Origin of the sequence: Hyphomonas sp. GM-8P (assembly GCF_003263315.1) — a bacterium.
In the GTDB taxonomy this organism is placed as follows: Bacteria; Pseudomonadota; Alphaproteobacteria; order Caulobacterales; family Hyphomonadaceae; genus Hyphomonas.
In genome coordinates this window covers 1-45897 of sequence record NZ_AWFE01000073.1, presented here as the reverse complement: position 1 = coordinate 45897, position 45897 = coordinate 1, and the positions used below count along the sequence as shown (strand labels likewise).

Genomic DNA, 45897 nt, shown 5'->3' with positions numbered 1-45897 from the left:
GCGGACGCGTTTCCGGGTAAAGGTGCTGGGCGTGGTATTTATTGGGCCTTGCTGACCACGCCGAAGGCTTCCTCGGCGATCACGCGTTCCTCATTGGTCGGAATAACGAAGGCCTTCACCTGGCTGTCCGCCATTGAAATGCAGAGGGCGTTCTTCCGGTTGGCTTCGTCTGACAGGTGGAGCCCCATCCAGCCGAGATGGTCAGCCACCGCCGCCCGGATCGCGGCATCATTCTCGCCGATGCCAGCGGTGAAAACGAGGGCGTCCAAGCCGCCAATGCTCATCGTCAGGCGGCCGATTTCCCCGGCGATGCGCAGGGCGAACAGGTCCAGCGCTTCCTTCGCGCGCGGATCATCGCTCGCTTCAAGCTCCCGGCAGTCAGCGCTGATCCCGCCCGAAACGCCTTTCAGGCCGGACTGGTGGTAGAGCATGTCTTCCACTTCGTCGGTCGGCCGGTGTTCCTGTTGCAGCAGGTGAAGGATCACGCCGGGGTCGAGCGCGCCGCACCGGGTCGCCATCGGTACGCCGTCGATGGTGGAGAAGCCCATGCTCGTGTCCTTGCTCTTGCCATCCAGCATGGCGCAAAGGCTGGCCCCGCTGCCGAGATGGGCGGCGATCACGCGACCGGCTGCGGCCTCCGGAAACTGGCGGCGAAGTTCGGCGGCGATGAATTTGTAGGACAGGCCATGGAAGCCATAGCGCTTGATGCCGCGGTCATGCAGATCGCGCGGCAAGGCGAAGCGCCGAATCAGTTCCGGATTGGTCCTGTGAAACACCGTGTCGAACGAGGCGACCTGGACAAGCTCCGGCCGGACCTGCCGCATCGCGCGGACCAGACGGAGCGCCTGCGGCTGGTGCAACGGCGCAAGAATGGAGAGGGCCTCGATCCGGGCGAGGGAGTCATCGTCGATCAAAACCGGCCCATCGAATTCATCCCCCCCATGCACCACGCGGTGGCCCACACAGCTCAGTTTGCTGAGGTCATAATGTTCGGAGATCCAGTCCAGCGTTTCCGCCATCACATCGGTGAGGTGGCCCGCGTGATCGGCCTTCAGCGCGACGTCAAACACTGCCTTGCCCTCGACAAGGTGGAAGGTCAGCGGGCTGCGTCGGAAGTCGATCAGCGCGTCGGCGATCCGGTCAGGCTTTTCGCCTTCAATACTGAAAAGGCCGATCTTCACGGAGGAAGAGCCGGCATTGAACGTCATCAGCAAAGGGCCGGACATGTCAGCTGCCTGACTTGGTGTAGGTCATGCCGACACTCAAGCGGGCGAGGGCTGCCGACGCCATGCGGGCCGTCAGCGGATCGGCCCGGCTGGTCAGCACGATCGGCACCCGCGCGCCGAGGATCAGGCCGGCGGCAATGGCGTCGGCGAAGTAGATCAGCTGCTTGGCCAGCATGTTGCCGGCTTGAAGATCCGGCACGAGGAGGATGTCTGCTTGCCCTGCAACGGGAGAGACGATGCCCTTGGTCTTGGCGGCAGCCATGCTGATGGCATTGTCATAGGCGAGCGGGCCATCGACCCGGGCACCGGAAATCTGTCCCCGCGCTGCCATCACGGTGAGCGCCGCGGCGTCTAGCGTGGCGGGCATGTCGGCGTTCACAGTTTCGACCGCCGCGAGCACGGCAACCAGCGGCTCCTCAATGCCCAACTGGTGCATGAGATCGACGGCGTTCTGGCAGATGTCGCGCTTCTGATCGAGGGAGGGAAGAATATTCACGGCCGCATCGGTCACGATCAGCGGCTTTTCATACGCCGGAATGTCCATGGCGTAGACATGACTGATACGGCGCTCCGTACGCAGGCCTGAGTCACGGGCGATGACCGCGCCGAGGAGTTCATCCGTATGGAGACTTCCCTTCACAAGAACGGAGACGTCTCCGCTGACAGCCATTTCCACCGCTTTCGCGGCGGCCGCGTGGCTGTGTTCGGTGTCGATAATGTTGAAGCCGTCCAGAGAGACGCCGGCTTCTTCGGCGGCTGCTTCGATCTTGGCGCGGGGGCCGATCAGGACGGGTTCCAGAAGGTCTTCGTCCCGCACCTCGACAGCGCCCTGAATGGCGATGGGGGAACAGGGATGAACGATCGCCGCCTGAACAGTCGGCGAGGCTTTTGCCCGTTCGATGAAGGCGTCATAGCGGTCATGGCGGCGAAGGCGAATGCCTGGCATGTGCTTGCGTTTGACTCGGACGCTGTCTTTCGGAGCGATGACGGTCGCTTCGCCCTTCAGGACGGTCTCGCCATCTTGATTGGTGCAAACGGTCTCCAGCCGGACGAGACGCTTCTTGTTCTGCTTCTCCAGCACTGTCACGGTCGCGGTGACGGTGTCGCCCGGAAACACAGGCTTGGTGAAGGCGATGGTCTGGCCGAGATAGATACAGCCGGGGCCGGGCAGGGTGGTGCCCAGAACGGCGGAAATGAGCGAAGCGGTCCACATGCCATGGGCAACCGGCTTGCCGAAGATATCCTTCGCCGCGAACTCGGCATCGAGATGGGCCGGGTTTACGTCGCCGGAAACAAGCGCGAACAGTTCGATGTCATTTTCGGTGACGGCGCGCTCCAGCGAAGCGGTGTCGCCGACCTTGATCTGGTCATAGGTGCGGTTTTCGAGAAAGACATCAATCATGGGTGGGCACTCCTACCTCTGGAATACATAGGTTCCGGGCGCCTCTTCAAGCGCGGGATAACCCTTGCGCGCCGCGCCCATTCGTGGCGGGCGGATCAAACCAGCCGAGGAATGCTTCGCCAGCCAGGCGCTCCAGCCGGTCCACCAGGAGCCGGATTTCTCCGTCGCGGCTTCCAGCCACTGGTCGGGACTGAGGATCTGGTCGCGGTGGCGGTGATGGGCGATGCGGTAATGACGCCCATTGTGGCCGGGCTCGCTGACGATGCCGGCATTGTGTCCGCCAGTGGCCAGAGCAAATGTAATATCCGTGTCGGCCAGCTGGTGGATCTTGTAGACCGACCGCCATGGCGCGACATGGTCGTGCTCGGTGCCGACGGCAAAGACCGGCACGCGCAGGCCCTGAAGGGCGACCGGCCGGCCATCGACCATGAAGCGTCCATTGGCGAGGTCGTTGTTGATGTAAAGCTTCTTCAGATATTCCGAATGCATCCGGTAAGGCATGCGTGTCGTATCGGCGTTCCAGGCCATGAGGTCGAACATCGGCGCGCGTTCGCCCATCATGTATTCCTTCACCATACGCGACCAGAGCAGGTCGTTCGATCGGAGCAGCTGGAACGCACCGGCCATCTCGTCTGCCGAAAGAAAGCCGCGGTTCCACATGATGCTTTCGAGGAAATGCATCTGGCTGTGGTCGATGAAGAGGGCGAGTTCGCCGGGCTCGCTGAAGTCAGTTTGCGCCGCCAGCAGCGAGACGGATGCGAGCCGGTCATCGCCGTCGCGCGCCATGGCGGAGGCTGCGACGGAAAGCAAAGTTCCGCCGAGGCAATAGCCGGTCGCGTGAACCTTGCGATCCGGGCAGATCGCGTTGATCGCTTCCAGCGCGTCCATCACGCCCATGCGACGATAGTCGTTCAGGGACAGGTCACGATCATCGGCGGACGGGTTGCGCCACGAGATGGCGAAGACGGTGAAGCCCTGTTCGGTCAGGTATTTCACCATCGAGTTCTGCGGCGACAGGTCGAGAATATAATACTTCATGATCCAGGCCGGCACGATCAGGACCGGTTCGGCGTGAACCTCCTTGGTGGCGGGCGCGTACTGGATCAGTTCGATCAGGTGATTGCGGAAGACGATCCGGCCGGGGGTGACGGCAACGTCTTCACCTGGAATGAAGTCTTCAGTGCCGACCGGAGGTTTTTTCTGGATTTGGCGGCGAATGTCTTCGCGCCAGTTTTCGAAACCCTGGATGAAGTTCTGTCCGCCCGTCTCCCGCATCCGCTCCAGAACTTCCGGATTGGTGAAGGGATTGTTCGAAGGGGAGAAGATGTCCAGCATCTGGCGCGCGACGAAAGAGACGACTTCCTCATGATGCGGACTGACGCCAGGAACATCGTGCGTGAGGTTGTGCCACCATTGCTGGGTCAGCAGGAAGGATTGAGACCAGACGCCAAAAGGCTGCTTTCGCCAGGCCGGGTCACGGAAGCGGTTGTCGCCGGGCAGCGGCTCGATGCAGCAATCAGCTTCTTCCTGGCCCATTGTGGACAACAGATAGGCCGACAGGCGGTTGCTTTTGCGGAAAGCCTTTTGGACCATTTCCAGCTGCTTGCCTGGCGCGGACTGAAGGTGAAGCGTCCAGTCCATGTAAGCGAGTGCGAGTGAGGCCGGGGAAACGCCGCTGGAAAATCGGCTGATCAGCGTGTCCCGCATCCGGTCCATCGCTTCGAAAGCGGCTTGGCGCGCGGCATCGGGATCATTGGGGTTATTCGGTGTATCTGAAGCAGGCATCGAATTGTCAGCTTTCTGCCACGCATGGAATTTTGGCGATTTGGCCAGTTTTGTATGCCGAAAAATAGTGCCGGTTTATTTAAACCATTTGACGGAAATGCATCTGCCTTCACAACGATGTGCTGGAGAAGCGTTTTGGTGCCCGGCCGGGCACGAAAAGCCCGGCCGGACACCGGTTATCAGGATCGGCTGGAAAGATGCCGGATCAGGGCGCGGGCTTCTGGTGTCGGAGGTTTCTCGGTACGCCGGTAATCAGATCCGTCTGCTTTACGGCTCACCAGTCTGAAATCGACGAGCTCCCGCCTTATCAGCGCGGCATCCTCGAACAGGTGAAGTCTATCCAGTAGGGCAGTGATCTGCTTGTCGTTGAGCACACTGTTGGCAGGCAGACGAGCCCACAGGGCCCACAAGCAGAGCTCTTGCATGGACCTGCGCGATGACCACTGAGTCAGTCGGCCTTGTGCATCGAACAGGTTCAGCGCCCGCTCGACGATTGTGTGGTCGACTGGTTTCGATATCATCCTGGGTTCGGACAGGCGCTCGCCAGCCTGATGTGCAGCTCGCAGGTGCTGGAAATTCCGGAAGCCGTTCGCACGCGCCAACATGTTCATCAGAGTCAAGTGCGAAGGCGGTGCCTCCGCTGACATCAGCTGTTGCGTCAGTGCGCGTGAAAAATTGGAGATGTCCTCAATAGAGAGGGGAATTGAGTCTCTGGGCATGATTCATCCATCGCGTGCCGCATCAGGGTCGTTGGTCGCTGACTTACGACGGGGCACTGGACAATAACCATGTGACTGTCGGTTTGATTATGCAGGTTTAGCTTCCCGGTGGGACAGCGACGCCTCGGTGAACTGCGGACCGTGAACGCCAAATACCATTTCACCGTTTTCCGGGCAATCCGCCTATTCGTCTTCCGGTGGCGGGGTGCCGCGGTTCATCCAGGCGAACAAAGGTTTCAGCGGGAATATCCATGAGATACCGGCAACGACATAGAAAACCAGCTCCGCCCAGCGCGGCCACGTCGAGGTCATGCCGCCAATTGTGGCCGCCAAAACGATATAAACAATCAGGTAGACCAGCAGGATCAGGGCGGTGAGGGGCTTGCGCATGAATGCAGTCCTTTGTGCAGATGCGACCCCGCAGACCCTTGCGGGGCGCCAGCCTCACGTCAATTAAAGCGCATGAGCGAAACCACAATCCCCCCCGCTGCTGCCATCTGGATCCGCCGCTGGCTGATCCTGGTGGGCCTGATGGTCTATGCGATGATCCTGATCGGCGGCGCCACGCGCCTCACCGATTCCGGCCTGTCGATTACAGAATGGGATCCGATCAAAGGGGCCATTCCGCCGCTTTCTACCGAGGCCTGGAGCGAGGCTTTCGCCAAATACCAGAGCACAGCGGAATACCGGTACATCAACCACGGCATGTCCATGTCGGAGTTCCAGCATATCTACTGGTGGGAGTGGGGGCACCGCTTCTTCGGCCGGATGATCGGCCTGGTCGCTGTGCTGGGCATCGCGGTGTTCGCCGTCCGGAAGTGGCTGACGCGTCCGCTTATGTGGAAGCTGTTCGGGCTTGTGGCGCTGGGCGGACTTCAGGGCGCGATCGGCTGGTGGATGGTGTCGAGCGGTATCGGGGAGACGACCCGGGTGGATGTCGCGCCTTACCGGCTGATGACCCACTTTATCCTGGCACTGTTGATCATCGCCATTGTTGCCTGGCTGTGGCTGGACCTCGGCAATCGGGCGCGCAGTACAGCATCCCGCGCGGTGCGGGTCACGGCGAAACTGTTCCTGCTGGCGGTTTTTGTGCAAATGGCAGCCGGTGCGCTCGTCGCCGGACTGGACGCCGGGCGCAGTTATAATGACTGGCCGCTCATGGCGGGTGAACTGGTCCCCTCACATTACCTGGAAGGCGACCTCGGTATCCGCAGCCTGTTTGAGGGGCGCGCGGCAACTCAGTTCAATCACCGCATCATCGCCTATGCGATCTGGGCGGCCAGCCTTGTGGCGGCGTTGGCCTTCCGGAAGACCGCGTACGGGCGCAGCTTTATCGTCTTCGCCGGGTTGGTCAGCTTGCAGGCCGTGTGGGGAATCCTGACGCTGCTGCACGCGGCGCCCATGAACCTCGCCCTGCTGCATCAGGCGATCGGGGTTGTGGTGACGCTGGCGGCCGTCCGCCTTGCATGGCAGACGGCGCGCCCGGAAGCGTCGGACTAGTTAGATCCCGTTTGTGTATTCGGCAGGGTGATCGGGCTCGGATCGACGAACACGACCTGGCTCTTGCCCGGTTCGATCTCTCCCGCCAGCGCGATCACGCCGCCCGGATAACCGCCGGACATCATCGTACCCATAGCGGCCATGGCGACCGGCTTCTCCGGTGCGAAGACGCTGAGGCCATTCCGGATGTTCACGTCGGTCGTGGTCATGCCGAGGTCAGTGGACAGTTTCAGGCCCGAATCCGGCTCCAGCGAAAGCAGGGCTGAGACCTGACCGCGGATCAGCGGGGCGGCGGCCGTGGCACGCGGGGAGGCGACCAGCGTGTCGCTGGTGTAGGCACAGGACTGAATCGGGAAGTCAGTGAAGGTGGAATCGCCACGTTCCCAGGTCAGTTCGCCTCCGCTTTCCTTCACAATACCGGCCTGCAGGACGCGATTGTTGCCCAGCGTCCAGAAGGCGAGGCGCATGATGCCCTCAGTGCCGGCCGGCCCGGAGCACAGACCGTCAATAAAGGTCTCCCCGTCGACAGACAGGTCCACCTGTGCCGGGGCCATCAGGCCGTCCCCGAACACATAGGCCTTGGCGGTGCCCTCCCGGTCGATACCGGGGAAAACGGTCAATGTGCTGCCGCCGATATTGGCGGATTGGCCACCCGCCAGCGCTTTGACGCGGAAATTGGTCGGTTCGCCGATCCGCTCGGCTTCCATGTCGAAAAATTGCAGGCCGCCAGTCTCGTAGGCGACGGCGAGAATCCCCCTTGAACCGCCGGAAAGGGCGATTGCAGATACGGGTGATTCCAGTGTACGGGTCGACCAGACGGCCGGAAGCTCCACATCTGCAGTGATTGCAGAGGATTCCGGGGGGGATTCCGGCGCTTGTTCCGGCTTGCTGCAGGCCGCCGCGGCAAAAAGCAGGGCAAGTCCAAGCCCTGCGTTGACAACGGTGGATGTGGCGCTTAAACGCCAGCGCTTGAATTCCATTCCATGAACTCCGAAAGCGAGAGGCTCTGAGTAGAGCGATGAAAACCTATAACGCACCTGTGGACGTCGAGAATAAGTGGGTCGTGATCGACGCGACTGATGTCGTTGTCGGACGTCTTGCTTCTTACGTCGCCAAGCGCCTGCGCGGCAAGCACCGCCCTGACTTTACTCCGCACATCGATACCGGTGACCATGTCATCGTGATCAATGCGGAAAAGGCCAAATTTACCGGCAACAAGCTGGCTGATAAGGTCTACTACCGCCACACCGGCCACCCGGGCGGCATCAAGTCGACCACCGCCGGCAAGATCCTTTCCGGCCGCTTCCCGGAGCGCGCCATCGAACTGGCCGTTAAGCGTATGCTGCCGAAAGAGAGCACGCTGGCGCGCAAGCAGTTCTCGAAGCTGCGCGTCTATGCCGGTGCTGAGCACCCGCACACGGCCCAGAGCCCCGAAACCGTCGACTTCGCGTCGATGAACCGCAAAAACGTCAAAACGGCCTGATCATTATGACCGACACTGCAAACTCCCTCCAGGACCTCGGCACCATGACTGGTGACGAAACTGTCACCGCCGCTCCGGAGACCCTCGCTGAACCGAAAATCGACGCTCAGGGCCGTGCTTACGGCACCGGCCGCCGCAAGGAAGCCGTCGCCCGCGTCTGGATCAAGCCGGGTTCCGGCAAGATCACGATCAATGGCCGTGACCAGGAGCAGTATTTTGCGCGCCCCGTGCTGCGCATGGTGATTGCCCAGCCGCTGATCGAAGCCGGCCGCGAGACCGAGTTTGACGTGATCGCCACCGTGAAAGGCTCCGGCCTCATGGGGCAGGCTGGCGCAGTGCGTCACGGCATTTCGCGTGCCCTCGTCGCTTACGAGCCGGGCCTGCGCAAAGTGCTCAAGCCGTTTGGCTTCATGACCCGCGACCCGCGTGTCGTCGAGCGTAAGAAGTACGGTAAGGCGAAAGCCCGCCGCAGCTTCCAGTTCTCGAAGCGCTAAGCCGCATCCGGTTTATTCTTTTCGGGCGGGCGCTTCGGTGACGGAGCGCCCGCTTTTCTTTTGTCTTGCGTTTGCAAAGGGACGAGAACGCAATGCTGCCCAAAGTTTTCATTGATGGCGAAGCCGGCACGACCGGGCTTCAGATTGCCGACCGGCTGCGGAGCCGGACGGACCTTGAGCTGATCTCGATTGATCCGGACAAGCGCAAGGATCATGACGAACGCGCGCGTCTGATGAACATGGCAGATGCCGTGATCATGTGCCTGCCGGATGAGGCTGCCCGTCTGGGTGTGTCCCTTGTGACGAGCCAGAACACCGTCATCATCGATGCGTCTTCTGCTCACCGGACGGCGCCAGGCTGGACATACGGCTTTCCGGAAATGGACAAAGCCCAGCGGTCTGCTCTCCGGGCTACCCGGCGGATCGCCAATCCCGGCTGCTACCCGACGGGCATGATTGCACTGTTGCGTCCGCTCACCGGGGCAGGTCTCGTGCCAGCCTCCCTGCCGGTGACGGTCAGCGCCGTGTCCGGTTATTCCGGTGGTGGCAAGGCCATGATTGCCGAGTTTGAGCAAGGCGGCACGCAGGAAAATCATCGCATCTACGCGCTGACTCAGAAGCACAAGCACCTGCCAGAGATGAAGCGGTTCGCCCGGCTGGACCACGCGCCGATGTTCCTGCCGTCTGTCGGACGGTTCGCGCAGGGTATGTTGACTCAGATTCCGTTGCCGCTGTGGGCGCTGCCGGGCAAGTCGAAGCGGACTGACCTGCATGCGGCGCTGGTCAAAGCCTACGAGGGCGAGGCTTTTGTAAAAGTGCCATCGCTGGCCGAATGTGATTCGCTGGCCGGATTGGAACCTGAGGCCTGCAACGGTACGAACCGGCTGGAACTTTTCGTGTTCGGTTCGGACGAGGAAGTCCGTCTCGTCGCGCGCCTCGACAATCTCGGCAAGGGAGCGTCAGGTGCTGCCGTGCAGAACCTTAATATTGCGCTGGGGCTTGATGAAGAGGCAGGGCTGGACGCCTAGACCGGCAGCTTGATGTCCGCGAGGCGTACCTTGGCGTAGTTGCCCGGCGCGGCGCCGAGGCCCATGTCCTTCGGCTGTTTCGCCTCGACCTTGCGGCCGGATTTCGGGCGCAGCCAGTCCCACCAGGTCGGCCACCAGGAGCCGGGGACTTCCTCGGCGTTTTCAAGCCACTCGCCGCCCGTTTCAGTCAGGTCCGGGTTCAGCCAGTGCTGGTATTTCTTTGCGTCCGGGTGGTTCACCACGCCGGCGATATGTCCGGACCCGGACAAGACAAACTGCGTATCGCCGCCGAAGACGAGCGCCGTGCGGTACACGCTTTCGAACGGGCAGATATGATCGTCCTTGCTGGCCTGCACCATGACAGGGATCTTCACGTCTTTCAGGTTCACGGTCTCGCCCAGCACTTCGAAGCTGCCGGTCGACAGGCGGTTCTCGGCGTAGCAATCCTTGAGGTAGCGCTGGTGAACCTTGCCCGGAATGTTTGTCTGGTCAGCATTCCAGTAGAGCAGGTCGAATGGGCGGGGTGCCTTGCCCAGCATGTATTCGTCGATGACATAGCGCCAGACCAGGTCGATCGGGCGCAGCCAGTTGAAGGTTTCGTACATCATCGAGCCCGGCATGACGCCGCCATTCTCTTCGATGATACCGTTGATGTAGCCGCGTCCCGGCCCGTCAGTGAAGACTTTCAGGTCGCCGGCGAGTTCGAAGTCTGACTGCGAGGCGAAGAAGGTTGCCGACTTGATCTTGTCATATCCGGTCTTCGCCATGTGACCGAGGGCGGAGGACAGCATCGTTCCGCCGATACAGTAGCCGACCGTGTTGACGCCGGTTGCCCCGGAAGCCTGCATCGTCGCCTCGACGGCGGCATAGGCGCCCTTCTGGACGTAGTCGTCCCACTCATAGTCCTGCGTCACCTCGTCAGCCGAGCGCCAGGACACCACGAAGACCGGTACGCCCTTATCGACCAGCCAGCGGATCATCGAATTCTTTTCCTGCAGGTCCAGGATGTAGAACTTGTTGATCCAGGGCGGGAAGATCAGGAGCGGACGGGAATAGGTTTTTTCCTGTGTCGGTGCGTAGTGTATCAGCTCAATCAAGTCATTTCGGAAGACAACCTGACCCGGCGCTGTGGCGATGTTCTCACCCAGCTTGAATGGAGTCTCGTCTGTCTGGCTGATGTAAAGCTTGCCGCCGCCCTTCTTCACATCGGCGCGGGCAAGGCGGAGACCTTCCAGAACGCTCTGGCCTCCGGTTTCGAAGAAGGCACGAAGGGCCGTTGGGTTGGAGCCGAGATAGTTGGTTGGTGACAGGGTGTCGGTGAGGAGCTGAGTGAAGAACTTCGCGCGAAGTTGCAGGTTTTCCGGCAGGCCTGGCGCCTGATCTGCCAGGCTGTTCATCCAGTTGGCGTTCACTTCATAGGCTTTGCGGATGAAGCGAAAGCCAGGATTGCTGGCCCATTCAGGGTCAGAAAAGCGCTTGTCCTTGTCCTTCTCAGGCTTGCCGGAAATCGCCTCCATGGACATTTCCTGCCACAGCTTCATCCAGCCGGTCATCAGTTCCAGGTTGGCGTTGAACATGGCGGTGGGATTGGAGGCGAAACTCCAGCCGACGGCACGGAACGCCTCGCCGACGCGCATTGGATCGCCTTGAGACACTGTGCCCAGAGGGCCGGAGCCCATCATGACATCCGCCAACAGGCCCTGGGACTCGACGTTCGCCAGCGCAAGCGTCGTCATCAGCACCTGCATACGCACCGGATCCTGGCTCATCATGAGCTCAGTCAGGGGCGTTGGGGTGTCTTTGATTCGCTCGCTACCACTCATTCGTACAATTTATGCCTGTTTTAGCTGTCCTTTACTATGCGCCTGAATATTTGTGATTTAGTGAGTGCGATCATGAAAAACACGGCGATTCCCCTTTTAAGCGTATCGATTCTGCTCATTGCGGGCTGTTCGAACTCTTTTGGTCGTGTTCGCGAAGCAATTAATCAGGCGCCAGACTGGTATGATGCCCGCCGTCAGGAAATCCGGGGGGAGGGGTATCCGAAGCTGGCCGAAGTGCAGGAAATCCCGGCGGACCAGCTTCCCGGAAAGACTTTGCCTGACTCAGCTGTCCGCGTGGACATATTGCAGGCCTATTTTGACTCTAATGAACGAGCGGAGCCACCCGTGGATGTAGCAGGCCAGATGGCCGTGCTGCTGAAGCGGGTAGAAGCGGAATTTGCGGGTCTGCCCGCTAATCCCGATTTCCTAACGCAGGATGATATCGCTCAGATTCAGGCTGCGTTCAACGTTCCAAGAGTTACTGAAGGCCTCAAGGTCAGACGCAAATGAATACCGATTTTCACAAGATCCGCCGACTTCCCCCTTACGTTTTCGAACAGGTGAACCGCACCAAGGCGGCCCTGCGTGCGGACGGCGCGGATATCATCGACCTCGGCATGGGCAACCCGGACCTGCCGACCCCCAAACACATCGTCGACAAGCTGTGCGAAACGGCGCGTCGGCCAGACGTTAACGGCTATTCCGCGTCGCGCGGCATTCCGGGCTTGCGCCGCGCGCTGACCGACTATTACAAGCGCCGCTTTGACGTAAAACTGGACAAGGACCGGGAGGTGATCGTCACCCTCGGCTCCAAGGAAGGCTTTGCCAACCTCGCTCAGGCCATTTCGGCGCCGGGCGATGTGATCCTTGCGCCGGACCCGTCTTATCCGCTGCACCATTTCGGCTTCATCATTGCTGGCGCGTCGATCCGCGGTGTGCCCGCCCAGACGCCGGAGCAGTACCTGTCCAACCTCGGCAAGGCCGTGCACTATTCCGTGCCGCCGCCGACAGCCATGGTTCTTTGCTATCCGTCCAACCCGACGGCCGCTGTGTGCGATCTCGATTTCTACAAGGACGCCATCAAGTTCGCGAAAAAGCATGAGCTGTGGGTACTGTCTGACCTTGCCTACAACGAGATTTATTTCGACGAGCCGACACCCTCGATCCTTCAGGTCGATGGCGCCAAGGACATCGCAGTCGAGTTCACGACCATGTCGAAGACCTATTCCATGGCCGGCTGGCGCATGGGCTTCGTCGCAGGGAACGAGACTTTGATCTCTGCGCTGGCTCGCGTGAAATCCTATCTCGACTACGGTGCCTACACGCCGATCCAGGTGGCCGCTGTGGCGGCGCTCGATGGCCCGCAGGATTGCGTGGACGAGACGCGTGCAATCTACAAATCACGCCGCGACGTGCTGGTGGAAAGCTTCACCCGCGCCGGCTGGCCGGTGCCAAGCCCGGCAGCCTCCATGTTCGCGTGGGCGCCGATTCCGGAGCAACTGAAGCACCTTGGCAGTCTGGAGTTTGCCTTGCAGCTGATCAATGAGGCCCATGTCGCTGTCGCGCCCGGCGCCGGTTTCGGCGAGCATGGCGACGGCCATGTCCGCATCGCCCTCGTCGAGAACGAACAGCGTATCCGCCAGGCCGCCCGCAACATCCGGAAATTCCTGGAGAAGCGCGGCGTGAAAGAGATTAAGCCTGCGGTCGCGGCGGCGGAATAGCCGTCGCCATCAGGCGTAGGTAAAGCCCCCATTGTTGATGACGACACGGCCGTCTCCACCGATGGTCTGGAAGATGGCCGTGCTGTTATCGCCTTCGCCAGTCCAGATTTTAATGGTCAGTGCCTCGCCAGGCAGCACGGGCGACGAGAAGCGCCCATCCATGGCCTTGAACCGGGCCGGTTCATTCCCGCACAGCGAGGCCAGCAGGGCGCGTCCGGTGAAGCCATATGTGCAGAGGCCATGCAGGATCGGCTTCGGGAAACCGCCAACGTCAGAGAATTTCTTGTCTGAATGCAAGGGGTTGCGGTCGCCGCTGAGGCGGTAGAGCAGGGCCTGATCCGGCCGGGTCTGGTAGGTCACTTCGAGATCCGGGGCCCGCTCTGGCGCAACGTTCGTCTGGCCGGACGGGCCCTTGTCGCCGCCGAAACCACCTTCGCCAACAATGAAGACGGATGAGGTCAGTTCAAAGAGCGGCTTGTCATCGGCCGTCAGCGTCGCCTCGGCTTTCGTCGCGACGACGGCGCCTTTGCCTTTGTCGTAAATGCCGGTGATTTCATCGACGAGCGTGATTTCACCTTCGACCGGGATGGGTCGGTGCAGGCGGATGCCCTGTTCTCCGTGAACCAGCATGCGGGGATCATAGGTCCCGGCATCGGCCATGGCGCTTTTCCCGCCTCTGGCATTGAAACCAGCAAGTACGCCGAAAGTGGGGAGCACTTTCTGGTCCACGCCCATCGTGTTCTCGGTGGTGAATTCCAGCTCAGCCCCAACAGGGTCTGCCACCCCGGCGCCGACACCAAGTGCATAAAGCAAGGCATCGCGAGAATCCCACGCCCATGTTCGCGGCGTTCCCTTCGATCCGACGGCATCCTGATTGATTGGCATAGTATGGCCCTCCCGCTTCGTTTCTTTGTCTGCGCATTAAGCACCGGGTTTCAATCCGCTGCAATGCCACTGGTTTGGGCGGTCGCCCCCTTTCCCCGGCGCGCCAAACCAGCTAGGCACCTGCCGGGATATTCAGCAACAAACAGGGGGCCCTTTTGGCACCTTTGAAGATAGGGATCGCCGGCCTTGGCCATGTCGGCTGCGGCCTGATTGAACTGGTCGAGCGCCAGCAGAACCTTCGCCTGCCAGGCGAAGTGCAGATCACTGGTGTCAGCGCTCGTAGCCAGTCGCGCAACCGTCCGGTCGATATCAGCCCTTATCGTTGGTTCGACGATGCTGCGACACTGGCAGAAGACCCGGACGTGGACGTTTTTGTGGAACTGATGGGCGGATCCGATGGCCCCGCCAAGTTCGCCGTGGAAACGGCACTGAAGGCTGGAAAACACGTTGTCACTGCCAACAAGGCACTGATTGCCAAGCACGGTATGGCGCTGGCCCGTCTGGCGGAAGAAAAACAGGTCGATCTGTTGTTCGAAGCCGCCGTCGCTGGCGGTATCCCAGTCGTCCGTGTGTTGCGAGACAGCCTCGCCGGCACTGAAGTCAAACGCATCACAGGTATCTTGAACGGCACCTGCAACTACCTCACCACGGTGATGCTGGAGCAGGGCCGCGAATATGATGACGTGCTCGCAGAAGCGCAGCGTCTTGGGTACGCGGAAGCCGATCCGACGCTGGACGTGTCGGGCATGGACGCCGCGCATAAGGCGGCCATTCTGTCAGCCATCGCTTTCTCGGCGGACCTTGATTTCTCAAAGGTCAGCGTCTCAGGCATCGACAAGGTCAGCCTGCTGGATCTGCGTCTGGCCGACCGTCTGGGCTATCGCATCAAGCTGATCGCTGAAGGCTTGTTGACCGATGAGGGCGTCGTGTGCCGGGTCGAGCCGCTGGTCCTGCCGGCCACGCATCCGCTGGCGCGCGTGAATGGCAGCCTGAACACCGTCCGGATCGAGGGCGACCCGGTTGGGGCGATCACGCTGACGGGCCCAGGAGCAGGCGCCGGGCCGACCGCGAGCGCCGTGATGGGCGATGTCGCAAAGATGTTCCGCCCGGCTATCCGGCCAGCCTTTGGCCGCGCCGCGCACCATACTGGCCGACCTTTTGTTCAGGGGGCGCCGACGGAAGTCGCGCCGTTCTTCCTGCGTGTTTATTTGCCAGACCAACCGGGTGCTCTTGCGGCCCTCACAGAGGCGCTCGCCAAAGAGGGCGTTTCAGTAGACAAGCTGTTGCAGGAATCGGGTGAGGAATCCGGTGCCGCACCGGTGGTTATCGTGACCCATCGCTGCCCGCGTTCAAATATGCAGGCTGCGCTGGAGCGGTTGGAAAAAATTGCAAAGCCGATTGACGCGCCACGGCTAATTCGTATCGAGGCGGCAAGCTAATTGCTTACCGTCTAGGCGTAAGAGACAAAAATCCCGCGTTCGGAGATAAAAAAATTATGGAAAACAGCGTTCTGACGCCCAGCTTGGCGGATGCCATGGTGCGCGTGACCGAAGAAGCAGCCATCGCTGCGTCAAAACTGGTCGGTCGTGGCGATGAGAAAAAGGCCGATGCAGCCGCCGTCGATGCCATGCGCACGGCGTTCAACCGGGTTGATTTCAAGGGCCGTGTCGTTATTGGCGAAGGTGAGCGCGATGAAGCCCCGATGCTCTACATCGGCGAGGAAGTCGGCACCGGAAATGGCCCTGAGATCGACATCGCGCTGGATCCGCTGGAAGGCACGACGCTTACCGCGAAAGCCATGGCGAACGCCCTCGCTGTGCTGGCCATCGCCCCGAAGGGGGGCCTGCTGTACGCGCCGGACACCTATATGGACAAGATCGCCATTGGCCCGGGCTATCCGGAAGGGATCATCAGCCTCGACGCCAGCCCGGCCGAGAACATCACGGCCCTCGCCAAGCACAAGGGCGTTGACGTCACAGACATGACGGCCTGCGTTCTGGATCGTCCGCGCCACGAAGACATCATCGAAAGCCTGCGCTCTGTCGGCGCCCGTGTCGCCCTGATCACCGATGGCGACGTCGCCGGCGTGATTGCAACGACCAATCCTCACACTGGCATTGACCTTTACATGGGCTCCGGCGGTGCACCGGAAGGCGTTCTTGCTGCTGCAGCCCTGAAATGCGTCGGCGGCCAGATGTTCGGCCGTCTCGTTTTCCGCAATGATGACGAGAAGAAACGCGCCGCACGCGTTGGCATCACCGATCTCGGCCGCACATACGCCCTAAACGAGCTCGCTTCGTCTGATACGGTTTTCTGTGCTACTGGTGTGACGCAGGGCTCCATGCTCAGCGGCGTGCAGCACCGCGATGGCGGCGTACACACCCACACGCTGGTCATGACGTCGACTGACGGCATGGTCCGCTACATCCGGTCGAACCGGAAGGCATAAGTCCGGGGGCATTCGCTCCAACCCTGTGATAGGCTTCCGGAAATCCTGATTCCCGGAAGCCTCATGACAGCAGCCGCCAGAAAACCCGACAATAATCGCTTGTTCGCGGTGGACCGCTCCGCGACGGGCCGTTTCTGGACGTTGGCCGATGCCGATGAGGCTCTGGTCCGCCGGCTCGCGCCTGCCGTTGGCGGTTCGGACCTGCTGGCGCGTCTTCTCGCTGAGCGTGGCGTCGATCCGGATAGGGCTGGCGCCTATCTCGCTCCGACATTGCGGGAAACCTTTCCGAACCCATCCAGTTTTGCTGACATGGACAAGGCCGCCGAGATCGTGCTGGACGCCATTCTCGAGAAAAAGCGCGTTACGGTCTTCGCAGACTATGATGTCGATGGCGGAACAAGCTCTGCGATCCTGGCGCGTTATTTCCGGGCTTGGGGACAGGAACTTGGTCTCTACGTGCCGGACCGCCTGGAAGAAGGCTACGGCCCGTCGCCAGAGGCTTTCCGGCATCTGAAGCAGACCGGGTCTGATATTGTCATCACGGTCGATTGCGGCGCTGCCGCCGTCAGTGCTCTGGAGGAAGCGCAACGGATCGGCCTCCAAGTCGTTGTGATCGATCATCACCTGATGTCCGGGCACAATCCACCTGCTCTGGCGTTGGTGAACCCGAACCGTCCGGACGACACTTCCGGACAGGGGCACCTGGCTGCAGCGGGGGTCGTCTTCGTTTTCGTCGCTGCCCTGAACCGCCTGGCGCGAGAGCGGGGCATCGCGCCTCCGGACGGCCTACCAGACATCATGGCGCATCTGGATCTCGCCGCGCTCGGCACCCTGTGCGACATGGCTCCGCTGCACGGCGTAAACCGTGCCTTCGTGCGTCAGGGACTCAATATGCTCTCTCGGGGGCAGAATGAGGGGCTGCGCGCTCTGGCCGAGGTCTCGGGCATCCAGAAGATCGAGACGGTCTACCATGCCACATTCATGCTGGGACCGCGGCTGAACGCCGGCGGACGGGTTGGGGATCCGTGGATCGCTGCGAAGCTGCTGGCAACGGACGACCGGGCACAGGCAATCGCACTGGCAGAGCAACTCCACGCCCTCAATGAGGAGCGTAAAGCGGTTGAAGCAGCCATCCTGGATCAGGCGATTCTTCAGGCCGAGAAGGCGCTCGAAAAGAATCCGGACCGCGGTGTTCTGGTCGCGGCCGGCGAAGGCTGGCACCCGGGCGTGATCGGAATTGTTGCCGGCCGGCTGAAAGACCGGTTTCACCTGCCCAGTATAGTGATCGGCTGGGGCAAGGGCCTGGGACCGGTAGCAAAAGGCTCCGGCCGGTCTGTGACCGGGGTGAACATCGGCGATGCAATTGCTGCCGCTGCCCGCGAAGGAATAATCCTTTCAGGCGGCGGGCATGCCATGGCGGGCGGGCTCAGCCTGGAGCCGGAGCAACTGGACGCTTTCGACGACTGGATGGTCGCCCACATGGCTCAGTTCACAGCAGAGCGTGCCGCGGCATTGGAACTGGCCATTGATGCTATCTTGGCGCCTGGCGCTGCATCGCCTGAACTCGTCGAACGGGTCGCGGAAATCGGACCCTTCGGTGCCGGCGCGCCGGAGCCAGTATTTGCCATCCAGTCGGTGCAGGTTTCCTATGCCCGGCAGGTCGGCGCCAATCATTGGAAATTCACTGCGGAGGACGCTTCAGGCAGGCTCGATTGCATTGCCTGGCGCGCTGTCGGGGCACCGCTGGGCGAGGCGCTGATGCCCGGGAACCGCGTGCATCTTGCGGGGCGGCTCAAGGCAGATGAGTGGAACGGACGGCGCCGTGTGCAGTTGGACGTGATGGATGCCGCCAGCGCCTGAAAATATGTGCAGCAACCGTCACCAACATGGCTTGCGCAAGCCGCCGTCCCTCGCTATACGGCCTCTTCTTCGAACCGGTGCGGTCCCTTCGTCTATCGGTTAGGACGCCAGGTTTTCAACCTGGAAAGAGGGGTTCGATTCCCCTAGGGACTGCCACCTTCGATCTGCTCTCCATACAATTGCTGTGTTATTGCCATTCAGAGCCAAAGGCACTGTATGGAATAGAGCGTAATTGGAGGGTCTGCGTGACCAAGGCAATCTGGATCAGCCTTACTCCGACGTACGGTATCAAATTGAGCGGGTGGTCAGGTGTTTAGTCGGGAATTGCCTTGGCAAGAGCCGGCCGTGCTTGCCCTGAAACTGCATCGGGAGCCGGGGTTTGTGTGGCTGGATAGTGCTGGCTCTACCGGCGGTAAGAACCGGTACTCCTATATCGCGTCCAACCCCGTTTCCAGGTTTCGTCGCCAAACCGCAGAATCTTCGGCTGAATTCGATAGGGGTTTTCGAGACTGGCAAAGCCAGTTCACGACAAGGATGATTGCCGATGGCGCGCCATTTCAGGGCGGTGCGATCGGTTATGTCACCTATGATGCAGCTGAAATCTGGGTCAGTGATTTCAGCTCGCGCCATTCAGGCGATGCAGGCGATATCCTCGAGTTTGCTTTTTACGACACGGTTCTGGCATTCGATCACCAGCAGCAAAGCCTCACTGTCTATTCGGCTGGTCTGAATGGGCCGGACAGTCTTCCTGATGAGGCGCTCGCCAGGCAGCGAATAAGCAGCCTCGCGGAGATTTGTACCCGGGAGAATGCTTCGCGCACCCGGCCTGCTGGAGAGGGAGCAGTCTGGACGCGCGCATCGCCGCAGGCACCGTATACAGATCTTGTTTCCGCCGTGCGCGAAGCCATTCTTGATGGAGAGATATATCAAGCGAATATTGCAAGCCTCTGGACCCGGCCACCTCAGTCATATGATGAGGCGTTTTTCACCTATCTTGTGAACCGCAACCAGACGCGGGCCGCGTTTTCCGCATTTGGCGCCTTCACGAGCCGCACGCTGGCGAGCTTGTCGCCAGAGCGTCTTGTCACCATGAATTCTGAGCGCGATGTCCGTACTGAGCCCATCAAGGGCACGGCACGGCGATCTGCGAATCCGGAACAGGACCAGCAGATTGCGAAGGCGCTCGCAGCTTCCGAGAAGGACCGCGCCGAGAACATCATGATTGTCGATCTCTTGCGGAATGATTTGTCGAGGGTCTGCCGGCCCGAGTCGGTTATTGTTAGCGGCCTGTGCGACGTCGAGCAGCTACCCAATCTCTTTCATCTCGTCTCGTCGATTGAAGGAAAATTGAAGCCGTCTCTGGACGCCATTGATCTTCTGGGAGCGGTTTTTCCCGGCGGGTCGGTAACAGGCGCTCCCAAGCTGCGGGCCATGGAAATAATAGATGAGCTGGAGCCTTCCGCGCGCGGTGCGTTTTGCGGTTCATTCGGGTATATCGGTCATGATGGTACCTGTGATTTCAATATCATGATCCGCACAGTTGATCATGTTCCGGGCGGAGACAGGTATTGGTCAGGGGCGGGGATTACGTTGCTCTCCGACACGCATGCTGAATGGGAAGAGGTCCAGCTGAAGGCGGAGCGGATTATTGACCCTCCGGTTTCGGGGATGATCGAAATATGATCCTTATGCTGAACAATAGGGACAGCTTTGTTTTTAATCTTGCGCGATATCTGACGCTGGCTGGCGCAGACGTCGAAGTGAAAGACAGCAGGAGCCTCTCACTCAAGGACATCGTGCGCCTGCGTCCGGAGGCGATCGTGATTTCGCCGGGGCCATCGCGGCCAGAGCAGGCCGGCATTTCTGTTCAAGCCATTGAAACATTCGGGGGAGACCTGCCGATACTTGGTGTTTGCCTGGGGCATCAAGCCATTGCAGTCGCATATGGCGGATCGGTCAGGCGCGCGCGTTCGCCGTCACATGGACGGACCGTCAGCATTACCCATCCGTCGGAAGGGTTGTTTGCTGAACTGCCTTCGCCGCTGCCGGTGGGGCTCTACCATTCGCTCGCTGTCGATCTGTCAGGTGCTACCGGATTACAGGTCGATGCCACAGCACCTGACGGTGAGATCATGGCGCTTTCGCATCGAGAGAATCCTGTTTTTGGCGTGCAGTTTCATCCAGAGTCGATTCTGACTGACCATGGAGCCAGTCTGATCAGAAATTTTCTTAGCCATTGCCGGTCAGTGACATGCCCATAATTCAGTTTCGCCAGACGATTGCGTCGAACGATGCAGTGCGCCCGTTTGATTTAACGGACCGGGGATTGCTGCTCGGCGACGGGGTGTTTGATACGTCTCTGGTGAAAGACGGCCGGATGATCCTTCGCGAGCGTCATATCGGGCGTTTGGTGGAAGCGTGTGACGTTTTCGGTCATGAAGTCGCGAAAACCGAAATCGAAGCGCTCGCGAAAGACGCAGTTCCGGAGGATGCGACTGGTGCATTGCGTCTCACTGTGACGCGGGGACCGGGTGGACGGGGTCTTGCGGAAACATCCGCTTCGAACCCGACGCTCATGGCATCCTTCACGCCGATGCCGCTGATGTACCCGTCGCCACCCCTTCGCCTTGGCGTCAGCACCATTCAACGCAATCCGACCGCGCCGTCGGCTTTGTACAAGACGCTTTCCTATGGAGACGCGGTTATGGGGCAGCGGCAGGCTCAGCGGAATGGATATGACGACGCATTATTCCTAACGCCCGGCGGCCACATAACATGCAGTTCGATTGCCAATATCTGGGCATGGTCTGGATCAACGCTGGTTACCCCGCCGCGATCCGACGGCGTGGTGGTAGGTGTGGTGCGAGGTTGGCTTCTGGAAAACGCCATTCGGTATGGATTTGAGGTTTCCGAACGAAGTTTGCGGCTGGACGATATTGCACACGCAGATGGTGTTTTTCTGACGAACAGCTTGCGTTTGGTGGTTCCGGTTCGCGCGATAGATGAAATGGAGTTCAGCCCGGATTTACCGTCCGAATTGGAGTCGCTGATCAGTGAGTTGCTGAGTTCGTGAAGCTTGGTGGAATTGGTCCGGCGATGGTCCGGGGCTCCATCGCCTGCCTTGGTTATAAGGGCGCGGAGTCATATATGTGAGGTCACACAGCGACTCACACAGGAGACCGTATGCAGCCGGTCAGTTTCAAAGGATTTGGCGGAGCAGCGCTGAAAGGTGATGCGCTGGGCTCACCAGATGATCCGGCTGTATTGCTCATCCATGGCGGGGCGCAGACGCGCGCTGTATGGGATAATGTTGCCGACGCGCTGGTAAAGGCGGGGCGTTATGTCATTCGTATTGACCTGCGAGGTCACGGTGAAAGCGATTGGCCTTCAGACCGGCGCTATGATTTTGAGGCCCTGGTAGAGGATCTGCGCGCAGTGCTCGCGCAGATGGCATCGCGTCCGGTGGTCGTTGCCGCATCTGTGGGCGGCTGGGCGGCCACCGCCGCGCTCGGCGAGGAAGGAGCACATCTTGCCGCGGGGCTGGTGCTTATCGATTCCGTACCGGATATGGATTTCGATGCTGCCTGCCGACCAGAAAACGCGGCGCCTGAAAAACCATGTTTTGATCCGGCATTTGCCGAAACGTTCGATCCTGAAACCGCTGTGGCGCGAGTCTCGGACGCTGCGACGCAGATCAAAATGCCGGTCCTCTTCGTCCGAGGCGCGAAGAGTGAACTCTCCGGTGTGGACGAGGCCCATCGCTTCCTGGGTAAACTAGAAAATGTTGAATACGCCGAGATCCGGGAGGCTGGCCAGATGGTGGCCGCTGAGCGGGCGGATATGTTCAGTGCGACGCTCCTGGATTTCCTGGAACGCAGGGTTCCGCGATTTGCACCGGAATATCGTCAGGGGTCGGATGCCCGAACGCTGAGGGATGCGCTTGGTTGTTTTGCCACCGGGGTTACGGTGGTGACCACACTGGACGAAGAAGGGCAACCGGTTGGGCTGACCGCAAATTCTTTCACTTCGGTTTCTCTGGATCCGCCGCTCCTTCTGGTCTGTATCGCCAAATCGGCGGGCAGTCTGAACGCCATGGAAGCAGCTGAAAATTTTGCGGTGAACGTGCTGCACATCGGTCAGCAGCCGACGTCCAACCTGTTTGCCAAATCGGGCGAGGACCGTTTTGCGGCCACACCATGGCGGCGCGGGCACAATGGGGCTCCACTTTTGTCAGGGGCGCTGGCAAATTTTGAATGCCGTCGGCATGCGCTGCATGAAGGCGGAGACCATGTCATCCTGGTCGGTGAAGTGGTTCGTGCCCGGTTCGAACCGCGCCGTGATCCCTTGCTCTATTTCCGTGGCAAATACCGCCGCCTGCATTTTGCCTGATGGAATCAGCCATTGAAAAAAGCTTTCACTTTTTCAATGTCGTATGGGCGCTCTGATAGGGTTTCTTCGTCCCATTCGCTGCGAGGCTGAGAAAAGAAATCTCCGCCATAAACATGGATCGCGCCCGTGGGACGACCCAATGGGTTTGTCACGGAGTGGATGATGTCTTTACCGAGCGGCGCAACGTCCCCTGTGAGCAGAGTGCGGGCACCCGCTGCTTCCACTCGGAATGGGTCTTCCTTCACCCGGCGCCAGAAGATGTTGTCTTCACGTCCGGTATAGATGCCGATAATGGCCCACATTTCATGATTGTGTGGCATCAGCGTTGAGTGCGCGCCCCAGACAACATTCAAGACTGTGAGTCTATCCGACTTGTGAAGCACGTCGATTCCCGCCCCGCTTGGTTCGCCGACGGCTTTGAGTATTGCGTCGGGATCATGAAACGCAGCCTCCATCACTTCCAGGACAGTTCGGTGGGTTGGATCCTCCGCAATGGCATCACGGCAATCTGCCACGAATGTATCGATATCGAACATGGCTTTCCTCCCAAAAGGAAAGTGTCCTACCGCTTCGGTTTGGCGTCAATCCTGCGGCAAGGCGATGTGGCGGGCAGCGTCAGCAAGAACTCTCGTCACGTCGATCGCATTTGTCTTGTGGGGAAGGGCGTTGGTGGTAACAATACGCGCAGCTCCGGCGGCGATCAGTTGCTCATAGGCGTCTTCTGCAAAAATTCCGTGGACAGCGCAGCATATCGGGCGCGGCTGCCCACTTTCGCAAAGGGCGCGAATGAGCGTGGCCAGCGTCGTGCCGGATGATATGATATCATCCACGATGACAGGCGTATGGCCTCCGGAGTCGATGCCAGCGGGTACCTCGATTTGCACATTCCGGTCGCCCAAGCGTGTCTTTCGGAATACGTCATATGGCGCATCGCAAGCTTCTGCGATCGTTCGGACCCATTGTTCGCTTTCTTCGTCAGGACCATAAATGATCGGTTTCTCGATATGAGCCTTTATCCAGTTGGCCATCGGTTCTGTCGCGTGAGTGAGCTCGCCAGGAATAGTGAATACATCATCCAGGCTGGCCAGCCTGTGCAGGTGCGGGTCGAGCGTTACCACCCAGGACAGATGGGCGGAGAGTAGTGACCCAATATGCCGGGCACTGATGGACTCCCCGCGGTTAAATGCGACGTCCTGGCGGAAGTAGGGCATGTAAGGGGCGATCAGGCCAACGGAGCGGGCGCCAAGGTCTTGTGCCGTCATTGCCGCGAAGAGAAGTGGCACAAGCTTTGGGTCAGGACGGTCGAGACAATCAACCAGGGCAATATGGCGCCCGTCCGGCGGTGTCAGAAAGCGGAGATAGCTTTCACCATCCGGAAATTTGTGAAATTCGATCTCACCAATATCGGCGCCGAGTTCATGGGCAAGGGGCGCAGCCATGTGGCCCGTGCCCGGGAGGAAATAAAGGAGGAAACGTGTCATCTGGTCAGCTCAATGATGTCAGGGTTGGATTTCACATAGTTAAGCACATAGGAGAGCTCACCGATTGTTTCAGTGTGCAGCGTATACAGAGGGGTGCCTTGGCAAACGGTGTCACCGATCTTCACATGGAGATCGAGTCCGGCCGCCTTGTCGTCTGGAGCGCCGGCAAGCTTGGCGACACGGGCAAGACGCTGATTGTCAATTGAGGCGACACGGCCATTGCGTGACGCGTTTACAGGGCGCTGGAATTTGGCAACGGGCGGGTCAAATACGCCGCCTTGCGCTTTGCAAATGGCAAGAAACTTGTCCCAGGCTTTCCCTGAGTCCAAAGTCTCGATGGCGTGTGCAATGCCGTCGCCTTCAGGCACCTTTCCTGTGAGCTCCAGCACGGCGCCCGCCAGAGCAAGGGATTTGTCGCGGAGGTCTTGTGGGGCGTCGGGAGATCGCTTCAGCACTGCCCGGACATCGCGAGCCTCAAGCGCTGGACCGATCCCGCGCCCGATAGGTTGTGACCCGTCAGTGACTTCGATGCGCAGCTTCAGGCCAAAGGTCAGAGCGACTGTTCGGAAGAGGTCGGCAAGTTCCCGTGCCTGCAATCGATTGCGGATTTTTGCGGTCGGGCCGACCGGAATATCAATCACGACGTGGGTCGCGCCAGCCGCGATCTTTTTGGACAGCACCGACGCAACCATTGAGCCCGCGGAGTCAAAGTTCAATGCCCGTTCGACCCGAATGATCGCGGTGTCTGCTGGTGAGAAATCGACCGCATCACCCCAGATGAAGCATCCGCCTTCTTTTTCTATCACATGGCGCAACTCGTCTCGATCGAGGTCTACCCGCGTCAGTGTTTCCATCGTGTCCGCGGTGCCCGCCGGGGAGGTGATCGCACGGGAAGACGTCTTGGGAATGAGGAGGCCATTTGCAGCGACAATGGACACCACGATCGGTGTGGTCCGGTTTGCCGGCAGGCCGCCGACACAATGCTTGTCGGCCACGGGTGTCACACCCCAGTCGATCTGGTCTCCTGTATCGATCATGGCGCGAGTCAGAGAAATCACTTCCCGGGTGGCAAGCGGCTTCGCTGCTGTTGCCGTGACGAAGGCTGTAAGATGGATGTCTGAATACGCCCCTCTGACAATATCACTCACGACTGAGCGGATCTGAGCATCCGTCAGGCCATCGTGAAAAATTCGTTCGCGCACATAAGACAAGGAGGCGAGGGGCGGTGCATGCGTAACGCGCACCAATGCGCCATCTTCAAGATCAAGGCGTTCCCATGCCTGATCCGTCAGGCCAACAGATCCGATCGGGAACCAGTCCTCTGTCACCTGGTAAAGCGTTGCAACCACTGACTTGTCGCCATGGGTCAGGGTAACCTGACTGTGGGCGCTCATGCCTTCAGAGCGGCAGACGGGACAGTCTGCATGCACGAGGGCGATCATTTCATGCTGCGTCAGCACGCCAAGGCGTCGTGCGCGCATCAGGTTGACGGTATCGTCCTTCATTTCAGCCGCACAGTCTCGCCTTGCTCGGGCACCTTGCAGGACCAGTCCAGTTCTTCGCTGATCCTGTGGCGCAGCGTGTCGGATGCAGCTGCCTCTCCATGCACCACAAATGTTTCTTTGGGAGGAATGCTGAAGTTTCCGAGCCAGCGCATCAATTCGTCAGCATCGGCATGCGCTGATAGCATGTGAAGGTTCTGAACCTCTGCGTTTACCTCGTAATAGCCACCATGAATTTTGATCTTGCGTACACCGCCCAACATTGCTGCACCGCGTGTGCCGCCTGCCTGGAAGCCGGCAAAGAGGATCGTGTTCCGCGCGTCGGGAGCGTACACTTTCAAATGGTGGAGGACCCGCCCGCCAGTTGCCATGCCGGATGCCGAAATGATGATCTTTGGAACCAGGTCTGTATCCAATTTGCGAGAATCTTCGCTCTGCCGAGTATATGTCGCGACATCACAGGCCGCACGCGCCTCATCCTGGGTAAGCTTGTGGGCTGCAGCGTGTCGAACAAATAGTTCGCTGACATTGATCGCCATTGGGCTGTCCAGATAGACGGGCATCTCAGGAATGCGCCCAGCTGCGCGGAGCCGGCTGATATGGAACATCAGCGATTGCGACCGGCCAACGGCGAAAGATGGAATGATCACTGTCCCGCCACGTTGGAAAGTGCGGTTGATGATGGCTTCGAGAATGTCCTCCGGGTCCGTGTCCGGGTGTACAGTGTCCCCATAGGTCGACTCGACAAGTACATAGTCCGCTTCTGTGATCGGGGTAGGATCGTGCATGATCGGATTATCATACCGGCCAAGGTCACCGGAAAATGCGATCTTGTTCTCGCCTGTATCAAGCAGGATCGACGCTGCCCCGAGAATATGACCCGCTTCTACAAATGTCGCACCGATACCTTCCCCCAGCGGGACGGTGTCGCCAAAGCCGTGCGTGCGGAAGTGTTTGAGTGAGGCCTCGGCGTCGGCCTGGGTGTAGAGGGGCAGCGCCGGATGATGGCGCGAAAATCCTTCACGGTTTGCAAGGTCTGCTTCGTGTTCCTGTAGGTAGCCGCTATCCGGCAGCAGAATGTTGCAAAGGTCACGCGTCGGAGTGGTGGCATGGATATGCCCTCGAAATCCGTTGCGTACCAGAAGCGGCAGATATCCCGAATGATCAATGTGCGCATGAGTCAAAACCACAGCGTCGAGTTCAGATGGCGAGATCGGGAGTGGCTTCCAGTTGCGATTGCGCAACTGCTTGAAGCCCTGGAACAGCCCGCAGTCGACCAGGATACGCCGGCCTTGCGTCTCGATCAGATATTTGGAGCCGGTGACTGTTCCGGCGCCGCCTAGGAAGGTGATCTTGTCGGTCATTTCTGGGCTCTTCCGTGTTTCGGATATCCAGACATCAAAAGGCACCTGCACCGGTTTCACAAGCTGTTCATTCGTCGCCAGTGCTGGTGGAGAATACGGATGGCCCTTTGGCTCCTGTTGGCGCTACACTAGTCTGCTTGTGAGCTGGGAGGAGGCATTTGGAACCGCCACAGAGTGTCCTGACACTTGCTGCGACCCTGTTCGCCGCGCTGGCTATAGGCTTGATAATCGGGCTGGAGCGCGGCTGGAAAGAACGCGGCGATCCGACAGGAAGCCGTGTCGCGGGGTTCCGGACTTTTGGTCTGATTGGCCTGATCGGCGGATTGGCAGCCGCGCTTGATACTGGAAATGGTTTCATTCTTTCTGCGGGTGTCATCGGCCTTGCGCTATTGTTGCGTCAGGGATTTGAAGCCCACATCGACGAGACCCGAAACGTAAGTGCCACGACCATGATTGCGGCCCTCATCACTTTCAGTCTGGGGGCAGTTTCGGTGAAAATCTCGCCGCTACTGGCAGGCGGGGGCGCCGTCGTGACGGCGTTCATTCTGTGGCTCCGGGAGCCGATGCACCAGCTGTTGGATCGGATCGATGCGCGCGAAATGAGCGCTTTTTTGCGATTGCTGCTGATCTCGATCGTGGTTCTGCCAGCGATGCCGGATGTCGGGCTGGGGCCATATGAGGTGATCAATCCTCGCCACATCTGGTGGATGGTTGTCCTGATCAGCGGGCTTGGCTTCATTGGCTATGTCGCAGTGAAGGCGCTGGGGGAGCGCGCGGGGGTCGGGTTGCTTGCACTTGCGGGCGGGCTTGCCTCGTCGACGGCGGCAACGCTTTCCTTGTCTCAATTGTCCAAAGCAGGTGGCAGGGCGTCAGCCTATGCAGGCGGGGTGGCAATGGCATGGTCCGTTATGGTCATACGAACGGGTTTGATCGTCGCGGCAATCCGGCCTGCTCTGTTGCCGATGCTGTGGCTTCCACTGGGGGCTATGTTTGCAGCCACTCTGCTGGTTGCCGGACTGTTGCTTTGGCGCCAGCCGTCGAAGACCGAAGCAAAATTGGCCCTGCCTAATCCTCTCGACTTGAAATCGGCGATCGTATTTGCAGCGGTGCTGACATTGGCATTGGTTCTCTCGCGCCTTGCTCAGGCCGCTTGGGGCGAGGGGGGCGTGTTCGGAGTTGCCACAATTGCCGGCGCCTTTGATGCTGATGCCGTGACTATCTCCATGGGGCGGCTGAGTGCAGGTGAACTGTCTGACCAGGTCGCGGCGCGCGCGATTGTCATCGCGGTCCTGGTCAATACAGCTTTCAAAGTTGTACTCGCGCTTGGCGCAGGCGCTCAGCGGTATCGCAATATGGTCCTGTTGACCGGAGCGCTGACGATTTCTTCCGGCATCCTGGCCATCACCACTGCGATCTCGCTTGGTTGGGCCTGAGACCGTCAGGTTTTATTGATCAACGCCTCAATGTCCGCAACCGGGCGATGAGCATGATCGCCGGTCACTGATTGCTCAATCCGGCTCAGCGTATGTTCATTCAGCTTCTGGCGGAGCGTTCCCATGGACCGTGGATCTGCCACAAGCACGAAACGTCGTGCAGGCTCGGCCGTTGCCCATCCATCCATCTGCGTTGCCAGCGCTCCGATGAAGCGTTTTTCCTCTTGTTCGTGCCAGTCGGTATTCCCGACAGAAGAGCTCTGACGACCCGGTCCGGGCATACGCCCCGGCTTGTCCGTTCCCTGTTCGTGCGTAGGCGGATTTATGTGATCGTCAAAACTGATGATGCGTAGATCCAGCCGGTCCGTATCACCCTGGTTTTCATAAACAACATATTTGCCTGCATCGCAGACGACGACCCAATCTCCATTTCTGAGGTGCATTTTCCTCTCCCTTTTAGTCTTTCTATTCAGAAGAATACTGCACACACTTGGAGAAGGCGATGCGTAACTTTCCGGAAGGGCTTTCAGCCCGTTGCGGTAATTGCATTGTCTATGGGGTGTTTACTTTTGGGGGCTGTGCGAATTTTCACTTCCGCGCCGCGCTCCAGTTGTCTTGGTGGGTGAACAACCACACGAGTTCCTTCTTCCAGACCGTCAAGAATCTCTGCATATGTCCGGTTGGTATGACCGACCGAGACGCTTCGCCATTCCGCCCGGCCGTTGGCGACTACAAAAACCGCCCAGCCATCCGCGTCACGGAACAAGGCCGACATCGGGACAACCAAACGGTTGCCGCCTTCCCAAACCGCTATGTTTGCCACGAACCGGTAGCCATGACCTAGATTCTGCCGCGCAGCGGGATCATTCAGGTCCATGACAATGTTGACGCGCTGCTCTTCGATCCCAAGCGCGGAGACCTTGGTGAAGCCGGCTGGTTCGACACGGCGCACCCGGCCGGGCAGGGGCGGGCCTCCCCAGTCGGTAAACATAACCGGGTCTCCCGGTTTCACACGAACGGCCTCTTCCGAAAGAAAGTCGGCAACGCATTCAAGGGAATTCAGATCCCCGATCTCGACAATGGGGGTGCCCTGAGCAATGGGGCCTTCGCTTTCGCGATCAACGGCAAGGATCTGTCCCGACAGGGGAGCGATGACTGCGACTGTGTCGCTGCCGTTCTGGGTTTCGCTGGGCATCAGGGCTGCGCGTGCTGCGGCTAGTTCCTGACGGCGAACGCCGATCACGGCTTCGCTTGAACGAAGAGCAAGGTAACCCTCTCGTTCAGCGGCTTCAGCATTGTCGACGGCCTGTTGCGAAACGGTGGCAGACTCCAATAGCCGCTTTGCACGGTCAAGGTCCCGCTTCAGGCGATTGTGTTCCGCGCGAAGGCGTTCTGCGTCTGCGCGTGCGGCAGTCAGCGCTGCTTCTGCCGATGACACGTTGGATTTGAGCTGGGCGGTTGTGCGAGCGGGTAGCAAGGGTGGAAGCAATGGCCGGATCGTGGAGACAACAGTTTCGCCTGCCTCTACATAATCGCCCGGCTCAACTTCCACACGGGACATTGTCCCGTCGAGGGGCGCGGAAAGAATAAATACATCGCGTACCCTCGTCATACCATCATCCGAGACGGTGACAGTCATGTCGTCCCGTGTGACGTAGGCGGCATCTACTTCTATGGCACGCGGTGAAAATGCCCAGGCGAAACCCAAGGCAGCCAATGCAGCCAGACCGAACCAGATACGCATGCGGACTGATGGCATCTTCATTCCCTCGTCTTTAGTACAGCGATAAGATCCAACGATCGGACCCTGCGGACAACGAACAGTGCAGCGATGGTAGACGACACCAGGACAATCAAAGCCGTAATGCCGAGTGTGGATGGGTTCACGGTCACCGGTATCCTGTAGAGTTCAGTCGCCATGGCCGTTGCTATTAGGTGAGCGAGAGCGATCCCGCCGATGCATCCCAAGGGGATTCCGATCAACGCCACAATTGCCAGCTCTCCAAGCAGAATGTAGCCCACCTCATTGTTGGTGAAGCCGAGAACCCGCAAGCTGGCCAACTCCCGACCCCGCTCGGTAAGGCTGATGCGCGCGGCATTATAGACAACACCCGCCGCGATCGCTCCACCGATTACGGCATAAATTCCCATCATGATGTAAATCGTTTCCTGAAGCGTCTCTTCAAATGATGCTATGGCAGCCGCTCGAAGCGAGACCCCGGCGATGCCCGGGCGTTCGATGACGCTGTCTTCAAATTCATTTTGCCGCTGGGGATCCAGCTTCAGGTAAGCGCCGGACACTGTTGGTGGTTGATCCAATAGAGCATTCATTGTGGCGATATCCATGAAGGCCGGGGTTCCAACGGACTCATCTATGATTGCTGTGACAGGAAGATCGACCACAGGGCGCGTCGCGTCCAGGATATGGGCCGTTATTGTGTCTCCAGTGGTTACATCCAGCATACCTGCCAATTGAGAAGACAGGACAATTCCGGTGGAAGGCATGTCGACATACCGTCCGTCTGAAGACAGGACGCGCCTCAATTGTGCATCAGCGGCCAGACCGGTGATGCTGACCCGCTCGGAGCGGTAGCCAGACACCAGCCGTGCCGGCACATCACGAACGCCCTCTGCGGCCATAACTCCGGGAATTCGCGACAGCTCGGAAACTGCAGATTCGTTTCGCGCCTCGAAAAAGGTGACGGCCGCGTCGTGCGCGTTCGTGCGAAAGAACATCTGGTCAATCATGTCGTCGATTGCATCGAAGCTGAAGAGTGTCCCGACCAGAAGGGTCACCGCCGCCGCGATCCCGAACAGGTTTGCTGCCGTTCTGGCCGGGAATCTGAAGATGTGGCGCAGGATCAGGCGGGTCGGCTCATCCAGCCAGCGCATTTGCAAAACATAGCGCAGCCAGCTTTGCTGGTAATTTATGGGTGGTGCGGGTTGCATAGCTTCGGCTGGAGACAGCTTAGCTGCGCCAAGCGCTGCGCTCATGGAACCGACAATGGCCGATCCAAGTGCTGCAACCGAGCCGGCGACAAGCGCAAATGCATCCACACGCCAGGTAAGGTCCGGAATACGGAATGTTTCGGCGTACAAATTTGTGATCAGATTCTGAAGGACAAAACCCAGCGCAAATCCTGCCAGAACGCCGCCGGTCGTGATGGCGATGGCAAATTTCAGGTAATGCCATGTAATTTCACTTCTTGAATAACCGAACGCTTTGATCAGGCCGATCTGCTGGCGTTCCGTCTGGATCAACCGATTGAGGATGGAGTGTATCAGGACTGCGGAGACGACCAGGAAGACGGCAGGAATGATTTGCGCCATGGTTTTCAGCTGGTTCATTTCGGAGTCGACGAACGCATTCGACAATTGGTCCGGGCGGTCGAACGCTCCCGTTCCGCCATATGGGGCGAGGACGTCATCCACCTGATCAATCACGGTCGCTGTGTCGGTGCCCGGCGCCACCGTCAGGCTGACATTGTTGAACGCGCCATCAAGATCGAATGCGGCCTCCAGCGCCCGCCGGCGCATCCAGAAAATACCGAACAGGCGATCGTCAGGCAGCAGGGTGCCGGGTCCAAGCGCATAAATGAACTCTGGACTATCGCCGATTCCGACGATGGTGAGAGTGCGCAGGCGTCCGTTCATGACCGCTTCAATCGCATCCCCAGGCTGGAGCTCGTTTGCTTCGGCAAATGCATTGGAGATGATGATCTCATCCGGCGAGCGAGCCTCCGGATAGCGGCCGTGGAAAAGCACAATCTTGTTCAAAATGCTGTCGCTATCGTCAGGAATGGAGACGATCTGCGCATTCGCCGGCTCATCGACATTTTCGATACGAAGAATAACAAGCCGAACGATGCGCGTTTCGACCGTCTGCACACCGTCAATTTCGCGGAGGCGTGCAGCAGCGCTTTCGGGGGCACGGCGAACTGATGCGAACACATCGGCGAAGCGGTAGCGTTCATAATAGGCATCGCGGCTGGCGCTGAGCGTGCTGAGTGTGCCGAGCGCCATCACCATGATCGCCACGCCACAGGCCACGATAATACCCACCGCGATGGCCTGTCCGCGCATGTGCCATATATCGCGCAGCAGCTTGATATTGAGAGGTGACATGCCCTTCACCAGGAGATCTCCGAAGGCTTCAGGCGGCGGTTTGGTCGGGTCTCTTCGATGATTTCTCCATCCTGCATACGCAGAACCCTGTCGGCGATCTCCCCGATGCCAACATTGTGGGTAATGATCAGCATGGTTGTGGACAATTCCCGGTTGACCCGGTCTAGAGCCTCAAGAACCCGGATGCCGGTCTGGCTATCCAGTGCACCGGTCGGTTCGTCGCAAAACAGAATCTGCGGGCGTTTGGCGATTGCCCGTGCGACCGCCACACGTTGCTGTTCGCCACCGGAAAGTTGCGCCGGAAAGTGCTTTACCCGGTCGCCTAGTCCGACAAGCTCGAGCGCTTCATCCGGTTGCATCGGGTGATTGGCGATCTCGGTGACCAGCGCGACATTTTCCCGGGCGGTGAGGCCCGCAACAAGATTGTAGAACTGGAACACAAATCCCACAGACCGGCGGCGGTACCGGGTCAGTTCTGCGTCGGTTGCATGGGACAGGTCCTTGTCTTCAAACCTGAGTGTGCCAGCTGTGGCTCTGTCCAGACCGCCGAGGATATTCAGAAGGGTGGATTTCCCGCTGCCTGAATGGCCGAGCAGGACAACCAGTTCGCCGCGCGTCAGGGAAATATCGACCCCGCGCAATGCGCGAACGGCCACCTCACCGGTCAGGAACGTACGTTCCAGTCCTTTACCTTCAAGCAAAATTTCCGGATCGGCGGACGTTTGCTGGTGGGAGGAGGAAGAGGTCATAATGAATTTCTACCCTGACACCTCTATTATAACCAGCAATTGCAGAAGGTTGTGCTACGTAGGGACGCGTATTGAACAGAACGATTTTGCGCTATGGTGTGCCTGAATACCGAATTTACCAGAAATGGAGATTTCAAGTGAATATCAAGGATATCAGCGTCTGCATGGCCTCACCTGACGGTGACAAGGCCGCATTTGATTTCGCACAGGCACTCGCCTCGGCTCACAATGCGCATCTGAGTTGCGCAGCTTTCACAGTATTGCCGCCGATGATCCTTGGTTATGGAGACGGATCAGCCGGTGAGGTCTACGCGTCAATACTCCAGCAAACGCGGGATACGATGTCCGGTGCCTGGGCCAAATTCGAAGAAGGTCTGAACGCTCAGGACCCGCCAGTGGAAATGCGCCATTTCGAGGCGTTTCCGAACCGCGTCGAAGCTCTCTCCGCAATGAATGCCCGTCACGCCGATATTGTGATTGTGCGCGCACCGGGAAAATCCGACGAACAGCCTCATGCGGATATGCTGGAAGGCGTGTTGCTGGGCGGTGGACGCCCAGTGCTGATCGTGCCGGAGAATTGGTCACGCGCAACAGTCGGTGAGCGGGCGATGATCGCATGGGATGCAAGTCGGGAAGCAACCCGGGCCATGCATGACAGCCTGCTGCTTATGCAAGACGACGCCAAAGTCTGCATTGCGACAGTTGATGCGAAGCCAGGCGACACCAGCCACGGGGCTGGCCCAGCCTGGGATGTCGGCGCACACCTTGCCCGGCATGTCGGAGATGTTGAAGTCCGCAATGAGGACAGCATTGGACGATCTACGGCTGAAGCGCTGATGGATGTCGCGACCTCCTTCGATGCGGACTTGATCGTAATGGGCGGATATCGTCACTCTCGTCTGCAGCAGGCGTTCCTGCCGGGCGTGACCCGCACCCTTTTGCGCGAGGCTAAAGTGCCTCTGCTCTTGTCGCACTGAGGGGGATCGAATGAAAAAAGTTGCGCAGGGCGATCGAGCCTTTGATCTGACAATCGATCCAGAGGTCGCATACCGGATCGCGGTGCTTGCCCAGTCCTATCAGGGCGAGGGCATCATGCCGATGGAAGAAGACGATGTGGTCGATAGTGATATCGGAGATGATCCGATCACGGATGTCGATGCTATCGCTGATGAGGCAGAGAAGCCTCATGCGAACCTGCTCGATGATGAGCTTGAGGGGCTGATCCGTGGACTCAATGTCGATGCCAAGCATGACCTGCTTGCGCTCATTTGGGTTGGGCGGGGTGACTATGAGGCCCGGGACTGGGCATCGGCTCGCCGTGCGGCCCGCGAGGCTGAGCCTTTTGATGTTACAGACTATCTGGAAGAGTTGCAGATGGGCAGTGACTACATTGAGAATGCGCTGGAGGCGATGGGGTATTCGCCGCCGGACGAGTTGTCCTGAAGCCGTAAGGGAGGTTGGCAGGAATGGATTCATTGCCGCCTCCCAATCCGCTTGCGCCGATTTCAAGGGAAATCTGGCTGAAAAAGTACAGGTTCCGCGACGAAGCATCTATTGAAAATACCTGGAGCCGCGTTGCAACCGCAGTCGCTTCGGCTGAACCTCGTAACCAGAATTACTGGGCCGGTCGGTTTATGGCACTGCTGTCGGACTACCGGTTCCTGCCGGGAGGGCGAATCCTCGCCAATGCAGGGACGGGTCGAAACGCCACCTTGCTTAATTGCTTCGTCATGGGGGAGTTGGACGATTCCATCGACGGTTTGTTTTCGGCGCTGCGGGAAAGTGCGATCACGCTGCAGGCCGGTGGCGGAATAGGTCTCGACTTTTCACCGATCCGGCCGGCCGGGGCGGCTGCAGTTCGTACCGGGAACATTGCGAGTGGTCCGGTTTCCTTCATGCAGCTTTGGGATGCGATGTGTGAGACCATGACGGCAGATCGCGCCCGCCGGGGGGCCATGATGGCTGTGCTGCGCTGTGACCACCCTGATATCGAGGCTTTTGTCGAAGCAAAGAAAGAAGCCGGTGCACTATCTCGCTTCAATGTGTCTGTGCTTGTCAGCGACAATTTCATTCGTGCGATCGATGCAGATGCGGAGTGGCCACTTTTGTTTGAAGGAAAGGTCGTCCGCACTTTGAAGGCAAGGGCGTTGTGGGAAAAAATACTCTGTGCGGCTTTTGAGACGGGTGAGCCGGGGATATTGTTCATCGATCGCATCAACCGGGAAAACAATCTCGGTTATGTGGAGACGATTCATGCCTGCAATCCCTGTGGGGAAGTTCCTTTGCCGCCTCATGGCGCATGCGATCTGGGCTCGGTAAATCTGACGCGCTTCATTCACCGGCCTTTTGCGCCGGAAGCAGATTTTGATTTTGGCGGCGTCGCGGAGACCACCCGCTTGGGTGTACGCTTTCTGGACAACGTGCTCGATGTTTCGCACTATCCTTTGGAGGAGCAGGCGCAGCAGGCTCATCAAGGGCGCCGTGTCGGGCTTGGCATCACCGGGCTGGCGGACGCATTGATTATGCTGGGGCTTGCCTATGATAGCAATGATGGGCGGGAGTTCACCGCGCGTGTCCTCGGAACCATGCGCAATGCTGCTTATGAAGCGTCTGTAGGGCTTGCAGAAGAAAAGGGCAGTTTCCCTCTGTATAAAGAGGGGGAATTTCTGGATCGCCCTTTCACCAGGCGCCTTCCCGACTTCATAAGGAACAGAATTCAGAAAAATGGGATCCGCAACAGCCATTTGCTTGCGATCGCACCGACCGGATCAATCAGTTTGCTGGCAGGCAATATTTCCGCCGGGATCGAGCCGGTGTTTGCGTCATCGGTCAGTCGGCGCATGCGCCGGGACGATGGTGGGTTTGATGCGACAGTTGTAGAAGATTTTGCCTGTCGGCTCTGGCGGGAATCGGGCGAAGACGGTCTGCCGCCTGCATTTTTTACTGCGGGCGAGTTGTCACCAGATGCCCATCTGGCGATGCAGGCTACAGCGCAGGATTTCGTCGACAACGCGATATCCAAGACCATCAATGCCAACGCGGCGATGCCTTTTGAGGCGTTTGAGAAAGTATATCGAACTGCCTACGATCTCGGGCTCAAAGGATGCACGGTGTATCGGCAAGGCAGCCGGGGAGAAGACATTCTTACGCCCGTATATGAAGGTGCTTGGTGTACATCGGACACTTGCTGATCGTCTTGGCCTTTCAAGGGTGTAATGATGTGATGCTAGGCGTTCACCCGAAGCAGGACTAAAGTACCTCGACTGAATGAAAGGGACTCACATGTATTTGCGGCGCTCCGGACTCCTCGCTTCAGGCCTTTTTGCAGGCTTTGCCATTTTGACGGCATGTAATTCCACGCCGGCAAATGATGCTGAAGAAAGTGTCGCTGTTGCACCTCAGCCAGAAGAGGACGGAGAACAGTTTGCCTATGACAGCAAGATCAAGGTTGGCAAACTGATCGCGGAAACACGCTGCTCCACCTGTCACGCGATCGGGTCGACCGGTAACAGCCCTCATCAGGATGCCAAACCCTTCCGGCAATTGTCCGAAAACTACCCGGTGCGAAATCTCGAAGAAGCGCTCGCCGAAGGGATCGTTGTCGGTCACCCCGACATGCCGATGTTTGTGCTCAGCCCTTATGAGATTGATGCGCTGATTACCTATCTTGAAAGCATCCAGGAACCGCACCCGGCCTGACTTGGGCTCTAGTCGCTACGTGTCGGATCGTTTGTTGTCTCTGTGGACAAGTCCGGGTCAACCGTCACGCCCGTCACCTGACGCTCGAGCATTCTGACAATGGGCGGTGGCCAACTGCCCTGATGAAGCGTGTGCAGGATGATCAGATTTTCCCTGTCGGCATGCGTGCGCCGTTCATTATGAAGGACATAGTCCATCCAGCGTCCGAACCGGTACTTTTCGATCCAGACCTCCGGATCGCTTAGATCCCGAACCAGGGCCCAATTGCGGGCGCCATCCCGGAGGCGTACGCGGCGGCTTTCATTCATGGCCGCCAGGAACCGCGGCACGTCTTCCTCACGGATGCGATAGTGTACAGCGATGTGGACCGGCCCTGCGCGCGGTTCGACCGGCACTTCCACGTCCGGAACCTTCCAGCGGCCGACAAGTTCGAGGTTCAGGTCCTGCACTTCCGGCAGGCGCATGAAAAAGCCTACAACAAGGCCGACAGCCTGAATGGCTGCCATCATCAGGATCGCTTCTGCAATTCCGTGCAGCTCCGCGAGCCTGCCGCTCATCCAGCTTCCCGCAGCCATCGTGCCGAAGACGCACATCTGGTAGAGCGACAGGGCGCGTCCGACCACCCAGCGTGGTGCGGACATCTGTACGGTCACGTTCATGGTTGCCATTGCGAGCAACCAGCCCCAGCCAAACACGATCAGTCCCAATACGGTGAGCAGGAGCCAGGGGCTGAGCGCGATCACGACGGCACCTGCGATCATGGCCGACACCGTCAGGCGGATCGTCGCCTCATTCGTGAGGCGTGCCCGCACTGGCCGGTTTGATAGAGCGCCCATGACGGCCCCGACCCCGAAGGAGCCCGACAGGATACCGAAGGTCACAGCGCTGCCGCCCACCAGGTGACTTGCCACGAGCGGCAGGAGCGACGGCACGCTCGCCGCGGCAAAGCCAAACAGCGTCGCCCGGAAGAGGACCCGGCGGATGGGCGGGGACAGGACGACGTAACGGACGCCGGCCGTCATCGCAGCTCCCAGATCCTCGCGCAGACTTGGCTGGGGCGGTTTCTCCGGGCGCCAGCGGAACAGGACCCAGATGATCCCGAGATAACTGAAGGCGTTGACCGTGAATGCGGCGGCCGACCCAAAGGCCGCTACGATTGCGCCACCAAGTGCCGGACCTGCCGTCCGGGCCATATTGAAGCCCATGGAGTTCATCGCGACGGCACCGGCAATTGTGCCGCGTGGCACAATATCGCCGACGGTTGCCTGCCAGGAGGGCGCATTCATAGCAGTGCCGCACCCGATCAGAAAAGTGAATCCGAGCAAGGCCCATGGTGTCAGGTGCCCGAACCAGGCGAAAACACAGAGCGCAACCGAAAGAATGAACATCCAGCTCTGGCAGGCGAGCATCACAAGACGCCGCGGATAATTGTCTGCAATCGCGCCGGAGAGAAGCGCCAGGATCATGATGGGCAAGGTGACGGACGCCTGCACGAGGGCGATTTGCGTCTTGGTCCCCCCGAGTTCCACCATCAGCCAGGCCGCGCCGACGCTCTGAATCAGACTGCCGAATTGGGACGCTACATTCGCCACCCAGATCCGCCTGTAGAGCGGAATGGAAAAGGGCGGTGGGGCGGAAGTGTCTGGCATGATGTCCGGGGATGAATCTCAGCAACCAATCGTGGGAGGGATTGCCGCCGTGTTCAAGATGCCGATTTCAATGAGGCAGCAGGTGGATCAGCTGGTTTCCATGGAAGCATAATATGCTTGCCAGCATTTGCGGCCGGTTTCGTTGTAGCGCACCATTGTGTCGACCATTCGAAGGAAGGCGTCCTGATCGCTCAGCTCCGGCGGCAGCATTGGATCAAAGTTGATGGTGCGGATAACCGCCTGACCGATGAGGAGCGACTCTCGCGCCGCAATATCCTTTGGCAGGTTTGGCAAGCGTTCAAGGCTGGCAGTCATGGCTTCTGTCGCCGCTTTATAGGTCCGGGCGAGATCTTCCGTGCGCCAGAGCGTTTCCCAGCGCTCGCTGTTCGGAAGCGCGCGTTCAGTGACCCGAAGGATTGAGATGGCATCGTCGGCTCCAATGCCGATGAGGTCTGCGCGGTGATCATCCAGTTCGCGGGCCAGATTGGCAGGTCGAACCCAGTAGCTTGACTTTGTTTCCTTATAGCCTGACAGGCCAAGCGCTCTTTCACGGGCGCGCAACTGTTTTCGATCGGTCCGGCCAAGATGGCCTGTCATTGCAACGAGCCAGTCCCCCTTCCATGGCACAATGCGGCTGGACACATCTTTCCAGCCCTGGACGCGCCGTGTCAGTGCTCTCGAGTTTGGGCCCGGCTGGTAGACGCCGCGGCCCGGACTTTCCAGCAAGCCTTCTTTGAGAAGCCGGGTGACCGCGACCCTGAGAGTCGCTGGCTCTATATCGAACAGGGCGGCGGCATCGATGAGCCGGCCGATCGATTGCGGCGCCGAAAAGGCGCTGCTCATCAGCGACAGGACAAGCGCGCGGGGTGATACGTCCTTCGGATCGAGAGGCTTAAAATAATACACGGATTGACCAATAATGATAAAGTATGTAATAAATGATGAAAGAGTTCAATGGGAGAGAACCGACGTGACGAACCAGCTCAAATTATCCGATGTCCTGACGAAAGACGAGCTGCGTGATTTACGCAAGAAGTCGAACCTCAGGGCGTTCGTCACGTTGAGCTGGAACTGGGGGCTGATCGCTGCGGCTTTTGCCGTGGCGATTGTCTGGCCCAATCCACTGACCATTCTGGCAGGGATTGTCATTCTTGGCGGGCGTCAGTTGGGGCTCGGGATCATCAATCATGATTGTGCCCATCACGCGTTCTTCAAGAACCCGAAAGTGGATGAGTTTGTCGGCCACTACCTGGTCGGCGCACCGATGAATATCTCTCTGCCAGCTTACCGGGCCTATCACCTCAAGCACCACAAGTACGCCGGCACGCCGGATGATCCGGATATTGTGTTCGTGAAGAACTACCCGGTTTCAAAGGAAAGCTTGCGACGGAAATTCGTACGGGATTTCACAGGGCGCACCGGGTTTCGCGATACGAAGCGGAAGATCAGGAACTTCAGATTGTCGCGCAACTGGCCGTGGCTGACTTTCCACGTGTTGTTGTTGGGAACGCTGACATTGGCAGGGGCGCCATGGGCCTATCTGATGTGGTGGGCAGCGGAACTGTTCGTTTATCCGGCGATCGTTCGCCTTCGTCAGATTGGCGAACACGGCACAGCGAAGGATCGCACCCAGCTTGATCCGCGGCTGAACACCGGGACGACGACCGCTCCGTTCTGGCAGCGTGTGCTGATCGCGCCGAACGACGTGAACTACCATTTGGAGCATCACATGTTCGCTTCGATACCGCCTTATCGATTGAAGCGGCTGCATCAGATGCTGGCGTCACGCGGCTATTATGATGGATTTGAGTGTATCTCGAAGGATTATTTTGATGTCATTCGCCGGGCCGTGCGATCGGACGAAAAGCCAGCGATGGTACCTGCCGAATAGGACTTCCTATTCGGCGTCGCTGTCGGGGTTTCGCACCTGTATCAGGCCGTTCGACACCATGCTCATGACGATGTCGCCATTCTGATTGTAGATGGTCTGTTCAGTCTTCATCAGGCCCATTTCGGGGCGGCTTTTCATCCGGCGCTTACCGATCAGTTTTGACTCAACGCGCAGCGTATCTCCGGGATAGACCGGCTTTCGCCAGCGCAGCTCGTCAACACCGGGTGAGCCCAGCGATGCTGTCGGTTCCTGTGTGCTCCATCCTTCAACCATCATTCGCATGGCCATCGCCGCTGTGTGCCAGCCAGATGCGGACAGGCGGCCGAAATGGGTCTTCGCCGCTGCCTCGTCATCCAGGTGGAAGGGTTGGGGATCGTACTTTCCGGCAAACTCGATCACTTCCTCGCGGGTCACGTCATAAGTCCGTTCGGATTTCGTGACTGTGCCGATCACGAGGTCTTCGTAGTAGCGCATGAACAGGTTCCTTCAGGCCAAAAAGAAAGCCGCGCCTGAATGGCGCGGCTTGCGTTACGTCAGGCAAGAATGCCGGGCAGTAGCTTCGGACACTTTCGGTGTTCGAAGCTTGCTGTGTTAGCGTCCACCCATATGCGGTAGCTCGGTCGTCACCTGAACCGCGGAAGCTGTTGTCAGAGGATTCTTTGCCGGCGCCTTATGGAAAGCGGTCCACAGCATCAGGCTCGACGTGCAGAGCAGGTAGACGCCCAGTGCCTTTTTCAGCTTTGCGGAATCCAGGCTGTGGGCAAGTGCCGCACCGATCGGCGCAGTGATCATGCTCATCGAGATGATCGCCAGCATTGCGACAACGTTCACGTAGCCGATTGAGCCGAATGGCAGGCCGGTTTCACCCAGGCCGCTGATGATCGAGCCGATCGTGCCGGGCACGGCGATGATTGTGCCGAAGCCGGCCGCCGTTGCGATGGCCCGGTGCACTGGCTGGCCAGACAGGGTCATGATCAGGATGGCCGGTGTGCCGCCCCCAATGCCCAGCAGGGTGCAGAAGCCGCCGAGGAAGCTGCCAAGGCCGCCGCGGGCAACGCCCTTCGGCATCTCATCCGACACGGTGCGCTTGGACAGGATCGGGAAAAGGAAGTGCCAGGCCATGATGAACACGCCGACGCCGAAGATGATCTTCAGGGATTTGCCGTCCAGGAAGCGTGCGACGCTGAGGCCCAGCACGACACCCAGGACAACCCACGGCGCCCATTGCTTGAGGATATTGAAATCCACAGCCCCTCGCTTTGCGTGTGCCTGCACGGACCGGAGCGAGGTGAAGATGATCGTGGCCAGCGACGTGCCGATGGCGACGTGCATGATCTTGTCCTCAGACATCGGCTGTCCCGTTGTCGAGAGGAGGGTGAAGACGGCTGCGAGAGCCGGCACGACGACAAAGCCGCCACCGATTCCGAACAGCCCCGCCAGAAGGCCGGCAAAAGCACCGGCAACCAGCATCGACAGGATTAGCGGGAGTGCATCAGCTAACATTGTAATCACTCGGTTTCAGATTGGAAAAAGGATTGCTGTTGATCATGATCAGAACCGGACAGTCAGGGTCGCCTGGAATGTGCGCGGGTTCAGCGGGCGGAAGAAGGCTGAGCCGGCAAAGACGAACGCGGTCGGGACTTCCTCATCTAGCAGGTTATCGACGTTGAACCGCAGGCTGACATTCTCAGGCACGCCAAAGTCGTTCGGGCCACCGAGATCGAGATAGCCGCTGAGGACAGTGAAGCTGTCCATATCATAGCCGTCGTTGAACTGTGCGTTCCGCTCCCCTGTGTATTTGCCGGAGATATTGGCGACCAGCCAATCGGTCGGTTCATACGTCACACCGCCCGTGAAGAGCCATTCCGGGCTGTCAGGCAGGCCGGTGCCAGCAAAATAGTCGATCGTTCCGTCGAGATTGGTATCCGTATCGTCTTTGAGCTCGGCGTGGTTGTAGGTCAGGTTTCCATCGAAGTAGACCTTCCCGCCGAGGAAGTCGGGTTTGTACACTCCGGAGAGTTCGAAGCCATAGGCCTCAGTCTCACCGGCGCTGGTGTAAAAGGCTTCCGGTTGTTCAGTCGCCGGGTTGATCACGCTGCCAGCCACCAGGCGGTTATCGAATGTGGTGTAGAACAGGGCTGCCGACCCGTAGAATTGGGACCGATTGGTACGGATGCCGACTTCGTAGTTGGTCGACTCCTCACCTTCCGGGGCCGGGAGCGGATCCGTCGTCGGATCCGTGGTCGCGATGGAGAAGATGTCGTCTGCACCGCGCGGCAAGGCAAAGTTCTGCGAGTAGGATGCAAAGACCTGGTCGGTATCATTCAGGTCATAGACTGCCCCGACCATCGGCAGGAAGTTGTCGCTGTATTCGGCACCGACTTTCTGAGGGCCGAACACTTCATAGTCGTTATAATCCCGATAGCCGTCGAGCGAGTAGTCGATATTGAGACTTTTCACGCCGACTTCGACATTGAGCCGGTCATCCATCAGGCTGATCGTGTCTTTGAGGTAGAACTGCGTCGTCTTGCGGGTCGAGGTGTAGTCACGGCGATAATAAGCCACCTCGTCCCAGATCACATCGCCATCCGCTGAACCATTGGTCTTGTTCAGGCGCTGCTGGGTCCGGTCGTAGTCTTCGTCTTCGTACCAGCCGCCAAACTCGATCGTGTGGTTGCCGACTTCCCATTCGACACCAGCAACCAGGCCGGTCCGCGTGCCGCCGACTTCCGAAAGGCCATATTGAACACCTCGCGGGTGAACGACATCAAGGCCGGCTGCGACCTGGCGGTTATAGATGTTCAGCGAGTTGGAGTAGCTGTCCGGCGAGACCCCAAAGCCGTCTTTCTCTTCCTGATAGGCCGTCGCCGTCAGCATGACGCCCGGGGTGAGGTCCGTCTGGAAGTTGAGGGAGTAGAGCGTGTCATCGCGCACGTTAATGCGGTCTTCGTAGTAGCTGGTACAGCTCGAACCCGTGTTCAGCGGAGTGAAGTCCGCATCGTCGATGACATTGTCGCCGTTATAGTCATAAACGCCGGGCATCGGATTGATGCAGCTTTCCGGAAGCGTCGGCTGGTAGCCGTAGAAATAGTTGTTTTCGAACGTGGATTCTGGCCCGGACGGGGAGTCATAGTCGAAGAAGTCGTTATGGACGTATCCGAATTTCACGAACGTATCTTCGTCGAACTCGTACTTGATCTTGCCTTCGATGTGCTCGCGGTCGATCGTGCCGGGGCCGCGCCACAGGCTGCTGTCAGTCTTGGAGCGGCTGACATAGGCTGAGAGGCCGTTCCAGTTTCCGGATTCCAGCTTGATGAAGCTACGTTCGAGGTCATCATCACCGATCGTGTAGGAGATCATGCCGCCGGGCGTGTCGGATGTATCAACCGTATTGTAAGAGACGAGTGGGCCGAGCGACGCATAGCTTGGCAGAGAGACATCGCCTGCACCGGGGGATGCGACCACGGCGCCAAGGTTTTCGTTGTCCACATAACGGAATATCGGGCTGCCGCCGAAGGCATCGGAGCGACCCATCGGCACGCCGTCCAGCACGAAGCCGATCTGCTGCAGGTTAAAGGCCCGCACGGTAACCGAGTTGCCGAACTCGTAGAGGCCGAGCGCGCCGTCCGTCTGAACGTTGAAGCCCGGCAGGGACTCCAGCATTTTCAGGCCCGAGATGCCGCCGGGTGCTGACAGGAGTTCTTCGCGAGTGACTGCCACCGTGTTGGTCGCCTCGTCCTGACCAATGGCCGTGTCGGCGGTTGAGACGCGGCGGCCTTCAACGACAACCGCTTTCATGGTCGCTTGTTCTTCTGGCGGCGAGCCCTCCTGCGCGTGCGCGGCAGTCGTCATCGATGCCGCGATCAGCGAGGCAAGGCATATTCCGAATTTGAGACGTGTATTGAGGCGGCGCATCGCAATTTACTCCCGGCGACTTATTGAATCTGCGCGCAAGATGTCGGCGTCGCCGGGGTGCGGGAACTGCGCACAACCAAGTGAATGTGCTAAATGCCGAGTCCTGCCTGCATTCGGGCGTAATTGCCCAAAGCTGAGTGTTTCTTGTGCAATGCAAAACGCCGCGGGCGAGAACGGCGCGACTCGGGAATTAACCTTACGCTGCCTGTAGCGCGTGTTGCGCAATCGGGGGTTGCGCCATTGTCATTTGAAGTCGAGCGGCAGGGGTTAGTCGGGCTTTTCGGGTGTCCGGTCCCAGCTTTTAGACCAGTCGCTGAGCTGCATCAGGATGGTGCCCAGGTCCTTGCAGGATTGGGTCGGCTGGTAACCAGCGTCGCCAAGCTCCACCAGACCATTTTCACGCAACAGGGCAAGCCGCTGGTTCAGTACCGTCGGCGAGATCTGATCGCAGCGCTCTCGCAGGGCGCGGAATGTGAGCGGGGCGTCGCGCAATTCCCATATGATCCGCAATACCCACCTCTGACCAAGAATGTCGAGCAGGGCCATGATCGGCCGTTGTGCTTTTTTATCGCTCATTGGCATTTCAGCCCCTTGCGCTACGTAATAAGTAGCAATAAGTATCGCTACATAATATGTAGCAAGAAGGTGTTTGTCCAGTCCATAGGAGTTCAAATGACACGCAGTCCAGCTGCGCGTGCAGGTTCGCTCGCGCTCAATTCCGTCTCCGCAGGTCTGACCGGCGTGGTCGTTCTAATGATCTTCACCAGCCTGACGCTGGTGGAAGGCGCGATCTGATCCGTACCGGAACGAAGCTGTTCTTTTCAAAAATCAATCAAATTGGGAACTAAAACATGACACGTATTCAGCTCGTCACGCTGATCACCTCCGGCTTTGCCCTGGCGGCCTGCGCCAGTTCCGGTTCGAGCTATGAACCAGTGGCCGATGGTCCGACCGATGTGACCTATGCTGCGGACCTGGAAGCTTGCCAGGCTGTTGCGACTGACCGCAGCTATATCAACGGTGACACGCGGAACAACGCAATGATCGGCGCAGGTCTCGGCATGCTGGCCGGGATCGCAGACGATGACGTGAACGACACGGAAGGGGCCATTGCGGGCGCGATTGTCGGAGCAGTTGCCGGTGCCGGCGCAACGATGGTCGAAACGCGTGATGAGCGCCGGGACATCGTAATCGACTGCATGAAAGGCCGGGGCCACCCGGTTGTTGGCTAGTCCGATCAGGACGGGGCGCGTGGCGATGTATCCCCACGCTGCGCGTCCTTTTTTGGGAGGACATGAGCGGCTCGAGACATGGGTGACAGATTG

At 59.1% G+C, this 45897-nt stretch carries 43 protein-coding genes and 1 tRNA gene; 22 read left to right on the top strand and 22 right to left on the bottom strand.

Features of this window, described 5'->3' with window-relative positions:
• Positions 1-38: 38 nt before the first annotated feature.
• The 5 genes from HY26_RS11295 to HY26_RS11275 form a co-directional block, all read right to left on the bottom strand.
• Entirely contained in the window at positions 39-1226 is a 1188-nt protein-coding gene (locus tag HY26_RS11295) for an acetate/propionate family kinase (protein WP_112073632.1), read from the bottom strand.
• 1 nt (position 1227) lies between these two features.
• A complete protein-coding gene (locus tag HY26_RS11290) occupies positions 1228-2628 on the bottom strand; it encodes a bifunctional enoyl-CoA hydratase/phosphate acetyltransferase (protein WP_112073631.1) in 1401 nt (466 codons plus the stop codon).
• A 12-nt stretch (positions 2629-2640) separates the two neighbouring features.
• The gene (locus tag HY26_RS11285; RefSeq protein ID WP_081813197.1) at positions 2641-4413 is read right to left on the bottom strand and encodes an alpha/beta hydrolase; all 1773 of its coding nucleotides are present in this window, start codon (positions 4411-4413) and stop codon (positions 2641-2643) included.
• Between the two features lie 179 nt (positions 4414-4592).
• On the bottom strand, positions 4593-4934 hold the full coding sequence (locus HY26_RS19240; protein ID WP_233351605.1) for a DUF2087 domain-containing protein: 342 nt from the start codon (positions 4932-4934) through the stop codon (positions 4593-4595).
• A gap of 381 nt (positions 4935-5315) precedes the next feature.
• Positions 5316-5522 (bottom strand): DUF2842 domain-containing protein, encoded by a 207-nt coding sequence (locus tag HY26_RS11275; protein ID WP_034768355.1) that lies wholly within the window; start codon positions 5520-5522, stop codon positions 5316-5318.
• Positions 5523-5594: 72 nt separating this feature from the next.
• Between HY26_RS11275 and HY26_RS11270 the strand changes: the two genes are divergently transcribed.
• Positions 5595-6632, top strand: coding sequence for a COX15/CtaA family protein (locus HY26_RS11270; RefSeq protein ID WP_112073630.1), 1038 nt, complete (start codon positions 5595-5597; stop codon positions 6630-6632).
• Here HY26_RS11270 and HY26_RS11265 read toward each other — a convergent pair.
• On the bottom strand, positions 6629-7612 hold the full coding sequence (locus HY26_RS11265; RefSeq protein ID WP_034768357.1) for a hypothetical protein: 984 nt from the start codon (positions 7610-7612) through the stop codon (positions 6629-6631). The genes HY26_RS11270 and HY26_RS11265 overlap by 4 nt on opposite strands.
• Before the next feature lie 38 nt (positions 7613-7650).
• On the opposite strand from HY26_RS11265, the gene rplM reads away from it, so the two are divergent.
• The 3 genes from rplM (at position 7651) to argC (ending at position 9637) form a co-directional block, all read left to right on the top strand.
• Complete coding sequence (rplM, locus tag HY26_RS11260) at positions 7651-8115, top strand: 50S ribosomal protein L13 (RefSeq protein WP_034768358.1); 465 nt, start codon at positions 7651-7653, stop codon at positions 8113-8115.
• Positions 8116-8120: 5 nt separating this feature from the next.
• Positions 8121-8609 carry a 30S ribosomal protein S9 gene (gene rpsI, locus HY26_RS11255; protein ID WP_034768359.1) on the top strand — a complete coding sequence of 163 codons (489 nt, stop codon included), beginning with the start codon at positions 8121-8123 and terminating at the stop codon, positions 8607-8609.
• Positions 8610-8701: 92 nt separating this feature from the next.
• Positions 8702-9637, top strand: a complete 936-nt coding sequence (gene argC, locus HY26_RS11250) for an N-acetyl-gamma-glutamyl-phosphate reductase (RefSeq protein WP_034768362.1) — start codon at positions 8702-8704, stop codon at positions 9635-9637.
• Here the strand turns inward: argC and HY26_RS11245 are convergent.
• Complete coding sequence (locus HY26_RS11245; RefSeq protein WP_233348840.1) at positions 9634-11406, bottom strand: alpha/beta hydrolase; 1773 nt, start codon at positions 11404-11406, stop codon at positions 9634-9636. The genes argC and HY26_RS11245 overlap by 4 nt on opposite strands.
• 90 nt (positions 11407-11496) lie before the next feature.
• On the opposite strand from HY26_RS11245, the gene HY26_RS11240 reads away from it, so the two are divergent.
• Complete coding sequence (locus HY26_RS11240) at positions 11497-11970, top strand: hypothetical protein (protein WP_158531480.1); 474 nt, start codon at positions 11497-11499, stop codon at positions 11968-11970.
• On the top strand, positions 11967-13181 hold the full coding sequence (locus tag HY26_RS11235) for an LL-diaminopimelate aminotransferase (protein ID WP_034768366.1): 1215 nt from the start codon (positions 11967-11969) through the stop codon (positions 13179-13181). The genes HY26_RS11240 and HY26_RS11235 overlap by 4 nt, the downstream gene beginning before the upstream one ends.
• A 9-nt stretch (positions 13182-13190) precedes the next feature.
• Here the strand turns inward: HY26_RS11235 and HY26_RS11230 are convergent, their stop codons facing one another.
• A complete protein-coding gene (locus HY26_RS11230; protein WP_034768368.1) occupies positions 13191-14066 on the bottom strand; it encodes a MaoC/PaaZ C-terminal domain-containing protein in 876 nt (291 codons plus the stop codon).
• A gap of 155 nt (positions 14067-14221) precedes the next feature.
• Between HY26_RS11230 and HY26_RS11225 the strand changes: the two genes are divergently transcribed.
• The 8 genes from HY26_RS11225 to HY26_RS11190 all read left to right on the top strand — a co-directional run bounded on the left by HY26_RS11225 (position 14222) and on the right by HY26_RS11190 (position 22764).
• Positions 14222-15505, top strand: a complete 1284-nt coding sequence (locus HY26_RS11225; RefSeq protein WP_034768370.1) for a homoserine dehydrogenase — start codon at positions 14222-14224, stop codon at positions 15503-15505.
• A gap of 56 nt (positions 15506-15561) precedes the next feature.
• Positions 15562-16515, top strand: coding sequence for a class II fructose-bisphosphatase (gene glpX / locus HY26_RS11220; protein ID WP_034768372.1), 954 nt, complete (start codon positions 15562-15564; stop codon positions 16513-16515).
• 63 nt (positions 16516-16578) lie between these two features.
• Positions 16579-18375 (top strand): single-stranded-DNA-specific exonuclease RecJ, encoded by a 1797-nt coding sequence (recJ, locus tag HY26_RS11215; protein ID WP_112073629.1) that lies wholly within the window; start codon positions 16579-16581, stop codon positions 18373-18375.
• An 81-nt stretch (positions 18376-18456) separates the two neighbouring features.
• A tRNA-Glu gene (locus HY26_RS11210) sits at positions 18457-18531 on the top strand.
• 153 nt (positions 18532-18684) lie between these two features.
• Entirely contained in the window at positions 18685-20058 is a 1374-nt protein-coding gene (locus HY26_RS11205) for an anthranilate synthase component I family protein (protein ID WP_034768374.1), read from the top strand.
• Positions 20055-20636, top strand: a complete 582-nt coding sequence (locus tag HY26_RS11200) for an aminodeoxychorismate/anthranilate synthase component II (protein ID WP_034768376.1) — start codon at positions 20055-20057, stop codon at positions 20634-20636. The genes HY26_RS11205 and HY26_RS11200 overlap by 4 nt, the downstream gene beginning before the upstream one ends.
• A complete protein-coding gene (locus HY26_RS11195; protein ID WP_112073628.1) occupies positions 20627-21448 on the top strand; it encodes an aminotransferase class IV in 822 nt (273 codons plus the stop codon). Before HY26_RS11200 ends, HY26_RS11195 begins: the two co-directional genes overlap by 10 nt.
• 110 nt (positions 21449-21558) lie before the next feature.
• Positions 21559-22764 carry an alpha/beta fold hydrolase gene (locus HY26_RS11190; protein ID WP_112073627.1) on the top strand — a complete coding sequence of 402 codons (1206 nt, stop codon included), beginning with the start codon at positions 21559-21561 and terminating at the stop codon, positions 22762-22764.
• 5 nt (positions 22765-22769) lie between these two features.
• On the opposite strand, the gene HY26_RS11185 is transcribed toward HY26_RS11190, so the two are convergent.
• Genes HY26_RS11185 through HY26_RS11170 form a run of 4 tightly spaced genes read right to left on the bottom strand, consistent with a single transcriptional unit; the run spans position 22770 to position 27111 of the window.
• Positions 22770-23300, bottom strand: a complete 531-nt coding sequence (locus HY26_RS11185; protein ID WP_034768381.1) for a hypothetical protein — start codon at positions 23298-23300, stop codon at positions 22770-22772.
• Positions 23301-23345: 45 nt separating this feature from the next.
• A complete protein-coding gene (locus HY26_RS11180) occupies positions 23346-24245 on the bottom strand; it encodes a ribose-phosphate diphosphokinase (RefSeq protein ID WP_034768383.1) in 900 nt (299 codons plus the stop codon).
• Positions 24242-25750 carry a thymidine phosphorylase family protein gene (locus HY26_RS11175; RefSeq protein WP_112073626.1) on the bottom strand — a complete coding sequence of 503 codons (1509 nt, stop codon included), beginning with the start codon at positions 25748-25750 and terminating at the stop codon, positions 24242-24244. The genes HY26_RS11180 and HY26_RS11175 overlap by 4 nt, the downstream gene beginning before the upstream one ends.
• The gene (locus HY26_RS11170; protein ID WP_034768387.1) at positions 25747-27111 is read right to left on the bottom strand and encodes an MBL fold metallo-hydrolase RNA specificity domain-containing protein; all 1365 of its coding nucleotides are present in this window, start codon (positions 27109-27111) and stop codon (positions 25747-25749) included. Before HY26_RS11170 ends, HY26_RS11175 begins: the two co-directional genes overlap by 4 nt.
• A gap of 158 nt (positions 27112-27269) precedes the next feature.
• On the opposite strand from HY26_RS11170, the gene HY26_RS11165 reads away from it, so the two are divergent.
• Positions 27270-28544, top strand: coding sequence for an MgtC/SapB family protein (locus HY26_RS11165; RefSeq protein ID WP_051600201.1), 1275 nt, complete (start codon positions 27270-27272; stop codon positions 28542-28544).
• 5 nt (positions 28545-28549) lie between these two features.
• Here HY26_RS11165 and HY26_RS11160 read toward each other — a convergent pair whose 3' ends face one another.
• The 4 genes from HY26_RS11160 to HY26_RS11145 all read right to left on the bottom strand — a co-directional run bounded on the left by HY26_RS11160 (position 28550) and on the right by HY26_RS11145 (position 33418).
• Positions 28550-28987, bottom strand: coding sequence for a host attachment protein (locus HY26_RS11160; protein ID WP_051600202.1), 438 nt, complete (start codon positions 28985-28987; stop codon positions 28550-28552).
• An 83-nt stretch (positions 28988-29070) separates the two neighbouring features.
• Positions 29071-30303 (bottom strand): efflux RND transporter periplasmic adaptor subunit, encoded by a 1233-nt coding sequence (locus tag HY26_RS11155; RefSeq protein ID WP_158531478.1) that lies wholly within the window; start codon positions 30301-30303, stop codon positions 29071-29073.
• Between the two features lie 2 nt (positions 30304-30305).
• Entirely contained in the window at positions 30306-32669 is a 2364-nt protein-coding gene (locus HY26_RS11150; protein ID WP_034768511.1) for an ABC transporter permease, read from the bottom strand.
• Between the two features lie 5 nt (positions 32670-32674).
• On the bottom strand, positions 32675-33418 hold the full coding sequence (locus tag HY26_RS11145) for an ABC transporter ATP-binding protein (protein ID WP_051600205.1): 744 nt from the start codon (positions 33416-33418) through the stop codon (positions 32675-32677).
• A gap of 137 nt (positions 33419-33555) precedes the next feature.
• Here HY26_RS11145 and HY26_RS11140 point away from each other — a divergent pair, with 137 nt between their 5' ends.
• The 4 genes from HY26_RS11140 (at position 33556) to HY26_RS11125 (ending at position 37117) form a co-directional block, all read left to right on the top strand.
• Positions 33556-34395: a universal stress protein gene (locus tag HY26_RS11140; RefSeq protein ID WP_051600206.1), complete on the top strand. Its 840-nt coding sequence runs from the start codon at positions 33556-33558 to the stop codon at positions 34393-34395.
• A 10-nt stretch (positions 34396-34405) separates the two neighbouring features.
• Positions 34406-34861 carry a DUF3775 domain-containing protein gene (locus HY26_RS11135; protein WP_112073624.1) on the top strand — a complete coding sequence of 152 codons (456 nt, stop codon included), beginning with the start codon at positions 34406-34408 and terminating at the stop codon, positions 34859-34861.
• Between the two features lie 23 nt (positions 34862-34884).
• A complete protein-coding gene (locus HY26_RS11130; protein WP_112073623.1) occupies positions 34885-36609 on the top strand; it encodes an adenosylcobalamin-dependent ribonucleoside-diphosphate reductase in 1725 nt (574 codons plus the stop codon).
• 148 nt (positions 36610-36757) lie between these two features.
• Positions 36758-37117 carry a cytochrome c gene (locus tag HY26_RS11125; protein ID WP_233351604.1) on the top strand — a complete coding sequence of 120 codons (360 nt, stop codon included), beginning with the start codon at positions 36758-36760 and terminating at the stop codon, positions 37115-37117.
• A gap of 8 nt (positions 37118-37125) precedes the next feature.
• On the opposite strand, the gene HY26_RS11120 is transcribed toward HY26_RS11125, so the two are convergent.
• A complete protein-coding gene (locus tag HY26_RS11120) occupies positions 37126-38766 on the bottom strand; it encodes an MFS transporter (RefSeq protein WP_034768397.1) in 1641 nt (546 codons plus the stop codon).
• An 87-nt stretch (positions 38767-38853) separates the two neighbouring features.
• Entirely contained in the window at positions 38854-39672 is an 819-nt protein-coding gene (locus tag HY26_RS11115; protein ID WP_233351603.1) for a hypothetical protein, read from the bottom strand.
• A 64-nt stretch (positions 39673-39736) separates the two neighbouring features.
• Here HY26_RS11115 and HY26_RS11110 point away from each other — a divergent pair, with 64 nt between their 5' ends.
• Positions 39737-40657 (top strand): fatty acid desaturase family protein, encoded by a 921-nt coding sequence (locus HY26_RS11110; protein WP_112073620.1) that lies wholly within the window; start codon positions 39737-39739, stop codon positions 40655-40657.
• A gap of 6 nt (positions 40658-40663) precedes the next feature.
• Here HY26_RS11110 and HY26_RS11105 read toward each other — a convergent pair whose 3' ends face one another.
• The 4 genes from HY26_RS11105 to HY26_RS11090 form a co-directional block, all read right to left on the bottom strand.
• Positions 40664-41131, bottom strand: a complete 468-nt coding sequence (locus tag HY26_RS11105) for a MaoC family dehydratase (protein ID WP_034768408.1) — start codon at positions 41129-41131, stop codon at positions 40664-40666.
• A 117-nt stretch (positions 41132-41248) separates the two neighbouring features.
• Entirely contained in the window at positions 41249-42160 is a 912-nt protein-coding gene (locus tag HY26_RS11100; RefSeq protein ID WP_081813198.1) for a sulfite exporter TauE/SafE family protein, read from the bottom strand.
• 48 nt (positions 42161-42208) lie between these two features.
• Entirely contained in the window at positions 42209-44572 is a 2364-nt protein-coding gene (locus HY26_RS11095; RefSeq protein ID WP_034768409.1) for a TonB-dependent receptor, read from the bottom strand.
• A gap of 267 nt (positions 44573-44839) precedes the next feature.
• On the bottom strand, positions 44840-45148 hold the full coding sequence (locus HY26_RS11090) for a helix-turn-helix domain-containing protein (RefSeq protein WP_199288551.1): 309 nt from the start codon (positions 45146-45148) through the stop codon (positions 44840-44842).
• A 96-nt stretch (positions 45149-45244) separates the two neighbouring features.
• Between HY26_RS11090 and HY26_RS19360 the strand changes: the two genes are divergently transcribed.
• Positions 45245-45367, top strand: coding sequence for a hypothetical protein (locus HY26_RS19360; protein WP_255342771.1), 123 nt, complete (start codon positions 45245-45247; stop codon positions 45365-45367).
• A 56-nt stretch (positions 45368-45423) separates the two neighbouring features.
• A complete protein-coding gene (locus tag HY26_RS11085; RefSeq protein ID WP_112073618.1) occupies positions 45424-45804 on the top strand; it encodes a glycine zipper family protein in 381 nt (126 codons plus the stop codon).
• Positions 45805-45897 lie beyond the last annotated feature (93 nt).

What these genes read in the sequence shown, in the direction of transcription:
- recJ (WP_112073629.1), top strand. Translation starts at nt 16,579, where the DNA reads ATGACAGCAGCCGCCAGAAAACCCGACAATAATCGCTTGTTCGCGGTG.
- HY26_RS11295 (WP_112073632.1), bottom strand. Translation starts at nt 1,226, where the DNA reads ATGTCCGGCCCTTTGCTGATGACGTTCAATGCCGGCTCTTCCTCCGTG.
- HY26_RS11170 (WP_034768387.1), bottom strand. Translation starts at nt 27,111, where the DNA reads ATGACCGACAAGATCACCTTCCTAGGCGGCGCCGGAACAGTCACCGGC.
- HY26_RS19240 (WP_233351605.1), bottom strand. Translation starts at nt 4,934, where the DNA reads ATGATATCGAAACCAGTCGACCACACAATCGTCGAGCGGGCGCTGAAC.
- HY26_RS11100 (WP_081813198.1), bottom strand. Translation starts at nt 42,160, where the DNA reads ATGTTAGCTGATGCACTCCCGCTAATCCTGTCGATGCTGGTTGCCGGT.
- HY26_RS11145 (WP_051600205.1), bottom strand. Translation starts at nt 33,418, where the DNA reads ATGACCTCTTCCTCCTCCCACCAGCAAACGTCCGCCGATCCGGAAATT.
- HY26_RS11180 (WP_034768383.1), bottom strand. Translation starts at nt 24,245, where the DNA reads ATGACACGTTTCCTCCTTTATTTCCTCCCGGGCACGGGCCACATGGCT.
- HY26_RS11195 (WP_112073628.1), top strand. Translation starts at nt 20,627, where the DNA reads ATGCCCATAATTCAGTTTCGCCAGACGATTGCGTCGAACGATGCAGTG.
- HY26_RS11240 (WP_158531480.1), top strand. Translation starts at nt 11,497, where the DNA reads ATGCGCCTGAATATTTGTGATTTAGTGAGTGCGATCATGAAAAACACG.
- HY26_RS11155 (WP_158531478.1), bottom strand. Translation starts at nt 30,303, where the DNA reads ATGCCATCAGTCCGCATGCGTATCTGGTTCGGTCTGGCTGCATTGGCT.
- HY26_RS11245 (WP_233348840.1), bottom strand. Translation starts at nt 11,406, where the DNA reads ATGAGCCAGGATCCGGTGCGTATGCAGGTGCTGATGACGACGCTTGCG.
- HY26_RS11190 (WP_112073627.1), top strand. Translation starts at nt 21,559, where the DNA reads ATGCAGCCGGTCAGTTTCAAAGGATTTGGCGGAGCAGCGCTGAAAGGT.
- HY26_RS11290 (WP_112073631.1), bottom strand. Translation starts at nt 2,628, where the DNA reads ATGATTGATGTCTTTCTCGAAAACCGCACCTATGACCAGATCAAGGTC.
- HY26_RS11085 (WP_112073618.1), top strand. Translation starts at nt 45,424, where the DNA reads ATGACACGTATTCAGCTCGTCACGCTGATCACCTCCGGCTTTGCCCTG.
- HY26_RS19360 (WP_255342771.1), top strand. Translation starts at nt 45,245, where the DNA reads ATGACACGCAGTCCAGCTGCGCGTGCAGGTTCGCTCGCGCTCAATTCC.
- HY26_RS11285 (WP_081813197.1), bottom strand. Translation starts at nt 4,413, where the DNA reads ATGCCTGCTTCAGATACACCGAATAACCCCAATGATCCCGATGCCGCG.
- HY26_RS11090 (WP_199288551.1), bottom strand. Translation starts at nt 45,148, where the DNA reads ATGAGCGATAAAAAAGCACAACGGCCGATCATGGCCCTGCTCGACATT.
- HY26_RS11200 (WP_034768376.1), top strand. Translation starts at nt 20,055, where the DNA reads ATGATCCTTATGCTGAACAATAGGGACAGCTTTGTTTTTAATCTTGCG.
- HY26_RS11265 (WP_034768357.1), bottom strand. Translation starts at nt 7,612, where the DNA reads ATGGAATTCAAGCGCTGGCGTTTAAGCGCCACATCCACCGTTGTCAAC.
- rplM (WP_034768358.1), top strand. Translation starts at nt 7,651, where the DNA reads ATGAAAACCTATAACGCACCTGTGGACGTCGAGAATAAGTGGGTCGTG.
- HY26_RS11175 (WP_112073626.1), bottom strand. Translation starts at nt 25,750, where the DNA reads ATGAAGGACGATACCGTCAACCTGATGCGCGCACGACGCCTTGGCGTG.
- HY26_RS11105 (WP_034768408.1), bottom strand. Translation starts at nt 41,131, where the DNA reads ATGCGCTACTACGAAGACCTCGTGATCGGCACAGTCACGAAATCCGAA.
- HY26_RS11235 (WP_034768366.1), top strand. Translation starts at nt 11,967, where the DNA reads ATGAATACCGATTTTCACAAGATCCGCCGACTTCCCCCTTACGTTTTC.
- HY26_RS11095 (WP_034768409.1), bottom strand. Translation starts at nt 44,572, where the DNA reads ATGCGCCGCCTCAATACACGTCTCAAATTCGGAATATGCCTTGCCTCG.
- HY26_RS11185 (WP_034768381.1), bottom strand. Translation starts at nt 23,300, where the DNA reads ATGTTCGATATCGATACATTCGTGGCAGATTGCCGTGATGCCATTGCG.
- glpX (WP_034768372.1), top strand. Translation starts at nt 15,562, where the DNA reads ATGGAAAACAGCGTTCTGACGCCCAGCTTGGCGGATGCCATGGTGCGC.
- HY26_RS11135 (WP_112073624.1), top strand. Translation starts at nt 34,406, where the DNA reads ATGAAAAAAGTTGCGCAGGGCGATCGAGCCTTTGATCTGACAATCGAT.
- rpsI (WP_034768359.1), top strand. Translation starts at nt 8,121, where the DNA reads ATGACCGACACTGCAAACTCCCTCCAGGACCTCGGCACCATGACTGGT.
- HY26_RS11160 (WP_051600202.1), bottom strand. Translation starts at nt 28,987, where the DNA reads ATGCACCTCAGAAATGGAGATTGGGTCGTCGTCTGCGATGCAGGCAAA.
- HY26_RS11270 (WP_112073630.1), top strand. Translation starts at nt 5,595, where the DNA reads ATGAGCGAAACCACAATCCCCCCCGCTGCTGCCATCTGGATCCGCCGC.
- HY26_RS11150 (WP_034768511.1), bottom strand. Translation starts at nt 32,669, where the DNA reads ATGTCACCTCTCAATATCAAGCTGCTGCGCGATATATGGCACATGCGC.
- HY26_RS11130 (WP_112073623.1), top strand. Translation starts at nt 34,885, where the DNA reads ATGGATTCATTGCCGCCTCCCAATCCGCTTGCGCCGATTTCAAGGGAA.
- HY26_RS11275 (WP_034768355.1), bottom strand. Translation starts at nt 5,522, where the DNA reads ATGCGCAAGCCCCTCACCGCCCTGATCCTGCTGGTCTACCTGATTGTT.
- argC (WP_034768362.1), top strand. Translation starts at nt 8,702, where the DNA reads ATGCTGCCCAAAGTTTTCATTGATGGCGAAGCCGGCACGACCGGGCTT.
- HY26_RS11230 (WP_034768368.1), bottom strand. Translation starts at nt 14,066, where the DNA reads ATGCCAATCAATCAGGATGCCGTCGGATCGAAGGGAACGCCGCGAACA.
- HY26_RS11120 (WP_034768397.1), bottom strand. Translation starts at nt 38,766, where the DNA reads ATGCCAGACACTTCCGCCCCACCGCCCTTTTCCATTCCGCTCTACAGG.